Annotated in this window: 56 protein-coding genes, 1 tRNA gene and 1 pseudogene (1 of these 58 only partly in view); 26 read left to right on the top strand and 32 right to left on the bottom strand. The window is 64.7% G+C overall.

Annotated elements, in window-relative coordinates; all coding sequences use genetic code 11:
* Window positions 1-170, bottom strand: partial view of a DUF350 domain-containing protein gene (locus Q0C17_RS03010; RefSeq protein WP_291201071.1) — the 5' end (the start) only. Its footprint begins 268 nt before the window's first position; 170 of the gene's 438 nt are visible here — the first part of the coding sequence; its start codon is at window positions 168-170; the stop codon falls past the left edge of the window.
* A gap of 107 nt (window positions 171-277) precedes the next feature.
* Here Q0C17_RS03010 and Q0C17_RS03005 point away from each other — a divergent pair, with 107 nt between their 5' ends.
* The 5 genes from Q0C17_RS03005 to Q0C17_RS02985 are packed head-to-tail and all read left to right on the top strand — an operon-like array spanning window position 278 to window position 2889.
* Window positions 278-1060 carry a 3-hydroxybutyrate dehydrogenase gene (locus Q0C17_RS03005; protein WP_291201068.1) on the top strand — a complete coding sequence of 261 codons (783 nt, stop codon included), beginning with the start codon at window positions 278-280 and terminating at the stop codon, window positions 1058-1060.
* Window positions 1061-1105: 45 nt separating this feature from the next.
* The gene (locus tag Q0C17_RS03000) at window positions 1106-1459 is read left to right on the top strand and encodes a hypothetical protein (protein ID WP_291201065.1); all 354 of its coding nucleotides are present in this window, start codon (window positions 1106-1108) and stop codon (window positions 1457-1459) included.
* A gap of 43 nt (window positions 1460-1502) precedes the next feature.
* Window positions 1503-2138, top strand: coding sequence for a hypothetical protein (locus Q0C17_RS02995; RefSeq protein ID WP_291201062.1), 636 nt, complete (start codon window positions 1503-1505; stop codon window positions 2136-2138).
* A gap of 26 nt (window positions 2139-2164) precedes the next feature.
* On the top strand, window positions 2165-2500 hold the full coding sequence (locus Q0C17_RS02990; protein WP_291201059.1) for a heavy metal-associated domain-containing protein: 336 nt from the start codon (window positions 2165-2167) through the stop codon (window positions 2498-2500).
* Complete coding sequence (locus Q0C17_RS02985; protein WP_291201056.1) at window positions 2497-2889, top strand: hypothetical protein; 393 nt, start codon at window positions 2497-2499, stop codon at window positions 2887-2889. The genes Q0C17_RS02990 and Q0C17_RS02985 overlap by 4 nt, the downstream gene beginning before the upstream one ends.
* A gap of 40 nt (window positions 2890-2929) precedes the next feature.
* On the opposite strand, the gene msrB is transcribed toward Q0C17_RS02985, so the two are convergent.
* The 3 genes from msrB to Q0C17_RS02970 all read right to left on the bottom strand — a co-directional run bounded on the left by msrB (window position 2930) and on the right by Q0C17_RS02970 (window position 4458).
* Window positions 2930-3439: a peptide-methionine (R)-S-oxide reductase MsrB gene (gene msrB / locus Q0C17_RS02980; protein ID WP_291201054.1), complete on the bottom strand. Its 510-nt coding sequence runs from the start codon at window positions 3437-3439 to the stop codon at window positions 2930-2932.
* A 71-nt stretch (window positions 3440-3510) separates the two neighbouring features.
* Complete coding sequence (locus Q0C17_RS02975; RefSeq protein ID WP_291201052.1) at window positions 3511-3822, bottom strand: transcriptional regulator; 312 nt, start codon at window positions 3820-3822, stop codon at window positions 3511-3513.
* Window positions 3823-3834: 12 nt separating this feature from the next.
* Window positions 3835-4458, bottom strand: coding sequence for a hypothetical protein (locus Q0C17_RS02970; RefSeq protein ID WP_291201050.1), 624 nt, complete (start codon window positions 4456-4458; stop codon window positions 3835-3837).
* A 133-nt stretch (window positions 4459-4591) separates the two neighbouring features.
* On the opposite strand from Q0C17_RS02970, the gene Q0C17_RS02965 reads away from it, so the two are divergent.
* The 7 genes from Q0C17_RS02965 to Q0C17_RS02935 all read left to right on the top strand — a co-directional run bounded on the left by Q0C17_RS02965 (window position 4592) and on the right by Q0C17_RS02935 (window position 11938).
* Complete coding sequence (locus Q0C17_RS02965) at window positions 4592-5857, top strand: cytochrome P450 (RefSeq protein WP_291201048.1); 1266 nt, start codon at window positions 4592-4594, stop codon at window positions 5855-5857.
* An 82-nt stretch (window positions 5858-5939) separates the two neighbouring features.
* Window positions 5940-6986 (top strand): 3-oxoacyl-[acyl-carrier-protein] synthase III C-terminal domain-containing protein, encoded by a 1047-nt coding sequence (locus Q0C17_RS02960; RefSeq protein WP_291201046.1) that lies wholly within the window; start codon window positions 5940-5942, stop codon window positions 6984-6986.
* Window positions 6987-6989: 3 nt separating this feature from the next.
* Entirely contained in the window at window positions 6990-7961 is a 972-nt protein-coding gene (locus tag Q0C17_RS02955; RefSeq protein WP_291201044.1) for an NAD(P)-dependent oxidoreductase, read from the top strand.
* A complete protein-coding gene (locus Q0C17_RS02950; RefSeq protein ID WP_291201041.1) occupies window positions 7958-8737 on the top strand; it encodes an MBL fold metallo-hydrolase in 780 nt (259 codons plus the stop codon). The genes Q0C17_RS02955 and Q0C17_RS02950 overlap by 4 nt, the downstream gene beginning before the upstream one ends.
* Window positions 8734-9999, top strand: a complete 1266-nt coding sequence (locus Q0C17_RS02945) for a F390 synthetase-related protein (RefSeq protein ID WP_291201039.1) — start codon at window positions 8734-8736, stop codon at window positions 9997-9999. Before Q0C17_RS02950 ends, Q0C17_RS02945 begins: the two co-directional genes overlap by 4 nt.
* Window positions 9996-10850 carry a hypothetical protein gene (locus Q0C17_RS02940; protein ID WP_291201037.1) on the top strand — a complete coding sequence of 285 codons (855 nt, stop codon included), beginning with the start codon at window positions 9996-9998 and terminating at the stop codon, window positions 10848-10850. Before Q0C17_RS02945 ends, Q0C17_RS02940 begins: the two co-directional genes overlap by 4 nt.
* A 5-nt stretch (window positions 10851-10855) precedes the next feature.
* Entirely contained in the window at window positions 10856-11938 is a 1083-nt protein-coding gene (locus tag Q0C17_RS02935) for a DUF3419 family protein (protein WP_291201035.1), read from the top strand.
* 7 nt (window positions 11939-11945) lie between these two features.
* On the opposite strand, the gene Q0C17_RS02930 is transcribed toward Q0C17_RS02935, so the two are convergent.
* The 4 genes from Q0C17_RS02930 to Q0C17_RS02915 form a co-directional block, all read right to left on the bottom strand.
* Complete coding sequence (locus tag Q0C17_RS02930) at window positions 11946-13589, bottom strand: long-chain fatty acid--CoA ligase (RefSeq protein WP_291201033.1); 1644 nt, start codon at window positions 13587-13589, stop codon at window positions 11946-11948.
* A gap of 107 nt (window positions 13590-13696) precedes the next feature.
* A tRNA-Arg gene (locus Q0C17_RS02925) sits at window positions 13697-13773 on the bottom strand.
* A gap of 51 nt (window positions 13774-13824) precedes the next feature.
* On the bottom strand, window positions 13825-15117 hold the full coding sequence (locus Q0C17_RS02920) for a cystathionine gamma-synthase family protein (RefSeq protein WP_291201031.1): 1293 nt from the start codon (window positions 15115-15117) through the stop codon (window positions 13825-13827).
* A gap of 236 nt (window positions 15118-15353) precedes the next feature.
* Window positions 15354-16241 (bottom strand): RNA polymerase factor sigma-32, encoded by an 888-nt coding sequence (locus Q0C17_RS02915; RefSeq protein ID WP_291201029.1) that lies wholly within the window; start codon window positions 16239-16241, stop codon window positions 15354-15356.
* Window positions 16242-16386: 145 nt separating this feature from the next.
* On the opposite strand from Q0C17_RS02915, the gene Q0C17_RS02910 reads away from it, so the two are divergent.
* Together Q0C17_RS02910 and Q0C17_RS02905 are read left to right on the top strand one after the other, a co-directional pair.
* Window positions 16387-16872, top strand: coding sequence for an MmcB family DNA repair protein (locus tag Q0C17_RS02910; RefSeq protein WP_291201027.1), 486 nt, complete (start codon window positions 16387-16389; stop codon window positions 16870-16872).
* Window positions 16869-17318, top strand: coding sequence for a hypothetical protein (locus tag Q0C17_RS02905; protein WP_291201025.1), 450 nt, complete (start codon window positions 16869-16871; stop codon window positions 17316-17318). Before Q0C17_RS02910 ends, Q0C17_RS02905 begins: the two co-directional genes overlap by 4 nt.
* A gap of 3 nt (window positions 17319-17321) precedes the next feature.
* Here the strand turns inward: Q0C17_RS02905 and Q0C17_RS02900 are convergent, their stop codons facing one another.
* A complete protein-coding gene (locus tag Q0C17_RS02900) occupies window positions 17322-18389 on the bottom strand; it encodes a citrate synthase/methylcitrate synthase (protein WP_291201023.1) in 1068 nt (355 codons plus the stop codon).
* Between the two features lie 78 nt (window positions 18390-18467).
* Here Q0C17_RS02900 and Q0C17_RS02895 point away from each other — a divergent pair, with 78 nt between their 5' ends.
* The gene (locus tag Q0C17_RS02895; protein WP_291201021.1) at window positions 18468-19598 is read left to right on the top strand and encodes a citrate/2-methylcitrate synthase; all 1131 of its coding nucleotides are present in this window, start codon (window positions 18468-18470) and stop codon (window positions 19596-19598) included.
* Between the two features lie 15 nt (window positions 19599-19613).
* On the opposite strand, the gene Q0C17_RS02890 is transcribed toward Q0C17_RS02895, so the two are convergent.
* Window positions 19614-20075, bottom strand: a complete 462-nt coding sequence (locus Q0C17_RS02890; protein WP_291201019.1) for an ABA4-like family protein — start codon at window positions 20073-20075, stop codon at window positions 19614-19616.
* A 13-nt stretch (window positions 20076-20088) separates the two neighbouring features.
* Window positions 20089-22059, bottom strand: a complete 1971-nt coding sequence (gene tkt, locus Q0C17_RS02885) for a transketolase (RefSeq protein ID WP_291201017.1) — start codon at window positions 22057-22059, stop codon at window positions 20089-20091.
* 105 nt (window positions 22060-22164) lie between these two features.
* On the opposite strand from tkt, the gene Q0C17_RS02880 reads away from it, so the two are divergent.
* The 4 genes from Q0C17_RS02880 (at window position 22165) to Q0C17_RS02865 (ending at window position 23631) form a co-directional block, all read left to right on the top strand.
* On the top strand, window positions 22165-22434 hold the full coding sequence (locus Q0C17_RS02880; RefSeq protein ID WP_291201015.1) for a DUF4164 family protein: 270 nt from the start codon (window positions 22165-22167) through the stop codon (window positions 22432-22434).
* A gap of 4 nt (window positions 22435-22438) precedes the next feature.
* The gene (gene zapA, locus Q0C17_RS02875) at window positions 22439-22747 is read left to right on the top strand and encodes a cell division protein ZapA (protein WP_291201013.1); all 309 of its coding nucleotides are present in this window, start codon (window positions 22439-22441) and stop codon (window positions 22745-22747) included.
* A 94-nt stretch (window positions 22748-22841) separates the two neighbouring features.
* Window positions 22842-23054: a twin transmembrane helix small protein gene (locus Q0C17_RS02870; RefSeq protein WP_291201011.1), complete on the top strand. Its 213-nt coding sequence runs from the start codon at window positions 22842-22844 to the stop codon at window positions 23052-23054.
* 4 nt (window positions 23055-23058) lie between these two features.
* Window positions 23059-23631 carry a cob(I)yrinic acid a,c-diamide adenosyltransferase gene (locus tag Q0C17_RS02865; protein ID WP_291201009.1) on the top strand — a complete coding sequence of 191 codons (573 nt, stop codon included), beginning with the start codon at window positions 23059-23061 and terminating at the stop codon, window positions 23629-23631.
* A 149-nt stretch (window positions 23632-23780) separates the two neighbouring features.
* Here Q0C17_RS02865 and Q0C17_RS02860 read toward each other — a convergent pair whose 3' ends face one another.
* The gene (locus Q0C17_RS02860; RefSeq protein WP_291201006.1) at window positions 23781-24119 is read right to left on the bottom strand and encodes a hypothetical protein; all 339 of its coding nucleotides are present in this window, start codon (window positions 24117-24119) and stop codon (window positions 23781-23783) included.
* On the opposite strand from Q0C17_RS02860, the gene Q0C17_RS02855 reads away from it, so the two are divergent.
* Window positions 24112-24285, top strand: coding sequence for a hypothetical protein (locus Q0C17_RS02855; RefSeq protein ID WP_291201003.1), 174 nt, complete (start codon window positions 24112-24114; stop codon window positions 24283-24285). The genes Q0C17_RS02860 and Q0C17_RS02855 overlap by 8 nt on opposite strands.
* Here the strand turns inward: Q0C17_RS02855 and Q0C17_RS02850 are convergent.
* From Q0C17_RS02850 to argH, 6 genes are all read right to left on the bottom strand, one after another.
* Window positions 24272-25240, bottom strand: a complete 969-nt coding sequence (locus tag Q0C17_RS02850; RefSeq protein ID WP_291201000.1) for an MBL fold metallo-hydrolase — start codon at window positions 25238-25240, stop codon at window positions 24272-24274. The two genes, Q0C17_RS02855 and Q0C17_RS02850, sit on opposite strands and share 14 nt — an antisense overlap.
* 61 nt (window positions 25241-25301) lie before the next feature.
* Entirely contained in the window at window positions 25302-28016 is a 2715-nt protein-coding gene (locus tag Q0C17_RS02845; RefSeq protein ID WP_291200997.1) for a DUF4175 family protein, read from the bottom strand.
* Complete coding sequence (gene lysA / locus Q0C17_RS02840) at window positions 27995-29269, bottom strand: diaminopimelate decarboxylase (RefSeq protein WP_291200994.1); 1275 nt, start codon at window positions 29267-29269, stop codon at window positions 27995-27997. The genes Q0C17_RS02845 and lysA overlap by 22 nt, the downstream gene beginning before the upstream one ends.
* A 15-nt stretch (window positions 29270-29284) precedes the next feature.
* The gene (locus tag Q0C17_RS02835) at window positions 29285-29527 is read right to left on the bottom strand and encodes a hypothetical protein (RefSeq protein ID WP_291200991.1); all 243 of its coding nucleotides are present in this window, start codon (window positions 29525-29527) and stop codon (window positions 29285-29287) included.
* Window positions 29527-29760, bottom strand: coding sequence for a lipoprotein (locus tag Q0C17_RS02830; RefSeq protein WP_291200988.1), 234 nt, complete (start codon window positions 29758-29760; stop codon window positions 29527-29529). The genes Q0C17_RS02835 and Q0C17_RS02830 overlap by 1 nt, the downstream gene beginning before the upstream one ends.
* Window positions 29761-29765: 5 nt before the next feature.
* Window positions 29766-31163 carry an argininosuccinate lyase gene (gene argH, locus Q0C17_RS02825; protein WP_291200985.1) on the bottom strand — a complete coding sequence of 466 codons (1398 nt, stop codon included), beginning with the start codon at window positions 31161-31163 and terminating at the stop codon, window positions 29766-29768.
* Between the two features lie 41 nt (window positions 31164-31204).
* Here argH and Q0C17_RS02820 point away from each other — a divergent pair, with 41 nt between their 5' ends.
* Window positions 31205-31801, top strand: a complete 597-nt coding sequence (locus tag Q0C17_RS02820) for a TlpA disulfide reductase family protein (RefSeq protein ID WP_291200982.1) — start codon at window positions 31205-31207, stop codon at window positions 31799-31801.
* Here the strand turns inward: Q0C17_RS02820 and Q0C17_RS02815 are convergent.
* The 13 genes from Q0C17_RS02815 to Q0C17_RS02755 all read right to left on the bottom strand — a co-directional run bounded on the left by Q0C17_RS02815 (window position 31778) and on the right by Q0C17_RS02755 (window position 42348).
* Complete coding sequence (locus tag Q0C17_RS02815) at window positions 31778-32491, bottom strand: hypothetical protein (protein WP_291200979.1); 714 nt, start codon at window positions 32489-32491, stop codon at window positions 31778-31780. The two genes, Q0C17_RS02820 and Q0C17_RS02815, sit on opposite strands and share 24 nt — an antisense overlap.
* Window positions 32492-32549: 58 nt before the next feature.
* The gene (locus Q0C17_RS02810) at window positions 32550-33041 is read right to left on the bottom strand and encodes a thermonuclease family protein (RefSeq protein WP_291200976.1); all 492 of its coding nucleotides are present in this window, start codon (window positions 33039-33041) and stop codon (window positions 32550-32552) included.
* A gap of 69 nt (window positions 33042-33110) precedes the next feature.
* A complete protein-coding gene (locus tag Q0C17_RS02805; RefSeq protein ID WP_291200973.1) occupies window positions 33111-33989 on the bottom strand; it encodes a 3-hydroxybutyryl-CoA dehydrogenase in 879 nt (292 codons plus the stop codon).
* Between the two features lie 91 nt (window positions 33990-34080).
* Window positions 34081-34551, bottom strand: a complete 471-nt coding sequence (locus Q0C17_RS02800; RefSeq protein ID WP_291200970.1) for a DUF1203 domain-containing protein — start codon at window positions 34549-34551, stop codon at window positions 34081-34083.
* 134 nt (window positions 34552-34685) lie between these two features.
* Window positions 34686-35615: an electron transfer flavoprotein subunit alpha/FixB family protein gene (locus tag Q0C17_RS02795; RefSeq protein WP_291200967.1), complete on the bottom strand. Its 930-nt coding sequence runs from the start codon at window positions 35613-35615 to the stop codon at window positions 34686-34688.
* A complete protein-coding gene (locus Q0C17_RS02790) occupies window positions 35615-36361 on the bottom strand; it encodes an electron transfer flavoprotein subunit beta/FixA family protein (RefSeq protein WP_291200964.1) in 747 nt (248 codons plus the stop codon). The genes Q0C17_RS02795 and Q0C17_RS02790 overlap by 1 nt, the downstream gene beginning before the upstream one ends.
* 365 nt (window positions 36362-36726) lie before the next feature.
* Entirely contained in the window at window positions 36727-37980 is a 1254-nt protein-coding gene (locus tag Q0C17_RS02785) for a folylpolyglutamate synthase/dihydrofolate synthase family protein (RefSeq protein WP_291200961.1), read from the bottom strand.
* On the bottom strand, window positions 37977-38957 hold the full coding sequence (locus Q0C17_RS02780) for an acetyl-CoA carboxylase carboxyltransferase subunit beta (RefSeq protein WP_291200958.1): 981 nt from the start codon (window positions 38955-38957) through the stop codon (window positions 37977-37979). The genes Q0C17_RS02785 and Q0C17_RS02780 overlap by 4 nt, the downstream gene beginning before the upstream one ends.
* A 31-nt stretch (window positions 38958-38988) precedes the next feature.
* Window positions 38989-39816, bottom strand: coding sequence for a tryptophan synthase subunit alpha (gene trpA, locus Q0C17_RS02775; protein ID WP_291200955.1), 828 nt, complete (start codon window positions 39814-39816; stop codon window positions 38989-38991).
* Between the two features lies 1 nt (window position 39817).
* On the bottom strand, window positions 39818-40138 hold the full coding sequence (gene cutA, locus Q0C17_RS02770) for a divalent-cation tolerance protein CutA (RefSeq protein ID WP_291200952.1): 321 nt from the start codon (window positions 40136-40138) through the stop codon (window positions 39818-39820).
* 2 nt (window positions 40139-40140) lie between these two features.
* Entirely contained in the window at window positions 40141-40491 is a 351-nt protein-coding gene (locus Q0C17_RS02765; protein WP_291201121.1) for a GFA family protein, read from the bottom strand.
* Window positions 40492-40501: 10 nt separating this feature from the next.
* Complete coding sequence (trpB, locus tag Q0C17_RS02760; protein ID WP_291200949.1) at window positions 40502-41713, bottom strand: tryptophan synthase subunit beta; 1212 nt, start codon at window positions 41711-41713, stop codon at window positions 40502-40504.
* Window positions 41714-41718: 5 nt separating this feature from the next.
* Entirely contained in the window at window positions 41719-42348 is a 630-nt protein-coding gene (locus Q0C17_RS02755) for a phosphoribosylanthranilate isomerase (RefSeq protein ID WP_366914743.1), read from the bottom strand.
* Between the two features lie 358 nt (window positions 42349-42706).
* On the opposite strand from Q0C17_RS02755, the gene bcsA reads away from it, so the two are divergent.
* The 5 genes from bcsA to Q0C17_RS02730 all read left to right on the top strand — a co-directional run bounded on the left by bcsA (window position 42707) and on the right by Q0C17_RS02730 (window position 52315).
* Window positions 42707-44905 (top strand): UDP-forming cellulose synthase catalytic subunit, encoded by a 2199-nt coding sequence (gene bcsA / locus Q0C17_RS02750; protein WP_291200943.1) that lies wholly within the window; start codon window positions 42707-42709, stop codon window positions 44903-44905.
* Window positions 44902-47112 (top strand): cellulose biosynthesis cyclic di-GMP-binding regulatory protein BcsB, encoded by a 2211-nt coding sequence (locus Q0C17_RS02745; RefSeq protein ID WP_291200940.1) that lies wholly within the window; start codon window positions 44902-44904, stop codon window positions 47110-47112. Before bcsA ends, Q0C17_RS02745 begins: the two co-directional genes overlap by 4 nt.
* Window positions 47109-49634 (top strand): cellulose synthase subunit BcsC-related outer membrane protein, encoded by a 2526-nt coding sequence (locus tag Q0C17_RS02740; protein ID WP_291200937.1) that lies wholly within the window; start codon window positions 47109-47111, stop codon window positions 49632-49634. Before Q0C17_RS02745 ends, Q0C17_RS02740 begins: the two co-directional genes overlap by 4 nt.
* The gene (locus Q0C17_RS02735) at window positions 49631-51064 is read left to right on the top strand and encodes a PAS domain-containing protein (protein ID WP_291200935.1); all 1434 of its coding nucleotides are present in this window, start codon (window positions 49631-49633) and stop codon (window positions 51062-51064) included. Before Q0C17_RS02740 ends, Q0C17_RS02735 begins: the two co-directional genes overlap by 4 nt.
* Window positions 51065-51298: 234 nt before the next feature.
* Window positions 51299-52315: a toprim domain-containing protein gene (locus Q0C17_RS02730; RefSeq protein WP_291200932.1), complete on the top strand. Its 1017-nt coding sequence runs from the start codon at window positions 51299-51301 to the stop codon at window positions 52313-52315.
* Here the strand turns inward: Q0C17_RS02730 and Q0C17_RS02725 are convergent.
* A pseudogene (locus Q0C17_RS02725) lies at window positions 52278-55154 on the bottom strand (hypothetical protein); the annotation flags it as partial. The gene Q0C17_RS02730 and the pseudogene Q0C17_RS02725 sit on opposite strands and share 38 nt — an antisense overlap.

The following is a 55154-nucleotide window of genomic DNA, read 5'->3' as shown; positions in this document are numbered from 1 at the left end:
GCTAGCCCGGCGGCGGTGTTTCCGGAGCGCACAAGTGAAAGTTCCTTCCACGGCGTCAGCAGCACATAGGCTGTGGCCGCGAGCAGCAGCATCAACCCTGCGGCGCCGGTCGATAGCAGGAAGCGGGGAAACGCCGCATCGAAGGCGCTGATTTCTCCACCGAAGGGCATCACTCGCACGTCCTCTCTATATTACCGCAGGATAATCTGATCAGGGTTGCCAGAGCGCCCCGCCGTGCCTACCCACAGGCCACCCCCGCCTCAAGGAGACAGTTCGCATGTTGAAGGGAAAAACCGCCCTCGTGACCGGCTCGACCAGCGGGATCGGGAAGGCAATTGCCACCCGGCTTGCGGCCGAAGGCGCCAATGTGATGCTCAACGGTTTCGGTGACGCGAAAGAAATCGAAACGCTTCGGGCGGGCATCGAAAGGGATCATAAAGTAACAGTCGCCTTTTCGGGCGCCGACCTGACCAAGGCCGAGGCGATCGAGGGCATGATGGCGCAGGCCGCCGCGACGTTTGGCGGGATCGATATCCTGGTCAACAATGCGGGCACGCAGTTCGTTTCCCCCATTGACGAGTTTCCGGTCGCCAAGTGGGACCTGATCATCGCTCTCAACCTGTCTTCGGCCTTTCATACGACGCGCCTGGCCCTTCCCCACATGAAATCGAAGAAATGGGGCCGCATCCTGAACATGGGATCGGCGCATGCGAAGGTCGCCTCGCCGTTCAAGTCGGCCTATGTAGCAGCCAAGCACGGCCTGTCGGGCCTGACCAAGACGACGGCGCTGGAAGGCGCGACCTTCGGTGTTCGGGCCAACCTGATCTGCCCCGGATATGTGTTCACGCCGCTTGTGGAAGGCCAGATCGCCGATACGGCCAAGGCGCGCGGCATGACCGAGGCGCAGGTGAAGAACGATGTGCTGCTCGCCGCGCAGCCGACCAAGGAATTCGTGACCGTGGAACAGGTGGCCGGCTTTGCCGCGTTCCTTTGCTCGCCGGCCGCCGATTCCATCAACGGCGCAGACCTGTCTATTGATGGCGGCTGGACAGCGCAGTAATCGCCGCATTGACCGGATGCGGACGAAGGGCCATCTTCGGGGCGCATGCTGAAACGCGTTCTCTTTCTGGTTCTGGGCATCTGGCTGATTGCAGCCAGCGGCCTCAGCGCGCACGCGGGGCCTTGCGGCCTGCAAGGCGCGAACGTGGAAATCGCTGCTGAAGCCGGCGGACATGAACATTGCGACATGGCTGCGAAAACAGAGAGCAAAACGCCGGACGCACCCAAGGACTTCAGCAAGGCAGCCAACTGCTGCTGCCCGGCGGTGCTCTCGGCGCTGCCGGCGCCTGCCGTTCCGGCTACCGGATCGCTGGCCTTCGCCCTGCCGGGAGACTTTCCCGCAGATGTGCGCGCGCCTTCCCGCACCCTGATTCCCGAGACGCCGCCGCCGAAGGTCTGATCCTCCGTACACGCTGGATCAACTTCGGATAAGGAACGGCATCATGCCTCCTCGATACCTTGTTGCAGGGCTTGCCCTTGCAGCGCTCGCTGCGCCTGCCAGCGCCCGGCCCGTCTCCTATGCAGGGGGCTGGACGGCGATGCAGGAGAATAACGGGATGTACTCATCCCTGCTTGTCCACTACTCGCCCACGGAGACCGACTCGATCGGCCTCTATGTCGAGCAGAACCAGGACATGGACCAGACGTTCACCGGCCTGCAGTACAACCGGCTGGTCCGGCGGTGGAACGCGCCGCAGAGCCAGGGAAACCTGTACCTGAAGCTCGGGGCGGGCGCGGCAGATGCCTTCGGCAGCGGCGGGGCAGACGTCGGCACGTTCGCGGGGATTGCGGCTGACTGGGAAACCCGGCGCGTATTCATCTCTTATGATGTGCGTGCGCGCGATTACGGGCCGGATGAGACGATCTCGCATGCCGCGCGGATCGGTGTTGCGCCCTATGTGGCGGAATTCGGAGACCTTCACACATGGGCGATGGTGCAGGTGGAGAATACGCCGGAGGCGGACAATCCCGTTACGGTGACCCCGTTGCTGCGCTTCTTCAAAGGCCCCCTGCTCGTCGAAGCCGGTTACACGCTTGAGGAGGAGGAATTCCTGCTCAACTGGACCTGGCGCTTCTGATACACTCACTTGAAAGGAACATATCCATGAACCTGATCAAAACCTTCGCGTTTGCAGCGGCCGTGTCGATGGCACCTGTACTCGCGCATGCTGCACCGGAGACACCTGCCATGGCTGAACCTGCGTCCGGCGAAATCCTGATGGCCAACGTGAACGGCCTCGTCTGCGACTTCTGCGCCCAGTCGATCCGAAAGATCCTGGGCAAGGACGACGCCGTGCAGAAGGTGCAGGTCGACCTGTCCAAGGGACAGGTGCGCGTAGACCTCAAACCCGGCAAGTCCCTCGACGATGCCGCGCTCGAGAAGCTGATCCGTAAGGCCGGGTATTCGCTGGTTTCAGTTGACCGGAACGTCGCAAAATGACGGACACGGATGAAATCCGCCCGCCGAGCATGCTGCCGGCTTTCCTGTCGCTGTTTACCTCGACCGGAACACTCGTCTGCTGCGCCTTGCCCGCGTTGCTGGTGAGCCTCGGCGCGGGCGCGGTGATGGCAGGGCTGATCGAGGCGGTGCCGCAGCTTGTCTGGCTCGGCAAGCACAAGGCGGCCGTGTTCGGCGTGGCCGGGGCGCTGCTGGTCGTCTCCGGGCTCTGGCAGTGGCATGCGCGCAGCCTGCCCTGCCCGGCCGACAAGGCGCAGGCTGCGGCCTGTGCACGGGCACGGCAGGTCAGCTGGATCGTCTGGGGGCTGAGTGTTGCGCTCTTTGCGGTCGGCTTCTTCTTTGCCTTCCTCGCCGCGTCGGTCTTCTACTGAACGGGCCGCCCCCTCGCCAATCCGGCGCGAGGGTCGTCCATCACGCCGCCTTGAAGGTCAGCGCAACACCATTGTTGCAGTAACGCAGGCCCGTCGGCGCCGGGCCGTCGTCAAAGACATGGCCGTGATGACCGAGGCAGCGCGCGCAGTGGTATTCCGTGCGCGCTATGAATAGCTTGCGGTCGATGCTGGTGCCAAGCGTCCCGGGGATATAGTCCCAGAAGCTCGGCCAACCGGTGCCGCTGTCGAACTTCGTGTCGGACGAGAAGAGGGCGAGGTCGCAGCCCGCGCAGTGAAACACGCCGGGGCGTTTCTCGTCGTTGAGCGGGGAGGTGAAGGCGCGCTCGGTATCGTGCTTGCGCAATACAGCAAAGGCGGCGGGGGCGAGGCGGGACTTCCAGTCCGCTTCGCTGAGACGTCGCCATTCATCGTCGGTATAGTCCGAAGGCGTGGAGGCAGACGCTTTGGGCGCGCCGCCGGAACAGGCAGCGAGGGCGAGTGTGGCGCCGGACAGAAGGACGAAGCGGCGGGAGAAAAAGTTGTGTGTCATCCCGCTTCATACGCATGGAGCGGCCGCATGGTTCAACTCAACTCGCCGTGATCCGGCAATCGGGCGCTGTACTACTCGGCGGCTTTCATGATGGCTTCCATGCGCTGGATCCACAGGATCCAGGCCTTGCGGCCCTTGTCTGTGAGAAAGACGCGCGTCTGCGGCTTCTTGCCGACAAAGCGCTTTTCCTGCGTGATGTAGCCTGCCTCTTCCAGCTTCTTCAGGTGGGTCGACAGATTGCCATCGGTGGCGCCGACCTTGTCACGCAGCTCACCGAAGATGGCGGGACTGGCGGCCGATAGGTAGGCCATGACGCCGAGGCGCAGGCGGCCGTGGATGACGTCATCGATATCATTATGGTCGAAGGGATTGTCCTCGCTCACGCGCGCTGCCCCTCAGACCGTGGTGGCCGGTTCGCGGCGCATCAGCATGAGCCCAGGCACGCAGACGGCAAGGAAGGCAACTGCAGCGCCGACCAGCCAGACATATTCCGTATCCGACAGGACCGCGGCAGCCGTGGTGCCTGCAAACGCCGCGATACCGGCGAACTTAAGCGCGCCATTGCCGGCGATCAGCCCGGTAACAAACTGGCCGAGGCCGTAGAGGCCGATCACCATCGGCACCGACCAGTAGAAACCTTCATAGCCTCCATCAAAGAACAGGATGCGTCCGATCACGCCCATGAAGAACGCGAAGAGGACAAAGCCCGCGCTCATCCAGACGATCGACTGGACGCGGTTACCTGTCGAAGACACGCCGGGCTTCGAGCGAATGAAATGCTGCAGCACAAACTGGCCGGCGCCTCCAAGCAGGGAGATCGGGATCCACCAAAGCCAGAGCGATTCCGGGCCAATGCCGACCGAGTCCGTAGCGATCAGAAAATGGCCGACATAGGCGACCGTCATCAGGCCGCCCCACCAGGTCAGAAAGCGGCCGCCCAGCAGCGGTGCGTTGTGACCCGCCTCCGCAAGATCGCGAACATAGGCCAAGTCATTCGACAGGGTTCCGGGGGAAGCCATCTGGTGTCTCCTTAAAGCACTTTGAAATCCAAAGTATTGAAGGCCGCCCTGCTTGTCAAGCGGCGCTCAGGTCCGATTGCGGAAACAGCCGAAATCTGAAATACAACTTCTGTTTGCATTTGGGGTCTTTTGTATGCAAAGATTGAAACCGGAGCCGGAGGCAACGCCCTTACCCAATGGCTTTGAGCTCACCGAACTCAATCCCGACTTCCTTCGGGATCCGCACACGATGCTTGACCGCCTGAGGTCGGAAGCCCCCCACCATATCCATGCCCATGCGCTGTTTCCGGATGCGCCAACGGGGCTCTACCTGACGCGCCACGAAGATGTACGCGCCGTTTTCGCTGACGCGACTTACCAGCGCGATCCGCGCGCCACGCCGACCGGCTCGCTCGCCCGCAGCTTTGCGCCGGCCTCGGTGATGACCGAGGGGCCGCACGGCAATCTGCTCTACCTGGACGGCGCGCAGCACCGGCGCGTACGGGGACTCGTCTCGCGCGCCTTTACGCCGAAAGCGATTGCCGCCAAGCGCGGCGAAATCGAAGCGATTGCGGCGCGGCTGCTGGCGGAGGCCGCGAAGAAGCCGGATTTTGATTTCATCTCCCAGTATGCGGCGCCCTTTCCGATCTACGTGATCGGCGACATGCTGGGCCTTCCGCGTACAGACATGCCCCAGTTCCGGCAATGGTCCGAAGACCTGATCTTCGTCTTCAACCCCCTGAGGACGCCCGAGCAGGACCAACGGCAACTGGCAGCCTTTGCAGGCTTGGAAGCTTATTTTGCCAGCGCAATTGATCAGCGCCGCCGCGCACCAACGCAGGACCTGCTCTCCGCCATCGTGCATGCCGAAAGCGAAACGGAAGCGAAAATGTCGGACATTGAGCTGTCCACCCTGCTGCTCCTGATCCTGCTCGCCGGGAACCTGACCACCGCTGATGTTCTGGGCAACGGATTGCATGCGCTGCTCGAGGCTCCGGAGGAATGGGCCGCGCTGAAGGCCGAGCCGGATCTCGCCGTTCCGGGCACGGAGGAAATGTTGCGTCATGGGCCGCCAGTGGCGATTGCGGCGCGGTATGTGCCGGAGGACCGCGAAGTCCTTGGCTGCCCCGTAAGGCATGGCGCGGCGGTGGTGCTGTCGCTGCTGGCGGCCAACCGCGATCCCGAGGCCTTCGATGATCCGCATGCCTTCTGCATTCGCCGGGGGCGGCGTGATCATGTCTCCTTCGGCGGCGGGGTTCACGCCTGTCTCGGGGCGCCGCTGGCAAGGCTGGAGATCGAAGTGACCCTGCGCACGCTCGCGACGGACTATCCCGGCACGCGCCTTACCGCGCCGGCGGTGCGCGACCGGCCGACCATCGGCTTTGTCGGCTTCCGAGAACTGCGCCTTTCCCTGACCTGATACGGCTGCCCCCCGGGACGCGGCCAGCGGGCGCTCCGCGCGCCTGCTTGCCAGCCATTTCAAACAGCAGTATAATAGGTAAATGTTCACTCACATTGAGCGCCTGAAGCCCGCCCTGCTTCCCGTGACCAGTTCGGTCGTGTCCGGAATGGGCATGGCCTTGCCTGCGCACCTGATGGCCTCAACGGAAATCGACCGTCGGCTCGGCAAGCAGGAAGGCTGGCTGGAGCGGGCCTGCGGTGTGGCGAGCCGGCATGTCGCGGGTCCCGGCGAGACACAGGAGACAATGGCGGCGGCCGCCGCGCGGGCGGCGCTGAGGGATGCGGGCCTTGAACTCGCTGATGTGGGTCTCCTGCTTTTCGGCGCCGCCGTCGGGCGCCAGCCTATCCCGGCCACCGCGCCACTGGTGAAGCGGGAACTCGGCGGCGCAGCGCTGGCCTTTCCTGCCTATGACGTGAACGCGACCTGTCTGAGCGCCCTGGTGGGGATGGACCTCGCCGCGCTGCACCTTGCTGCAGGACGCGCGCGCCATGTTCTGGTGGTCACCGCCGAGATCGCCTCGCGCGCGCTGCCCTGGCATGATGCCCCGGACACGGCCGGCCTGTTCGGCGACGGCGCGGCCGCTTTCGTGATGAGCGCTGCCGGAGAGGGGCGAGGCGTGCGTCCCCGCTTCGGGGCGTTCCACATGGAAACCTTCGCCGAGGGCTATGAAGCCTGCACGCTGGCTTCCGGCGGCACGGGTATTGATTACCATTCCGACCCGGAGGGCTTTGCGCGCAGCGCCTACTTTCGGATGGACGGCAGGGCGCTCTACCGGGTCACCGCCGCGGCGCTGCCGGGCTTCCTCGACCGTCTGCTCGGGCGCGCGGGCCTGCGCCGGGACGATATCGACCTTGTCGTGCCGCATCAGGCCAGCCCGCATGCGCTTGCACACATCATCCGCCGCGGCGGGTTTGCGCCGCAGCGGGTATTCGACCGTGTCCGGACGATTGGAAATCAGGTAGCCGCCTCCATTCCTGTCGCGCTGAACCTCGCGGCTTCGGACGGCAGGCTTCAACCTGGAATGCGCGTGCTGCTGATCGGGACCTCTGCCGGCGTCTCTCTCGGCGGCGCGATCCTGGAGACCTGATCGGTGGACCGCGTCGCGATCACGGGCGCTACCGGTTTTCTCGGCGGCGCGCTCTGCCGGCGCCTCCTCGCGGAAGGCGCGCGCGTCGTGGCGCTGGGACGCGACAGCCAAAAGCTGGCGGCGCTTTCGGCGCTTGGGGCTGAGACCCTGATGCACGATCTCTCAGACGGGCCACCTTTACCGCTGGGCGCGCCCATCAGCCATCTCGTGCATTGCGCAGCGCTGTCGTCCGCCTGGGGCAAGCACGCCGCGTTTCACTCGGCAAATGTCGAGGGCACCCGAGCTGCTCTGGAGTTTGGCAAAGCGAACGGTGTGCGGCGCTTCGTGCATATCTCGACACCGAGCATCTACTTCCGGTTCCGCGACCAGCTGGGCGTGCGCGAAAGTGAGCCGCTACCGCCGCCGGTGAATGCTTATGCGGCCACGAAACGAGCAGCTGAAGCGCTGGTGCACGAGGAAGCAGGCCTTGACACCGTGATCCTGCGGCCGCGCGGACTTTACGGCAAAGGGGACACCGCGCTGCTGCCACGCCTCCTGCGCGCAGCGCAATCTGGCCCGTTGCCACTGATCCGGGGAGGCAGAGCGGAGACGGACCTGACCCATGTCGAGGATGTGGTCGACGCCGTGATCGCGGCGCTGGACGCGCCGGAGAACCTCCCCGTTCGCATATTCAACATTTCCGGTGGTCAACCCCTGCCTGTGCGCCGGATCGCAGAGGCGGCGGCTGCGAAGGCAGGTATCTCTGTCCAATGGCGCAGGATGCCCGCAGCCGTGGTGTTCGGAGCTGCACGTATTCTGGAGTTTGGCGCAAGCCTTCATCCCGACAAGCCGGAACCGCGCGTGACTGCTTACGGCGCGGGCCTCTTTGCATTTACGCAGACGCTGGACCTGACATCCGCGCGAACACATCTGCGCTGGACGCCCCGCATCGACTTCGACGCGGGTCTGGCCCGCACGTTTGAGGCCGCTGCATGATCCGCGATCTGCGCTTTCCCAACAGCGCTGTGGTGCGTGTGCCGGAGCGCCTGGTGCTTCGCGGCGGGCGCTGGACGCCGGTCGATCTGACGGTACGCTATGGCCTGTTTGCGCATGACCTGGCCGGGAACTGCCTGATCGACACGGGATACTCGGCGCGGGTGACACGCGGGCCGAGGTCTCTGCCCCTGACACTGTACGCGGCGATCCTGCGCCCCCGGCTGACGCAGGCCGCCCTTCCTGCACACGCCGGATCTGTAAGCACGATACTTCTGACCCATCTGCATGCAGATCATGTCTCTGCACTCCGGGATTATCCGGACGCACGGCTCATCGGGGATTTGGGCGCACTGGACCATTTTCTTCAGGCGGGCACCTTTGGCCGGACGCGCCACGGCGTCTTCCGGGAATTGCTGCCGGACGATCTGCGCGCGCGGCTGATTCCGCTGGAAACCCTGCCGGAAGTGGATGCGCCGTTCGGCTTAGGCGCTGCGCGGGATGTATTCGATGACGGGGAAGTGCTGGCGGTGCCGCTGCCGGGCCATATGAAGGGGCATACGGGTTATCTTTTCGCGCGCCAGTCACCACCCTTGCTGTATGCGGGCGATGCCGACTGGCTGGCGCGGGCGATCCGCGAGAAGCGATCGCCCGGCGCGCCGGCGCGCTGGATTCTCGACGATAAGGAAGCCGCCCAGGAGTCGGCGGCTCGCCTCAACGCCTTTTCGGACGCGGGCGGGCGTATCGTCCTGTGCCATGATCCGGAGCCACTGGCATGAGCGCGGCGCTCTGGCTCACACTGTCTGCATTCTGGCGCACCCGCATGCGCGGGCGCCGGCTGCGTACACGCGACAGCCTGATGAGATGGCAGGCCCGCAGGCTCGACAGTTTCCTGCGGAGCGCCGCGCAGGGCGCGGAAGCCTTCTCCACGCTGTCTGGCCGTCCGCTGAAGGATTATCCTGTGATGGATAAGGCGGCGCTCATGGGCGCCTTCCATCGCTACAATGTCGCGGGAATATCTGGAGACGATGCGTGGGCCGCATTCGAGTCTACGGGCAGGCTCGGAAAGTACGCTGTCGGTGCAAGCACCGGCACAAGCGGCAATCGCGGCCTGTACCTGGTCAGCGATACCGAGCGTTACCTGTGGCTCGGCACATTGCTCGCCAAGGCTCTTCCGGACATGCTGACGGCGCGCTACCGGGTGGCTGTCTTACTGCCGCGCGGCAGCCGGCTGTATGATGCGGCAAATGAGTCCGGCCGTCTGGCGCTGAAGTTCTATGATCTGGCGGAGGGCCTCGAGCGGCAGCTGCCCGCGGTCGCAGATTTCAAGCCGAACGTGATCGTCGCGCCGCCGCATGCGCTGATCGCACTGGCGCGGGCCGATCTCTGTGTCAGTCCGGTCCACGTGTTCTCGGGCGCCGAGGTGCTCGATCCAACCGATCGGCGTGAAGTGGAAGCCCGTTTCGGCGTGACCGTGCGCGAGATTTACATGGCGACGGAGGGTCTTTTCGGAGTCGCCTGTCCGCACGGCACGCTGCATCTTTGCGAGGACTGTGTCGCTTTCGAATGGGAACCTGCCGGGAACCTTGCTTCGCCTCTGATAACCGATTTCACCCGGCGCACTCAGATAATGATCCGCTACCGGATGAATGATCTCCTGCGCCTGGCCGAGGCCCCCTGCCCGTGCGGTTCGCCGCTTCAGGCTGTGTCCGAAGTTGCCGGAAGGGCAGATGATGCCCTCCGGCTGACCGGCGCGGCGGGACAGCCCGTGCTGGTCACGCCGGATATCATTCGCAACACTGTTGTGGGTGCAAGCCGGTTGATCACCGACTTTCGGGTTAGGCAGGAGGCGCCGACGCGGGTCACGCTTACGCTTGCGCCCGAAGCTGAGCGCCACCTCCCGGCAGCAGGACAGGCGCTTTCGGCGCTGTTCGGCCGGCTCGGCGCCAATCCGGAGATCCGGCTTCAGGCCGCACCTCTGGCACCGCCGCAAGGCGGCAAGCTGCGCCGCGTGATCCGCGAACCGGGCATTGACGCATGAGCGCGGCCCCTGTTCTTCCCGGATGGTATCCGCTGCTGCGGGCACGCGATCTGCGCGCTCTGCCACTGACCCGGTGCTTTGCCGGGAATCAGCTGATCCTTCGGCGCACGCCCGAGGCGCGCATCGAGGCAACTGATCCGGCAGGTCAAGTCGTCCGGATTACCGCGGAAGCGGATGGATGGATCTTTGTGGCGGAAGGATCGCCGCCCGAAAGTGCTAGGGCCGGCTCCGCGCTGATAGGGGCGCAGTCGGCGCAAATCCTGGTGGCGGGCCATGTGCGGGCCGGTCTTGGCGATGTGGGCGAAAACATTCTCGATACGACCCATACCAGCGTGGTCCATCAGGACTACCTGCGCCGGCCGGGAGAGCGCCGCGCAGTGGAAGCAATCGTCACGTCCGGCGACAACTGGATATCCGCAACCTATCCGCCTGGCGCTGCACCGAGCGGCTGGGGTGCGCGGCTTCTGGGCGCGCACCGCTATACGATCTGCGATACGTTCCGTGCGCCGTCCATAGCTGAGGTAACGTACACGGATGATGGTGCGCCGGTTTTTGCCGCCAGGTTTCATCTGACACCGGCCGCCCCCGGCGAGACTTATGTCGCAGCAACCATTGCCGTGCCCGGCGGCGGCGCTGTGGCGGCCATCAAGCTAGCGGCACTGCGGCTGTTCTTCCAGCGCATCTTTGCCGAAGACCGCGCCATTCTCGAGCTGATCGGCGCGAACCGGGATGCCCATCGGGGCGGGCCGCTCGTTTTTGCGCCGCAGGACCTTCTGCGGCCCGGGATCGAAGCGATCCTGTCCGGCCGGCAGCCGGCAGCGCCCGTCCATTCCGTCGCGCTGCTGGTCTGACCGGCATGTCGAATTTCGGCCGTACTCTGAATTTCACATCTGCCAATGAGGACGGGGCAACCGAGCTCGCTGCGCTGGCACTTTGCCCGACGGATCATGTACTCTGCCTGGCGGCAAGCGGGGCGCGTCCGCTGGACCTTCTGCTGGGCAATCCCGCGCGCATAACGGCCATCGACATCAACCCCGCACAGAACGAACTCACGCGGCTCAAGATCGCGGCGCTTCGCGCGCTCGATGATGAAGCGGTGCACGCCTATCTCGGCATTGCGCCGGGCCGCCACAGGATCGATCTGCACCGGAAGGTCGAAGTCCAGCTCGGCCCCGCCTCACGCAGCTTCTGGGACGCGCGGCGCGGACTGATCGCCTCGGGCGTGTGGCATAGCGGCCGCTGGGAGCGCGTCCTACGCCTCGGCGCTTTCGGCACGAACCTGCTGCGCGGAAGCGCAATCAATGCGCTGTTCGAGGCCGAGACGCTGAACCGGCAGGCCGAGATCTGGCGGACGCGCTTTGACGATGCAGTCTGGCACAGTGCCGTGCGACTGCTGTCACAGCGCTGGTTCTGGACACGGGTTATCGGCGAGCCGGGCGGCGCTTTCCTCCCACCGCCTGCGCAGAGCGAGGCGCGGCTCACGGGCTTGTTCCGCAGGGCTTCGGAAAACATCTTTTTCCGCGATTCGGATTTCGCTGTGCTGCTGCTGAAAGGCCGGCATACCTCATCGACCGCGCTGCCGCTTCACATGCAGCCTGGCAACATGGCGACAATCCGAGACCGACTGGAACGTATCCACGTTGCCGAAGAAGGTCTGGCAACACTTGGCGCCTCCGGTCTCGGGCCGTTCGATGCCTTTTCGCTTTCGGATTTCGGCTCCTATTGCGGACAGGCGGACTATGACGCCTGCTGGCGCGGGATCCTCGCCGCAGCGCGCCCGGGCGCGCGCTGGTGCGAACGCGTATTCATGAACCCCGTCACAGCCGGCCCCGCGCTGTCGCCACAGATCCGTACTGACGGCGCGCGAGGCGACGCGCTGACGCGCGCTGACAAAGCCATCATCTATGATATCCGTTGCGGCACACTGCTACCGGCTTGATACGGCTTCAGCTGTACCGATCCGCGTAGGCCCGCCTCAGGGTCTTCTTGTCGATCTTTCCTGTCGCCGTGAGTGGGACGGCGTCAAATACGACTTGATCCGGGAGCTGCCATTTCGCGATATGCTCCGCCATGTGCGCCAGCACGCTTGCGGCATCTACTTCTGCGCCCGGATGCGTCTCCAGCACAAGGAGCGGCCGCTCCTCCCACTTCGGATGCGGAATACCGACCACCGCCGCTATCTTCACACCGGGATAGGCCACCGCGATGTTTTCGAGGTCAATCGAACTGATCCATTCGCCGCCTGACTTGATGACATCCTTCTTGCGATCCGTGATCCGCATGAAACCGAACTGATCAAGCGTGGCGATGTCGCCGGTGTCGAACCATCCCTCGGCATTCACGGCATCAGCCGGGGCCCGGAAATAGCGCCGGATGGTCCAGGGACCGCGCACCAAAAGGGCGCCGGAGCTTTCCCCATCACGGGGAACATCATTGCCCTGATCATCGACGACGCGCAGTTCGATGCCGAACTGGAGCCGGCCCTGCCGCGTCCAGATCGCCTCGTCGATCGCTTCCTCGCCGAGCGCGGCGAGCGCCGGTGTCGGCGTCGCGATTACGCCTAGCGGAGCCGTCTCGGTCATTCCCCAGATCTGCAGAACCTGGACGCCGTGTGTTTTTTTGAACTTTTCCGCCATGGCGCGTGGCACGGCCGAGCCGCCGATGACGAGGCGTTTCAACTGGCCGGGTGCCTGGCCAGTGCGCTCAAGGTGCTCGAGATACATGGTCCAGATGGTGGGAACGCCCCCCGAAAAGGTGACGCCTTCGGACAGTATGAGTTCCTGCAGGCTTGCGCCGTCCATCCTCTCACAGGGCAGCACGAGCTTGCATCCGTTGATCGGCGCCGCAAAGGGCAGGCCCCAGGCGGTCGCATGGAAAAGCGACGAGCACGGCATCACGACGTCGAAGGCCGTGAACCCGAAGGCGCTGCTCAGGCCTGAGGCCATGGCATGCAACACCACGGCACGATGGGAATACAGGACGCCTTTCGGATCACCTGTGGTGCCGGACGTGTAGCAAAGGAACGCGCCGGCGTTCTCGTCCACGACCGGCCAGGTAAGGTCACCATGCTCTGCTTCGAGCAGATCCTCGTAGCAGAGCGCGCCTACGGCGCCCACTTCGTGAACCGTCCGGTCACAGAGCATCACAAATTTCGTGACCGTCTTCATCTGCGGCGCCAGGCGTTCCACGAGCGGCAGGAAAGTCTTGTCGAACAGAAGGATGTCAGGTTCGGCATGATTGAGAATGAAAACAATCTGCTCGTCGAAGAGGCGCGGGTTCACCGTGTTCAGTACTGCGCCGAGGCCGGTGACGGCATAGAAGAGTTCGAAATGGCGGTGCGTATTCCAGGCGAGTGAGGCGATCCGGTCCCCGGACCTGGCTCCAAGGCGGACCAGCGCGCCCGCGGCCTGTCCGGCGCGGCGAAACTCCTCTGCATAGGTCGAACGGGCGATCGGCTCATCGATCAGCCGGGAGACGACCTCCACGCTGCCGTGCGCCGTGGCCGCAAACCTGAGAATGTCGATGATTTGCAGAGGCGCGGGCTGCATCAAGCCCGGAAGCGTCGCCGGGGATGTGGCGGGTGTAGTCATCTTCTTCCCTCTGAAGCGTTGTGTGCTGCGCAATTCATGCCGCGCAGAGCGCATTCGTCCAGTGACTTCCGGAAAAATCCTTATGGCACTGTCCGAGGGCGGGCAGATGGTGATCCCGATGCGATTCGAACGCACGACCTACAGATTAGGAATCTGTCGCTCTATCCTGCTGAGCTACGGGATCGCCGGGTTCTCCCATACGGGAAAACCCGGCAGATTTGAAGGCGGCAACGCCTCAAGCGTGTTCGAGGGCCTGGCCGAGATCGGCGATGAGGTCTTCCGGGGCCTCAATCCCGACCGAGAAGCGCACGAGACCTTCCGTAAAACCGATCCGGGCGCGGACGTCGGCAGGGACTGCCGAGTGGGTGGTAGAGCCCGGATGGCACATCAGGCTTTCGGTGCCGCCAAGGCTGACCGCGAGCTTGATGAGGCGCAGGTTGTCGAGCAGCTTGAACGCCGCCTCCTTGCCGCCCTTGACGTCGAACGAGAAGGTCGCCCCTGCGCCGAGGCATTGCTCGTCAAACACCTTGCGCTGCGGATCGCCCTTCTTCAGGAATTCCGGATACATCACCTTGGTGATCTTTGGATGCGTGTTCAGGTATTCCGCGCACAATTTCGCATTGCGGAAGGCACGCTCCATGCGCAGCTGGACGGTTTCCAGAGAGCGCGTCAGCAGCCAGCAGGAATGCGCGTCAAGCATCGTTCCGAGATAGTTCCGCATCCGGCGGATCTTGATCATCATATCCTCGTTGCCGACAATGCCACCGGCAATCAGGTCCGAGTGGCCGCCGACATATTTGGTTAGCGAGTAGAGTGCGAGGTCGGCGCCGTGCTTCAGCGGCTGGTGGCCGATCGGCCCCATCATCGTGTTGTCGCACATCAGGATCGGCCGCCGGCCGGTCTCCTTTTCCAGCAGGTCACAGACGCGGGCGCAGGCGGCAATGTCGACCAGCGCGTTTGTCGGGTTCGCCGGCGACTCGGTAAAAATCACTGAGATGGGACCGAACGACTTCACTGTGGCCCTCGCGGCCGCGAGAATCTCATCTTCAGTAGACCAGGCATCGAACTCGGCGGACCGCACGCCCCAACCCGGCAGGAAGGTGCGGATGAATACCTCTGACGCTCCGTAGAGCGGGCTGGAATGCAGCACCACAGTGCCCGGCTCGGCGCAGGCGAAGAGCGCGGTCGTAATTGCCGACATGCCGGAGGAGAAAGCCAGCGCCGCTTCGCCGTCGTCATACAGTGTCAGCCGGTCTTCCAGCACCTCCATGTTGGGATTGTTGAAGCGGGTGTAGATCAGGTCAGCGTCCTCGGGGTCGCCGGCTTCATGGCGCCCGGCGAGTCGGCGGAAGAGTGCCTCCCCATCGCGGGCCGACTTGAAGGCGAAGGTCGAAGTCATGAAGATCGGCGGCTTGATCGAGCCTTCCGACATGAAGGGGTCATAGCCGAACCCCATCATCAGGGATTCGGGGCTGAGCGTATGGCCGCCAATCTCGCGCTTGCGGTAGGATTTCTTGGGTTTTGACATGGGTTCCATCCCGGAAGTTTTCGTTGGGGAAAGCCTAAGGGCGCCCGCCCCGCTCTGGCAAGGCAAGCCGGCACTTTCCGCCCCCTTCGGGACTCCGCTTTCACGGGCAAAGCCTCAAGGGCGACAAAACGGGCTGGGACACCGGGAGCGGCTGCGCTATCGCGGCCTGACGCGAAACGGGTGTGGGGGTCTTGAGATCACGCGTCGGCTGAACCTGGAACAGCCTGACTAGAAAGTCAGGCTTCCGGAAGCAGGCCCGAACTCGCCGGATCGCCAACAATGCGCTCAAGTTCCTTGCGCAGTTTGGACAGCGCGTGATGCTCGATCTGACGTACACGCTCCTTGGAGACGCCGAGTTCCTCGCCGAGCGCTTCCAGGGTCATCGCCTCTTCTGCAAGCCGGCGCTTCGAGATGATGTGCAACTCGCGGGGGTTCAGCACCTTCAGTGCCTGGGCGACCCAGACCCGCCGCTTGGCGCTGTCATGCTCGGCCATCACCGCCTGTTCAGGGATGTCGGCCTCATCGGCGATCATGTCCTGCCATTCGCCGTCCCCGTCGACCGACAGCGGCGCATTGAGCGAACGGTCGGCGCCGGAGAGGCGCGAGGCCATCGTTTCGACATCGCGAACAGGCACGCCGAGATGCTGGGCAACCCATTCGCGGTTTTCCGCCGTCATCACCCCCTCGCCAGTATCGGCAATGCGGGCACGTAGGCGGCGCAGGTTGAAGAACAGGGATTTCTGTGCGGACGTCGTACCGGTGCGGACGATCGACCAGTTGCGAAGCACATAGTCCTGGATCGAGGAGCGGATCCACCAGCTGGCATAGGTTGAAAAGCGCACTTCGCGCTCCGGCTCGAACCGGGCGGCGGCTTGCATCAGGCCGACATTGCCCTCGGAGACCAGGTCGGCCATCGGCAGGCCGTAATGACGGAACTTGGCCGCCATCGCGATAACCAGGCGCATGTAGGCCGTGGTCAGCTCATGCAGCGCGGCCTCGTCGTCCTGCTCGCGCCAACGGCGGGCAAGGTGCGCCTCGTGGGCTGGCTCCAGAAGTGCGACCTTCATTGCCGTGCGCACGAATTGGCGATCGGAACTGTTGTTGGTCTCGTAAGCGCTGGCCATCGTGTCCTGCCTCTTGCAGACCCAGCGTCCGGTGCTGTGTCGGTGCCTCTACGCAGCACACGGCCAACTGGATCAGCTCCGGCTTGACGCTTTGCGCGAGAGGAGCCTAACTCGCACAGGAACACAAACGGAACGAACCTGCGCCATGAAAAACCCAGCGCCCGAAGAGCTGCTGCCCCGGCGCGCCGCGGAGATCTGCCGGGGCACGCTGCGCCTGATGGCTGACCTTGGTTTTTATGGCGTGACCGAGATGCCGCTGGCCAACAACCGGCGGGCAGACATCGCGGCCATCGGCCCCGGCGGAGAGATCTGGATGATCGAGGTCAAGTCGAGCATCCAGGACTTCAAGTCGGACCATAAATGGCGCGAATACATGGACTTCTGCGACCGGCTGAGCTTCGCGGTGGCCGACGATTTTCCGCAGGAACTGATTCCTGAAGAAGCCGGGCTGATTGTCGCGGACGCATTCTACGGCGCGGTGATCCGAAACGCGCCCGAGGCGCGTCTGGTGCCGGCCCGCCGCAAGGCCGTATCGCTGCGTTTTGCCCGGCTGGCCGCCGCGCGCCTGACCCGTGTGGGAGATACGGGCTGGACGCCGGGCGATGACGGGCTTACCTCGCCCCTGCCATGAGCCTTGCCTATCCCATTGCCCGCAGCCTCGAAGAGGCGATTGCGCCCGGCGTCCGCACGGCGCGGACGCAGAGCGAAGCTGTAAGCCTTTCGCCCGGCTTCCGGGTCGAGGGGCTGGAAACCGGCTGGCTGCATCTGCCGGAAGACCAGGCACGGGCGCTGCTGTCCTCGCAAGGCGCGGATGGGGCTGCCGGGCACATCCAGCATTATGAGGATACCTCCGGCCATGTCGTGATTGCCGTCAGCTGGTGGCTGATCGCCGATCCGAAAACCCCTCCCCGGCCCAAGCTGGCGCCGCCTGTGCTGGCAGAGCCGGCAACCCCTCCCAGCGAAACCGGCGGCGACCATACCGACGACCTCTACTTCCGCCGCGGGCGTACAAAGACGAAGCGCCGCAAGTCGGTTGATCCAAACCAGCTGGACCTGTTCAAGCCCGCCAAGGGCTAGGTGTCAGGCCGCCACCGGCACCGGCCCGCGATAGACCGAGCGCGGTCGAACAAGGCGGCCTTCCCCGATCTGCTCGCGCGCATGCGCCGTCCATCCGAGAATACGCCCACAGGCAAAGACGGGCGTGAAGGCTTCGCGCGGGAGGCCGAGCGCTTCGAGCAGCAGCGCCGTGTAGAATTCCACATTCGTCTCCAGCCGGCGTTGCGGGTATTTCTGCGCGAGCCGCCCCAGCACAGCGCGCTCGACATGTTCGGCAAAGGCAATCCGTCCCGCTGTGCCCGGCAGGCGCGCCACCGCCGCCTTGAGTGCATCGGCGCGCGGATCGCGCACCCGGTAGACGCGGTGGCCGAAACCCATCAACCGGTCACCGCGCGACAGCGCGCCGTCGATCCAGTCTTCCGCATTTTCCGGCGCGCCGATGGCATCAACCATATCGAGCACCGGGCCTGGCGCGCCGCCATGCAGCGGCCCCTTTAGTGCGGACAGCCCGGCCACTGCTGCCGAGACAAGCCCCGCCCGTGTCGATGCGACGACCCGCGCCGCAAAGGTCGAGGCGTTGAGGCCATGGTCGCACACCGTGACGAGGTAGGCATCCAGCGCTCTCGCCGCCGCCGGATCCGGCATATCGCCCGTCAGCATACGGAGAAAGTCGGCGGATTGGGAGATGTCGGCGTCCGGCGCTACGGGCGCGAGGCCCCGGCCGCGACGTATCGCGGCGGCAGTCAGTACCGGTGCGGCGGCGGCAAGCAAAACGGCTGAGTCCAGTGTTTCCTCATCCGGCAGGAGAGACCAGCCAACGCGTAGCCCGGAGATCACGTCCAGCCCGTCCGGTATGTCCTTGAGGCGCGCGGCAACAGCGACACGCGCGGCGCCCAGCTGCGCGCCCAGAGCCGGCACATCAGGCAGATCGGCAAACAGATCCTGCCAAAGCAGATGCGCCGCATCTTCGAATGCCATCGAGGCCGCCAGCGTCTCCACCGGCCAGCCGCGAATGACGAGGCGCCCGTTCAGGCCGTCGACATCCGAAAGGATGGTCTCAGCCGCGACAACATTCTCAAGCCCGGAATCCATGCCTGTCTCCTTCATGTTACTCGCAGAGATGTCGCGCCGGGTCTTCCCATCGTCAATCTTGATCAATATAATCAATATATGTTGTGGATCTCGCGCAGAGCTGCCCTGGAACACCTCGGCGTGAAGCCGCAGACCCTCTACGCTTATGTCAGCCGGGGCCTCGTCGCCTCAAAGCCGGACACGGATGATCCGCGGGCGAGCCTCTATTCCGCCGCCGACATTGCCGCGCTCGTGAAGCGTCGGCGCAGCGGGCGGGGCCGCAGCGCCATCGCCCATGCCGCCATCTCCTGGGGCGACCCGGTGATGGAGACGGCCATCACCACTGTATGCGAAGGTCGGCTGGTTTATCGTGGGTGGGACGCCCTGCGCCTGGCGGCGGACGCCACGCTGGAGGAGACCGCCGCGCTGCTCTGGAACGCCGGCCCGTTGCCGCCGCTGCGCGCAGCGCCCGCGCCGCGCGCTGGTCCCACTGGCAAGGCACGCGCTCTCGCCTGGCTTGCCGAACGCGCCTCAGAAGATGCGCCGAGCTTCGGCCGTAGCCCGCAGGCCCTCGGCGCCGAGGGCTGCGAGCTTCTGTCCGGCTTCTGCTCCGCCGTCACGGCGTCCGGGGGACGCGGCTTCTTCCACCAGCGTCTTGGCCGTCACTGGCGTCTTTCGCCTGGCGGCACGGATCTCCTGCGCCGCGCGCTCGTGCTGGTGGCTGACCATGAACTGAACCCGTCGACCTTCGCCGCGCGGGTGGCGGCGTCCACTGGCGCGCCGCTGGCTGCGTGCGCGCTGGCCGGCTGCGCGACGCTTACAGGGCCGCTGCATGGCGAGGCCTCCGCCCGCGCGCTGGCCTATCTTCGCGCATCCGGGGACGCCGGCCCGGCCGGAGCGCTCGCCGCCCTTGCCGCACGCGGAGAGCGACCGCCCGCCATGGGCCATGCGCTCTATCCCGCCGGCGATCCGCGCGCGGCAGCGCTTCTGCGCTGGATGAAACCATCATCTCCGCTACGCCGCGCGGTCGCGGCTGCAGAAGAGGCGGCAGGCGAGGCAGCGAACATCGACATGGCGCTTGCGGCAGTCACAGTGGAACTCGGCCTACCGGAGGACGCGCCGTTCCTCATCTTCGCCAGTGGCCGTATGGCGGGCTGGATTGCGCACGCCATGGAGCAGCAGGCCAGCGGCGCTACAATCCGTCCGCGTGCAAACTATATCGGCGACTGACGCCGCAATCCGGAACTAGGTCGGCGTTTCAACCAGGCTCCACCCCCCCTTGCGCAAGGCAAGGCGGAGCAGGAAATACATCAGCAGACCGACTGGCCCGAGCATCAGCGTGAAGAACAGGCAAGGCACGAGCACGAGGTGGGGGAAGCCACGACGCTGCGCATCGCGCGCGATCCACGCGCCAACGAAGAGGTCAAATACGAGATAGTGGCTCCAGCCGATGAGGATGCCGTGCGGGTGAGAAAAGACCTGCGAGACGCCTGCCGCCGAGTTGAAGCTGCCTGCCTCCGCGCCGTAACCAAAGGCAAAGCCCATCACGAGCGTAACTGTGTAGAATACTCCGAGCAGCAGAGGGTAGAGCCCGGAATGGACGACCGTGCGGGTCACCCCGGATTTCGGCAGCAGGGCAAGCAGCAGCCAGGCAGGCAATACCGCCAAATTGATCAGAGAAAAGACGTTCTCGTAACTCAGCGGCATTGTACGCCTCCCGTCAAATCCGCGCCTTCAGCGCCTCGACTACGGCTTCCGCCGTGATGCCGAAATGCTGGTAAAGTTGCTGGTAGGGCGCGCTGGCGCCAAAGCTGTCCATACCGACGAAGCCGCCATCCGCGCCAATCCACCGGTCCCAGCCAAAGCGGACGCCGGCCTCGACCGCCACTTTCGGCAAGCCCTTGCCCAACGTCTCTTCGCGGTAGGCCGCGTCCTGCTGGCCGAACAGCTCCATCGACGGCATCGAGACGACGCGCACGCCGATGCCGGCCCCTGCGAGGATGGCCTGCGCCTTGAGGGCGATCTCCACTTCCGAACCTGTCGCGATCAGCACACCGCGCTCCTTGCCCGAGGCGGGCGAGAGCACATAGGCGCCCTTCGCAGAGAGGTTTTCCTCCGTATGCGTCTTTCTGGCGGGCGCCACGTTCTGGCGGGTCAGCGCCATCGTGGACGGGCCGTCCTGGCGCGCAAGCGCGAGTTCCCAGCACTCCGCCGTCTCCACGCCGTCGGCAGGACGGAAGACCAGCATCTCCGGCATCGCACGCAATGAAGCCACCTGCTCTACCGGCTGGTGGGTCGGACCATCTTCGCCGAGGCCGATCGAATCGTGCGTCATCACATGCACCACGCGCAGGCCCATCAGCGCACCGATGCGGATGGCGGCGCGGCTGTAGTCGGCGAAAACAAGGAACGTGCCGGAATACGGAATCACGCCGCCATGCAGCGCCATACCGTTCATCGCCGCGGCCATTGCATGCTCACGCACGCCGTAGTGGATATAGCGCCCGTCCCAGCTTTTCGGCGTCATCGGCGCGGTCTGGCTGGTCTTGGTATTGTTCGAACCCGTCAGATCAGCTGATCCGCCGACCATTTCCGGCACGAGGTGCGTGATCACTTCCAGCGCTTCGCCGCTCCACACACGCGTCGCCTTGGACGCGCCGCCATCGACGACGGCCTTCTTGTGCTTGGCAATTGCCTTGCCGAGATTCTTCGGGAGGCGCCCCGCGATGGCGGCATTGAACTCGCCCTTCTTGGGGCTTGCTGCCAGGCGCTTCTTCCAGGCCGCATGGTCGCCCTGCGACCGCTCACCGGCTTTCGCCCAGGCCTTCTCGATGGCGTCAGGAACCTCGAACGGCGCATGCGGCCAATCGAGCGCCTTGCGTATGCCCGCGATCTCTTCCGCGCCATAGGGACCGCCATGAGCCTTGCCGGTACCTGCCAGTTTCGGTGCGCCGTAGCCGATGATCGTCTTCACCGCGAGGAAAACCGGCTTCTTCTGCTTTGTCGCCCACTTGAGCGCCTCGGTCACGTCTTTCTCGTCATGACCGTCAACTCGGCGCGAGATCCAGCCGGAGGCTTCGAAGCGCGCGCACTGGTCGGTTGCATCCGACAGGTCGGTCGAGCCGTCGATGGTTACGGCGTTGTCGTCGAACAACACGATCAGCTTGTTAAGCTTGAGGTGTCCGGCGAGCGTGATGGCTTCCTGGCTGATACCTTCCATGAGGCAGCCGTCACCGGCGACAACCCAGGTACGGTGATCGACAAGATCATTTCCGAAGCGCGCATTGAGGTGGCGCTCAGCAATCGCCATGCCCACAGCTGTCGCGATGCCCTGCCCCAGCGGGCCGGTCGTTGTCTCGACGCCTGCGGTCACGAAGTTCTCCGGGTGGCCCGGCGTGCTCGCGCCCAGCTGGCGGAAATTGCGGATGTCGTCGCGGCTGACCGACGCATATCCCGTGAGATGCAGCAGGGAGTAAATGAGCATCGAGCCATGACCTGCCGACAGAACAAACCGGTCACGGTCCGGCCAGGCTGGGTCTTTGGGGTCAAACTTCAGGAATTTCCGGAAGAGAACAGTGGCCGCATCGGCCATACCCAGCGGCAGGCCGACATGCCCGGACTTGGCCGCTTCGACAGCGTCCATGGACAGCGCACGGACGGCGTTCGCCATGTCGCGATTTGTAACAGCCATTCTGCTGATCTCCCGGTGTTTTTCGCGATTCGTGCTAGGCCAGACTCTCGCGGAACCGTCAAGGCGCTTGGCGCCCGGCTGCATTGTCGCTAGTCCAATATTGTCATGACCGACCTCGATCCGGCCGCCGCACGCCTCGATGCCGCCCTGAAGCGCCTTGAAGTGGCGCTGGAGGCGCATCTGCTGCGTGCCGGCAATCCGGTCGCCTTGCGGGCCGAGATTGCGGCCCTGGTCACTGACCGCGCCAACCTCGCCGAAGCGCTCGATCAGTCCCTTGCCCGCGAACAGGAGCTGCAGGCCCTCGCCGATGAGGCGAGCCTTGCCCTTGGTTCAGCCATTGAGGAAGTCCGCGCCGCCCTTGGGAAGGAGGACTGACCTCTTGGCAAAGGCCGATATCTCGCTGCGGGGCCGCAATTTCTCCATCGCCTGTGCGCCGGGACAGGAACAGCGGGTCCAGAAGCTTGCCGAGCAGCTAGATGCCCGGGTCGGCCAGATAGCAAGCGCGGTGGGCGATATCGGTGACGAACGCCTGCTGCTGATCACCGCTCTATCGCTGTTGGACGAACTGGATAGTGCCCGGCGCGGCGTCTCCGCCCGACCAGAAACCGATGCCCGCGCCGTTGAAATCCTGATCACCATGGCGGGACGGGTGGAAGCCCTCGCTGCACGGCTCGAAAATGAAGACTAATCCCGCCCCTGCGCCGCGACCCGATGCAGCAGCGCCGTGCGGTGTCCTTCGGTCTAAGGTCCCGGCCGAACACTCTCGAAAAGGCTGACGCCCAATGCAAAGCTTCCTGACCTTCGGCTTCTACATCGCCCTTGCGGCCATCGTGGTTGTCCTCCTGTTCGGCATCTTCAACCTGACCCGGCAGGATGCCAATCAGGCCAGCCGCTCCAACAAGCTGATGCGCCTGCGCGTCATCTTTCAGGCTGTGGCCATCGCCTTCCTCGTCCTGATCGGTATTGTCGCCGGAGCCATCAAGTTCGGAGGCTGAGACTATGGTCCGTCTCGACAAGATCTACACCCGCACAGGGGACAAGGGGGAAACCCGCCTCTCCACCGGCGAAGTGGTGCCGAAATGGCATCCCCGCGTCACCGCCTACGGCACGGTGGACGAACTGAACGCCGCCCTGGGTGTGGCGGCGCTGGAAGCGGAAGGCGAAATGCTCGTGCGGATACGCCGCATCCAGAACGACCTGTTCGACCTCGGCGCCGACCTTGCCACCCCAGACCGGGGCCGGGTTCTGGAATGGACCCCGCTGCGGATCATCGAGACCCAAGTGACCCGGCTGGAGCAGGAGATCGACGCGATGAACGCAGTCATCCCGCCGCTCGACAGCTTCATCCTGCCCGGCGGATCGCCTCTGGCGGCGCAGTTGCACGTCGCGCGCACCCTCTGCCGCCGAGCCGAGCGGGAGATGGCCCACCTTGGCTCCCTGAAGGACGAACCGGTCAACCCGGTCGCCCTCGCCTTCATCAACCGCCTGTCCGACTGGCTGTTCGTCGCTGGCCGCGCCGCCAACAAGGACGGGGCGGATGATGTGAAATGGGTGCCGGGCGCAAACCGCTGAACACCAGGTGCTGTTTCCTTCGGGCGGGACCGGACAATATCCTTCCCGCGTACGAGGGCTGAAGATCCAGATTGTCGTTGCCGCCGGCGGCGCCAGAGGGCTGCAACTCGCGGCCCGCCACGGCGCCAGGTATGGCCGCGAGAAGTTCGTCATCCTCCTCCTCGCGCAACCGCACGCATATCTGGAAGCCGCTCCTGCACGAGATGGCCGCCGGATCGCTCGGCGCCAACCTCGACGAGGTTGGCCATGGCGCCCGTGCCCACCGCTGGGGTTATCGCTACTTCCAGGGCGCCCTGAAGGGCATTGACCGGCAAAACCGCCAGGTCATCGTCGCGCCGCTGCTGGATGCGGACGGATCCGAACTGATGGGCGAGCACCGTATCCGCTACGACTACCTCGTCCTCGGCTCGGCTTCGAACGATTTCAGCGCCGAAGGTGTCAAGGACAACTGCCTGTCGCTGGAAAGCCAGCGGGGCGCGGATGGGCAACCTGATCTGCGGGCGCATGGTGGTCGAGGGCCGCCTCGCCCCGTTTGTCTCTATTTCGCTCTACCGCATGCACCTCATGGCCATTCACGGTTCACTGCGCGGCCTCGGGATGATCGTGATGGGCCACGTCAATCAGGTCGTGCGGCCAGAGCTCAAGCTGCACTAGAGCGCTGACGGGCGCGCACTTCGGCCATCAGCGCGAACAACTCAATCACCGGCGTCACCTTTCCGTCGCCGCGGTACTCCCGGTACAGACTGTCCACGTTCACTGCGATCCGCTCGGCATCGCCCCAGGCCGAGAAATCGCCCAGCGCGATGTCATGTGCGGCGTCGCGCACACTGAGGCCCGCATCAAAGCGCTTGCGCGCCTCGCGGTCCGCGAACGCGAGATAATCTGCCACCCGCTGCACGCCGGCCTTGTCGGTGACCGGGCCGTGGCCGGGCACGATCACGTCCACATCCATCGCGATGATCCTTTCACACGCACTGATCCAGTTCCTGACGGGCCCCGCCCACATCAGCGGCGTGCCACCTATAAACAGGATGTCGCCTGTGAACACCGCGCGGTCCTTCGGAACGTGCACCAGCACATCGCCGCCCGTATGCGCCGGGCCCACTTCTATCAGGCGCACATCCTTGTCGCCGACCTTAAGCGCCATCTCGCCGGAGAAGGTGCGCGTCGGCAGGCGTTCATCGATATGGTCGAAGTCGAACGGAGCGAACACGTCCGCGAAGTAGGTGCCGGCCGGCCCCAGTTGCGCGCCCGCTTTCTTGAACTGCGCCAGCATTGCCGCCGGCACTTCGGCCATTTCACGCGCGCTCGCCTCGCTCGCGATGATCTCCGCCTGCGGACAACATCCGTTGCCGTGGCAATGGTCGCCGTTCGCATGGGTGTTGACGATCGTGCCGATCCGGCCCGCACCGATCCCGGTGGCATCCGTCATAGCGGCGAGCATCTCGCGCGTCAGGTGCATGTCGAACAACGTATCTACCAGCAGGCTTTCCTCACCGTCGCGGATCAGCCCGGCATTCGACCAGCCCCAGCCGCCATCCGGCTGCAGCCAGGCATAGAGCCCGTTGCCGATATCCTTGAGGCCCTTGGTGTATTCCCAGCGCGCCATCTTTTCCTCCCGGTCTTCTTTCGAGAAAGGAGACCACGGACAACCCGCCCCGGCAAGCGTCTCAGAAGCGATCGAGCAGGCGTCGCAGGTATTCGCGCTCTTCCTCGTCATCGGCCTCGTTGTACCGGCGGCGCAGTTCGTCAAGGATGTCCTTGGCGCGCTGCCGTTCACCCTCCTCTGGAATGTTCACGCCTTCGCCGTCATTGCCGGCACCCATCAGCGAGCGACCCATCGGGTCGGTCCCACCGGTCTGCTCGCCGCTGCGCTCCGCGCGCATGGCGTCCAGTTCGCCCGCAAGCCCGCGCGACAGCTCGGACAGCATCTGCGTCGCGCGCTCCTGCTCGAGGATCGCGCGGCCTTCATTGCCGCCCTCGAGCGCGCGCTCGGCACGGCGCTGCGCATCCCGAATGGCCGACAGCGCATCCGGGTCGATGTTTGCGGCGCCGCTGCCTTCGCCCTCGCCCGCAGCTTCGCCGCTGCGGCGGGCAAACTCTTCGACCAGACGGCCGAGTTCTGCCTGACGCTCGGCCAGTGTCCCACCGCCCAGTTGGCCGCCGCCCTGATCGCCCTGCTGCGTTTCACCTTCACTGCCCGCGCCGGCTCCGGACTCGCCCGGTTGCTGGCCACGCCCCATCCCGCCGCCTTCCTGCTGGCCGCCGCCGCCCTGATCGGCACCCTCACCGTATGGTGAGCCCGGCGGCGGCTGGCCGTTCGGTTCGCCCGGCTGCTCGCCGCGCTGCTGCGCCAGTGTGTCGTCGTTCAGTTGGCGCTGTTCGCGCAGCAATTCCGATAGCCGCCGCATTGCATCGGTCAACTCCTGCTCCTCCGGCGGCAGGTCGCTTTCCTCGCCTTCTGCCTGTTCGCCCGGCATCCCCTGACCATCCTGGCCCTGACCACCTTGCTGGAACTCGAGATTCTCCAGCATGTTCGTGATGTCGGAGAGCAGCTGGCGCGCCTGATCGCTGGCGCCCGTCTCGGTCAGATCCTGCAGCGCGTTCAGCATGTCTTCGAAGTCCTGTCCGCCAAGGCCCTGACCGCCCGCCTCCGCCTGACCATCCTCGCCGGACTGAGGCGCTTCCATCCCGTTGGCGATCGCCTCGGCCATCTTCGCCGCGAGATACTCGTTCGCCGCATCGCGGAAAGCTTCCATCAGCCTGCGGATCTCTTCTTCGGAGGCGCCATCCCTCAGCGCCCGCTCCAGCGCCGCCCGCGCCGCTTCAAGCCGCCGAGCCGCATCTGCCGCGCTGCCATATTCCAGCTTCAGCGCAATCGACCAGAGCAGCGGCTCCACGGCTTCGGCTTCCGCCTTCGACCCGGCGGCCACCAGCGTGCTCTCGGCCATCTGGAGGCCCATGAAGACACCGAGATCGTCAAAGAACCGCTCACCCTTGTAGGTGATCGATTCCAACATCAGTACGGCCTGCCGGATACCCTCCGGCGCCGCGCCCATCCGTCCGGTCGCCGCGACGTTGACCGATCCGTCGCGAAGCGACTCCTCGTTCTTAGGAATCTCCTCATAACCACGAGGTTCGCGCAGCACCGTCACGCGGGCTTCCTGCGTCGCGCGCGCGAGCGGATCAAGGAACAGTTTCTCAGGCAGGACGTAAGGCAGGCTCTCGCTGCGCCCTTCCTGCCCTGCGCCGTCCAGTGCAACCAACTGCAGATCGACCGGCAACCCGGCCCATCGGTGACGCGTCAGATCCAGTTCGTTCGTCGCACTCGCCGCCTTGGCGCCCGCCGCGCCCGGCATGGGCACGGGCACACGGTCCTCGGCGTCCGGCGCGGCCGGATGAGGGTCCCGAAGACGGATCGCCAGTTCGACCGCCGCGATGCCGTAATCATCCTGAGCCTTCCAGCCAAACTTCACACGGTCCTGCGAGCCCGGTTCCGGCAGGCCGACAAAAGCAATTCCAGGCAAGGCATCCGGCAAGACCTTGAAGCTGTAGCGCGCACGTTCGCCCCACCAATTCACCCGTATCCGCGTATCGCCCGTAATCGTCGCCTTGGCTTCCCATGCGCCATCAGGCGTCGCAACGAAACGAGCATCCTTGTCCCGCGCGCCCTTCATCACGAGACGCGGCGGAGACGGCGCCTCGGTACGCAGCGTCACTTCCGAACCCTTCGGTACACGGATATCTTCGCTGCCCGGCTTCAGAAAGATCGGCGCCCGCCCGGTGTGTTCGGGCGGCGTCACCCAGGCCTCGACGATCATCTTGTCGGCGCCGACCAGCGCGCCGTAGTCCGGGAACAGCGCGCGCATCACGCGCCCCGGCCCGTCGCCACCTGCGAGCACGGCAAATGCGATCACGGCGGCGGGCAGAACGGCGCGCAGCATCCAAGGATCGAGCCTGCGCCATTCAGCGTCAAACTGCGGCAGGCGGAGGTTCTTGAGCTCGGCAATCAACCGCGCCCGGTGCGCTTCCCAGAGACCGGCGGCCGCCGCCGACGGGTGCGCCGGCCGATCCTTTAGCGAGGTTACCGGCCTCAGTTCGGACGACGCCTCCAGCATACGCGCGGCGTCCGCATCGCTGGGCCGTACATAGCGTTTTCGCCCACGCCAGAAAAAGACTCCTGCGGTCAGCAGGATAGCCGGCGTCACGAGCGCTGCCGTGATCTTGTCGAGGCGGTCGAAACCTCCGGCCAACGCGGCCGACAGGAACAGGGTGACCAGGACGAAGACCGGCCAGTAGGCGCGCGCCAGGGCCAGCAGCCTGAGACGGCGCCTTGTCGCGGCAACCTTGGCCGCGATTTCGGTCAGGCTACCGTCGTAAGCCACTCCGGCACTTTCTCCAGTCCCATCATTTCTTCAAAGCTCGGCCGCCTGCGGACGATCTCGTACCGGTCGCCATCAACCAGAACTTCCGGCACCAGAGGGCGGGCGTTGTAGGACGAGGACAGCACCGCGCCATAGGCGCCTGCAGACATGAAGGCGAGCCGTTCACCGGGGGCCACTTCAGGCAGCACGCGCCCGGCGGCAAACTTGTCGGTCGATTCACAGATCGGCCCAACCACGTCATAGGTTTTGTACGGACGCCCTGCCGCTGGCTCGACCAGCGTTACGATATCGTGATGCGCGCCATAGAGCGCCGGACGGATCAGGTCGTTCATGCCCGCGTCGACGATCAGGAAGGTGCGGTCCGGCGCCTGTTTCTCATAGAGCGCGGTCGTCAGCAGCACACCTGCATTGCCTGCAATCACGCGGCCGGGCTCGAGGATCACTTCGAATCCGTGGTTTCCGGTCACCTCGGCAATCATTGCGGCATAGGCGGACGGTGTAGCCGGCGCGTCACCTTCTTTATACGGAATGGCGAGCCCGCCACCCACGTCAATGCGGCGAATGTCATGCCCTTGCCCGCGCAGGCGCAGAGCGAGGCCGACGACCTTCTCGAAGGCCGCACGCATTGGCGCAAGGTCACCGATCTGGCTGCCGATATGCACGTCCACGCCGACGGCGCTGATCCCCGGCAAACGCGCGGCTTCAGCATATAATGCCTCCGCATCGCCCCACGGCACACCGAACTTGTCGCCGGATTTTCCGGTGGAGATGTTGGGATGCCCGCCCGCCGCGACGTCGGGGTTCACGCGCAGGGCCACCGGCGCCGTCTTGCCAAGCCGCGAGGCGACTTCGGACAGGAGGCGCAGCTCGCCCGCGCTTTCCACGTTGAACTGATGAATGCCTTGCTCAAGGCCCAGCGCCATCTCGGCCGCCGTCTTTCCGACGCCGGAGAAGACGATTCGCGAGGCCGGAATTCCGGCCTTCCGTGCCCGGAGCAGTTCGCCTCCGCTGACCACATCCGCGCCGCAGCCTTCGCCCGCAAGGGTGGCCAGCACCGCGAGATTGCCATTGGCCTTCACCGAATAGGCGACCAGCACGCGCTGGCCTTCGAACGCGCTCGAGATCACACGCGCATGGCGCACCAGCGTTGCGCTGGAATAAACATAGCACGGCGTGCCCACCTCGACCGCGAGGTCATCAAGGTTGACGCCTTCGCAGTGAAGGCGGCCGCCGGAATAGGTGAAATGGTGCATGCCGTCTCCGGAACCCTACTCGAGATCGCCGAGGCCGCCGTCATCGACGTCGCCCGCCGGCTTCGATTGCGGCACTTCCCCACCCCAGTCATTCTGGGTCAGCCCTTCGGATGGATTGTCGCTGACAGGAATGGCCACATCGAGCGGATCGGGCTCGGCGGCCACGGCCTGCGAGACGACCGGGTCGCCTGCCACCGGAGTCTGACAGGCCGCCAAAGCAAGGCCGGCCGCCATCGCGAGGAGGAGGCGCGCCCGCATCAGGAGTCCGGTCCGCCGAGCAGTTCGTCCTCAGCTTCCTCATCCGGTTCAGCACTTGGGCGTTCAGGCAGGTCCGGCAGGTTCTTGCTCTCACCGTCCGGAAGGCCGGCAGGGTCAGCCTGGTTCCCGCTGCCGATCAGCGGGCCGGGACGTTGCAGGGGGCCCGTCAGGCCGCAGGCTGAAACACCCCCAAGGAAAACCAGCGCCAGAGCGGCGCCCAGAATCCGTTTCATTCTCATCACTCCAGTCGAAGTCTCTGTTTCCATTGTGCCACTTGTTCCGCGACCCGAACAGGGCTTGTGCCGCCATAAGATGTCCGGGATGAGGCAGACGCCTCCACCGTCAGCACATTGAAGACATCTTTGGTGATTGCGGAATGCACCTTCTGCATGTCGGCGAGCGAAACCGCCGCCAGCTCTCTGCCTTGTTCCTCGGCCAGCGCCACGATCCGGCCGGTCACGTGGTGCGCGTCCCGGAACGGCAAGCCAAGCTCGCGCACCAGCCAGTCCGCCAGGTCCGTTGCCGTCGAATAGCCCTTCGCCGCCGCCGCGCGCATCGCCTCCGGCTTGAACCGGATCGTCTCCACCATGCCGGTCATCGCCCGGGCACAGAGGTTAAATGTGTCGAAGGCCTCGAAGGTCAGCCGCTTATCGTCCTGAAGGTCCTTGGCATAGGCCAGCGGCAGGGCCTTCACCGCCCCCTGCAGCGCCGAGAACAATCCCGTGATCAACGAGGCCTTGGCCCGGATCAGCTCGGCAGCGTCCGGGTTGCGCTTTTGCGGCATGATCGAGGAGCCTGTCGACCATTCATCGGTGAGCGCCGCAAACGCGAATTGCGGGCTGGTCCAGAGTACGATCTCTTCCGCGAGGCGCGATAGGTGCGTCGCCGCGATGGACAGCGTGCTGAGTGCCTCCAGCGCAAAATCACGTGACCCTACCGCGTCCAGCGAGTTCGCCATCGGCCGCGCGAAGCCCAGCGCCTCGGCGGTCATATCCCGGTCAATCGGGAATCCCGTCCCGGCCAATGCCGCTGCACCCAGCGGGCTCTCGTTCAGCCGCACTGCACAGTCGAGCAGGCGCGAGCGGTCGCGCTCCAGCATCTCCGCATAGGCGAGGAGGTGATGGCCCAGCGTCACCGGCTGCGCCGTCTGAAGGTGTGTAAAGCCCGGCATGTAGGTCGCCGTGTGCTCCCCGGCCCGGCGCACCAGAGCGCCCTGCAGCGCGGTCACCAGATGGCTCGTCTCGTCGAGCGCCCCGCGCGTCCATAGACGGAAATCCGTTACCACCTGGTCGTTGCGCGAGCGTGCGGTGTGCAGGCGGCCCGCCGGCTCGCCGATCAGCTCCTTGAGGCGTGCTTCCACGTTCATGTGGATGTCTTCCAACTCACGCCGGAACGGAAAAGTGCCCGCCCGCATCTCGGCGGAAATCTTGTCCAGCCCGCCTTGGATCGCCTCATTGTCCGCCGCGCTGAGGATGCCCATTTCGGCCAGCATGTCCGCGTGCGCCCGGCTTCCGGCAACGTCTTCCTCTGCCATCCGCTGGTCTATATCCAGCGAGGCATTGATCTCGTTCATGATGGCCGAGGGCGTTGCGGCAAAACGGCCGCCCCACATTGTCTGGCCTTTACCTGAATTCATCGCCATATCCCTCGAACCGCGACCCCGGAGCCTAAACCCGCATGATCCGCTATGCCTTTGCCGGCCTCTTCTTGGTCGCCCTCGCGGCCATTGTCTATGTGCTGATGAGCGCATCCGGAGGCAAGCCGTCCGCCAATGCGCTTGAACGCTATGCCACCGGCACGCTGGAGAAGCTGGACTTCTCCCTTGCTGGCCAGCCCGTCCCCTCGGGCACCTTCAACCATGCGGACGGCACGGAGGCCGATCTCGCCAGCTTCAAGGGCCGGACCATCCTGGTGAACTATTGGGCAACCTGGTGCGCGCCGTGCGAAAAGGAAATGCCAGCCCTTGGCGCCCTTCAGGCCGCCCGCGGCAGCGACGCATTCGAAGTGGTCGCCATCAGCATCGATGCCGACGAGGACGTGGATTACGCCCGCCGGCGCCTGACCGAGCTCGGCGCCGCCAACATTGCCTTCCGTCATGCCCCGCTCGACCGCGGCGACATCGTCTACGGCGCCAATGTGCAGGGCTTTCCCACCACCATCCTCTATGGGCCTGACGGGCTGGAGGTTGCGCGCCTCTCGGGCGAGGCGGACTGGGCCGCCGCCGAAGCCGTGCAGTTCATCGACGCTGTGTTACGGCAGGCCGGAAAGAGCTGACTTCACGTTTGACAGCGCCAGCGCCATCTCGGTGTCCGGCGCCGGCGTGGAAGTTGCCAGCGGCCCCTTGCCCGGCCACATCCGCACTAGGATTTCGAGATCCAGCGTGAGCTTGCCATAGACCTCAGCGTCCTGCGCCGCGACGATGTCCCGCGCAGTCACCGCCAGCCCGTAGGCTGTCTGGTAGGCCGTCAGATCCACAATCGTTCCGCCATCGGCGCCAGCCTCGTACTCTGCCGCCAGATGCTTCATCAGGAATTCGGTCGTCGCCTTCACGTCGCCCGTCATCGTCGGCCGCATCGCGGCCAGCATGACCCGCGCCGCCTCCGCCGCCGCATCATCCTGCGGCGCGGCCGCGACGGCGGCCACAGCCGCCGGATCAAACCCCATTGTATCGAGCCCCACCATCAAGCCCGGATGCGCGCCGGCATCGACGAGGCCTGCATGCAGCGCCGCGCCGTCTGCCTCCCCTGCCCGGTAGAGCGCAATCGCGGTAACGGCATGCGCGTGAGCCAGCGCCGCACGCTGATTCGCCGGCAAGTCGGACGGGCTCACTTCGCCAAAAATGGCTTTCTCTTGCTCGGCAATGGACGGCGCCAGGTAGGGCTCGCCGTATTTCGGCGCCTTCTGCCCGCAACCGGCCAAGGCAATGCAAAGGCCGAGGCTGGCCGCTGTCCAGATTTGCCGCATTGTTCGCTTCCGTTTTAGGGCCGGAACGCTGGAGCGCACCGCGCTGAACTCACCCCCCTCAGCGCGCTGCACCGGCGCACCAATCCGGCTTCTTCTGGCGCCCGTCATAGTCCCAGGCCTTGTGCGTACCGCCCGCCACCAGAAGCGCGGCCACATCCCTGCCATCGATATTCAGGCTTACGACCGTGCGGGCGTAACGATCCTCGCCGCGCCTCTCGCTGATCGTCACCTGCTTGCCGCGAGTCAGTTCCAGTGCCGCTTCCTTCGCCTCGAAGCCGAGCGCCCGCTCGCTCTCGCACTTGGCGCCGCCGCGCTGTTTCATCGATCCGGTCTCGGGCGCGTCGATACCGTGGAGGCGGAACTTCGTTGCATCCGACAGCCGCCCGGAATCGCCGTCCGACCAGTAGACCGTCAGCGGAACTTCAACCGGCGCGGTGGCCGTCGCCGCCGAAGCAGACGCCGCCTGTGTAGCGTAGTATGCGCCGCCCAAGGCCATGACGAGCAGCACCCCGGCACCTGCCAGGTAATTCAGCGGTGTACGGATGGGCATTTCCGGCTCCTCTCAGACTAGCTGTTGGAAGCCAGAGGAGCCTTCAGAGAGTTACCGAAGCGTTAAGGACTACCGGGTCGCGACCGGATGGTCGCCGGAATAGTCATAGAAGCCCTTGCCGGACTTCTTGCCAAGCCAGCCCGCCTCCACGAATTTCACGAGCAGGGGGCAAGGCCGGTACTTCGTATCAGCCAGGCCGTCATGCAGCACCTGCATGATCGACAGGCACGTATCCAGCCCGATAAAGTCTGCCAGCTGGAGCGGCCCCATCGGATGGTTCGCGCCAAGACGCATCGCCGTGTCGATCGACTCCACGTTCCCAACGCCTTCATACAGCGTGTAGACCGCCTCATTGATCATCGGCATCAGTACGCGGTTCACGATGAAGGCCGGATAATCCTCGGCATTCGTCGTGGTCTTGCCGATCCGTTTGGCAAAGATGATTGCCGTCTCGTAGGTCTCCTGATCGGTGTTCAGACCACGAATCACCTCGACCAGCTTCATCAGCGGCACCGGGTTCATGAAGTGAAGACCAATGAACCGCTCCGGACGATTGGTCACCGATGCCAGCCGGGTGATCGAGATCGACGAGGTGTTGGTGGCGAGGAAGGCATGCGCCGGCACTACTTCGCTGACTGACCGGAAGATCTGCTCTTTGAGCTCACGCTTCTCGGTCGCCGCCTCGATCACGAGGTCCGATCCCGCGTGCGCCTTGATGTCCGCCGACGGACGGATGCGCTTCAGCGCCGCCTTCAGATCGTCCGGCGTGATCACCTGTCGCGCCACCTGCCGCGCCATGTTCGCCTCAATGGTGGTCATCCCTTTGGCCAGCGCCGCTTCGGAGACATCCGTCAGCACCACATCATACCCGGCCAGCGCCGAGACATGCGCGATGCCGTTCCCCATCTGCCCGGCGCCGATGACACCGATAGTGCTGATTTCCGCCATGGACCTGATTCCTGAACACCTGTTGAACCGCCCCCGTTATAGCGGCTTGTGCGGCGCAGCAAAGTGCAGCTTTGCAGACCAGCCGTGCGCCTCAGTCCGCGCGCCGGATCTCCGCCGAAAAGCAGCCATGCATGGCGTTGTGGGCGTGAATGTAGGCGACATCAGCTCGCTCGAATGCCGACCCGATCTTGGCCGTCAGCTCCCCACCGCGCCCCATGTCCGCACCGAGCAGCATGCCCTCAGCCGAGAAAAGCCGCAACGCAATTGGCCGCCCCGCAAAGACCGGTGGCAACTCGTCCCGGTACGTGGCCGTGAAAGCGGCCCCTTCCCTGACATAGATCGCATAGCGCGAGGCATACGGCGTCGGCGCTGCATGGCTTTCATGGTTGAGCAGCAGCACCGTCTCGCCGAGCTCGGCGTCCTGCAACGTGATACGGCACGGATAGCCGGGCTTGGCCTCCACTGTTTTGCGCACGATGTTCTGCCGGCTGAGCACATCGTCCGGCAGGCCGAACAGATGGGCGAAGGATTGTGGCGCGAGGCCGGTGATGACGAAGGACATCGGCAAATCTCCATTGCTGTTGGAGACCCGTCATCCCACGCCGGGGCCCGCGCCAGCCACCCGATGCTTGCGGCGCCAAAAGAAAAAGCCCGCACCAGAGGCACGGGCTTTGTTCAATTCAGTCCGGGGACGGATCAGACCGACTTGGTCAGCTCCGGCACAGCGACGAAGAGGTCCGCCACGAGGCCGTAATCGGCCACTTGGAAGATCGGCGCTTCCTCGTCCTTGTTGATGGCCACGATGATCTTGGAGTCCTTCATGCCAGCAAGGTGCTGGATGGCGCCCGAGATGCCGACCGCGATGTAAAGCTCCGGGGCAACGATCTTGCCCGTCTGACCGACCTGGTAGTCGTTCGGCGCGTAGCCTGCATCCACGGCAGCGCGCGAGGCGCCAACAGCTGCGCCCAGCTTGTCGGCGAGCGGGAAGATGACTTCCTTGAACTTCTCGGCCGAGCCGAGCGCGCGGCCACCCGAGACGACGCGCTTGGCGCCGGCGAGTTCCGGACGGTCCGACTTCACCATCTCTTCGGAGACAAATTCCGATTTCGTCTGGGCAGCCGGGGCGGCCACGTCCTCGACCGAAGCCGAGCCGTCATTGCCGGCGGCCGGAAACGCCGTGCCGCGTACGGTGATCACCTTTTTCGCATCAGCCGACTTCACGGTCATGATCGCGTTGCCGGCATAGATCGGGCGCACGAAAGTTGTCTGGTCGACGACTTCGATGATTTCCGAGAGCTGCATCACATCGAGTTTCGCGGCGATGCGCGGAGCGATGTTCTTGCCCGTGGTGGTCGCGGCGATGAATACCGCGTCATAGCCCGCCATCATCGGGACGACGAGCGCTTCCATCGCCTCAGCGGTCTGCTTGCGGAGGGTCTCGCCTTCCGCTTTCAGCACCTTGCGGACACCGGAAATTTTCGCTGCCGCAGGCGCTACCGATCCGGCATTCTCACCGGCCACCAGCACATCCACATCGCCGCCGAATTTCGACGCGGCTGTCACTACCTTGTGCGTCGCATCCGACAGCGCGCCATGTGCGTGTTCTGCAATTACGAGGACAGCCATCAGATCGCTCCTGCTGTTTTGAGTTTCGCGACCAGCGCCGCCACATCTTCAACCTTCACGCCGCCCGAACGGGCTGCCGGCTCGGTCACCTTCACCACCGTCAGGCGAGGCGTGATATCGACGCCGTAGGACTCCGGGGTCTTCTCGGCGATCTCTTTCTTCTTGGCCTTCATAATGTTCGGCAGCGAGGCGTAGCGCGGCTCGTTGAGGCGAAGGTCGACCGTCACCACAGCCGGCGTCGTCAGCTTCACCGTCTGCAGGCCGCCATCGACTTCGCGGGTCACTTTCAGCGCATCGCCGTCTTTTTCGATCTTGTAGGCGAAGGTGCCCTGCGGCCAGTCCAGCAGTGCCGCCAGCATCTGGCCGGTCTGGTTGGAATCGTCGTCAATCGCCTGCTTGCCGGTGAGGATAAGGTCCGGCTTCTCCTCAGCGGCCACCTTGGCCAGCAGTTTTGCCACGGCGAGTGGCTCAACGGCGGCGTCCGTCTTGATCAGGATGCCACGGTCGGCGCCCATGGCCAGAGCGGTGCGAATGGTTTCCTGGGCTTGCTGCGGGCCGATCGAGACGACCACCACCTCGGTTGCCGTGCCGGCTTCCTTCATGCGCACCGCTTCTTCGACAGAAATCTCGTCGAAGGGGTTCATCGACATCTTGACGTTGGCGAGATCGACACCGGTCTGATCCGGCTTCACACGGACCTTCACGTTATAGTCGATGACGCGCTTGACGGGCACGAGAACCTTCATGCGGGCGCTCCCAGGCTGGTTTATGGTTGTGGAACTTAAAAAGTGCCCGTCCCTACCGTTGCGGCGCCCTTGGCGCAAGGCTTGACGCTTACGTCAGGGTCAATTTGGCGCGCCCGTTGAAAGGTCAATCCACTTCACCTTTTCCCGCGCGATGCAAAAGGGCGGCTTACATGTCTTCATGACACCCGCGAGAAAAGAACCATTCCAGCCCGCCGCGTCCGGCGCACAGCGCCCAACGGGTGCTGCGCCGACCCGCCGGTAAACGCCCCGATACCCAAAACCAGACGTGCCGAGCCGAAGCGCAGCTAAGTTCCACGCCCTGCCGTTGGCTGCGGAAGGATATCGGCGTGAGCGATGGGTGACCCTTAGCCCGGCGCCTCGCCATTCTGACCAAGCACGATCCCGGCAAGGTAGAGCGACCCGCAGATCAACACCCGCTCCGCCCCGCTGGTCGATGCGGCCGCCATGGCGCCCGCAAGGTCCGCACACGCTGTCGCCGTTAGCCCAGCTGCGCGCGCCAGCTCGGCGAGGCGGTCTGGCTCGGCCCCCTGATGACCCGGCGCATTCGGCAGCGTGAAGACCGGTGGATTCAGCGCGGCGAAGGGTTCAAAGAAGCCCGCTGAATCCTTGCTCGCCAGCATCGCCGTCACCAGCGCCGTCTTCCCGCCCAGCATTTTCAGATGCCGCGCAATCGCGCGCGCCGCGTGCGGATTGTGCCCGCCGTCAAGCCAAACCTCGCGGCCCTCCGCCATCGCCGTCACTGGCCCCGGCTTAAGCAGTTGCATCCGTGCGGGCCACACCGCAGTCTGCGCGCCCCGGAAGATCGCCTCTTGCGAAATCCGTGTCGAATTGCCGAACAGCTGCATCGCCATCGCCGCGAGCGCCGCATTCGCCCGCTGGTGCTCTCCTTCGAGCGCCAGACTGTCCGGCATGGCCGAAATGAAATGCTCCTTGAGCCGGTAGAGCGGCGAGCCGACCTCTGCGGCGGTCCGCTCAATCACTTCGGCGCAAACCGGTTGCTGGATCGCCGTGAGTGTCGGCCGGCCCCTTTTGATGATGCCAGCCTTCTCGCCTGCTATGCCAGCGAGGTCGTCGCCCAGGAAAGCCTTGTGGTCATAATCAACCGGCGTGATCACCGAGAGCGCCGGCGTGTCGATCACGTTCGTCGCGTCAAACCGCCCGCCAAGTCCGACCTCCAGAATCAGGACATCCGCCGGCACTTCCGAAAACGCCAGCAGCGCGGCGGCGGTTGTTGCCTCGAAATGGGTGATCTGACGGTCCCCGATGGCCGCGTGGGTACGGTCCAGCCAGCTGATCAATCGCGCATCGTCCACCAGTTCGCCCGCGAGCCGGATACGTTCGTTGAAGCGCACAAGGTGCGGCGAGGTAAAGACGTGTACGGACAATCCCGCTTCTTCCGCCATTGCGCGCATGAAGGCGCATGTCGAGCCCTTGCCGTTTGTGCCCGCCACATGGATCACGGGTGGCAGTTTATCCTGCGGACGGCCAAGCCGCTCCAGCGCATGTAAAATGCGTCCGAGCGACAGCTCGATTACATCTGGATATAGACCCTCGAACCGCTTAAGTGCCGCCTCGAGCGCCGGACTGTTTCCGGTCAATCAGCGGCGCCCTTTGACTGGTGCGGCTTCTCCGCATGCGTCTTCGGCGCCGTCAACATGATGCTGGAACGGTCGTCGCGCCGCCGCGCGAGCGGCAGCAGGTGGCTGAGCACACGCGAGAGCGTGGCCTTGAGCTTTCTCCGGTCACAGACGATATCGACCTGCCCTTTTTCGCGCAGGAATTCCGAACGCTGGAACCCTTTCGGAAGGCTCTCGCGGATCGTCTGCTCGATCACGCGCGGCCCGGAGAAGGCAATCATCGCGCCGGGCTCGGCAATGTGCACGTCGCCCAGCATCGCGTAGGAAGCCGAAACCCCGCCCGAGGTCGGGTCAGTCAGCACCACTACATAGGGCAGCTTGGCATCGGCCAGGTCGTTGATGGCCAGCGTCGTGCGCGGCATCTGCATCAGGCTGAGAGTGCCCTCCTGCATGCGCGCGCCGCCAGAGGCCGTACACACCACGAACGCAGACTTGCGCGCCAGCGCCAGCTGCGCCGCCGTGATGAAGGCCTCACCAGCCGCCATGCCGAGCGAGCCGCCCATGAAATCGAAATCCTGTACCAGCACGACCGCAGGCACGCCGCCGACCTTGCCATACGCCGCCACCATGCAGTCTTCCTGCAGGAGCGGCGCACCGCCGTCTTCGCTCTCCTTGAGGTCGCGCGCGGCAACCTTCGCCTTCGCTGCCTTCAGGCGCGCCGGATACGGCTTGTCGTCCTTGAACTTCAGCGGGTCCATCTGCACCGGCGGCAGGGAGATCGGCTCCCAGCGCTCGTCATCAAACAGGAGGCGGAAGCGGACGCGGGGCGAAATGCGCAGGTGTGCGCCCGCTGGCGTGACGTTCCAGGTCGCTTCCAGGTCGCTCTTGTAGATCAGTTCGCCGGAGACCGGACACTTCACCCAGAGGTCATCTGGCGTGTCCTTCTTCAGCATCATGGTTTTCAGGCCAGGCGGCGTGACCTTGTTGATCCAGTTCATAAGTCAGGGACTCCTGAGAAACGCGCAAGGGTCAGGCTTTGCGGACAGAATCGATGGCAACCCGCAGTTCATGCGCCAGCATGCCCATTGCGGGCCCCGCTGCCTCGAACCGGCCAGTTGCATGTGCATCGCCCGCCTTTTCCACAAAAGCCGAACCAACGACCACCCCGTCGGCGATTTTAGCCATTTCCGCAGCCTGTGCACCACTTTTTACACCGAAACCGACGCAAACGGGCAATCCCGACACTCTTTTGACCATCGCTACCCGCCCTGCAATGGCGGCAGGATCGGCGCTTCCGGCCCCAGTAACCCCGGTCACTGCGACAAAATAAATGAAGCCCGAGGCCCCCTCGGAGACCTTGGCGGCCCGGTGTTCGTCGGTGGTCGGCGTCGCCAGCCGGATCACGGACAACCCGTGACGGCCATATATCTCACGCAAAGGCGCATCTTCCTCGGGCGGAAGGTCCACGATGATCGAGCCGTCGATACCCGCCTTCGCGGCCGCTTCGGCAAACGCCTCATAGCCCATCGAGTGCACCGGATTGGCGTAGCCCATCAGGATCAGCGGCGTCGTCTGGTCATTCTTCCGGAAGCGCGCGGCCAGCGCGATCACATCGGTCAGCTTCGTGCCGCCCGCCAGTGCGCGAAGGCCAGCCTTCTGGATCGCGGCGCCGTCCGCCATCGGATCGGTGAACGGCGCGCCGAGTTCGATGATGTCGGCCCCGTTGTCGCGCAGCGCACAGAGCGCGCCATAGCTCGTCTCGAGGTCGGGGTCGCCCGCCATAAGGTAGGTCACCAGCGCGGCGCGGTTTTCGGCGCGCGCCTTCGCAAAGGCCGCTTCAATACGTGTGCGGCCCATCTCAGGTATCCGTGTTCTCGAGCGCCCAGGCGGCGTAGGAATCGCTGACATGCGTCAGCGGCATCGCAACAATCGCCGGCACGTCATAGGGATGCACCCTGTCCACCAGCGCGTTGACCTTTTCCCAGTTGGCTTCCGGCGCCTTGAGCCAGAGGATGAATTCGAACGACTGCTCGATCACACCCTTCCAGCGGTAGGACGACGTCACCGGCCCCTCGAGGTTTGCGCAGGCGGCCAGCCGCGCTTCCAGCGCCGCATCGGCAATATCCTCGGCCACCCGGCGCGAGGGGCAGGTAATCCGCACAAGGATCAATTTAACCATGCTCAGAAATCCTTGCCGTTGACTTTTTGAATGGTGAGCGTGTTGCGGTCGTCCCCGTTGACGCAGCGCAGATTGATCGCGGCCATCTTCGTGCCGTCCGGCGCTGCGCCGAATCCGAACGCCTCGACCCCGCACGTCTTGCAGAACACGTGATCTATGACCCCGCGATTGAAATGATAGGTGCAGGTTTCGTCGTCGCCGCGGGTCAGCGCGAAGTCCGACCGCGGCACAAAGGCCAGCAGCAGGCCTTTGATGTCGCAATGGGAGCAATTGCATTCCATGCCGGCCGAGAACTCGCCGGTCACTTCAAATCCGACTGCACCGCAATGGCAGCCGCCCGTCACTCGCGTCATCGCGCGCACCTCATACATCAACTCCAAGGGCCTTCGCCACCGAGAACACGTCCTTATCACCGCGACCACACAGGTTGAGGATCATCAGGCCGTCTTTGCCCAGATCCTTCGCCACTTCGCCGACGCGGGCAATCGCATGCGCCGGCTCCAGTGCCGGAATAATGCCTTCAAGTCGCGTGCACAGCTGGAACGCCTCCAGCGCTTCGTCATCCGTACACGACAGGTATTCCGCGCGGCCCATGTCGCGCAGAAAGGCATGCTCCGGTCCGATACCCGGATAGTCGAGCCCAGCCGAAATCGAGTGCGCGTCGATGATCTGTCCGTCATCAGTCTGAAGCAGGTACGTCCGGTTGCCGTGCAGAATGCCCGGCCTGCCGCCATTCAGCGCCGCCGCATGCTGCCCCGTCTCGATCCCATGCCCCGCCGCCTCGACGCCGATCAGGCGAACCCCCTCGTCGTCAATGAAAGGGTGGAACAGTCCGATCGCATTGGATCCGCCGCCGATGCACGCCATCACGGCGTCCGGCAGGCGCCCTTCCCGCTCCAGGATCTGCGCGCGTGCCTCGCGCCCGATCACCGACTGGAAGTCGCGCACGATCTCGGGATAGGGGTGAGGCCCGGCCGCGGTGCCAATGCAGTAGAACGTCGTCTCGACATTCGTCACCCAATCGCGCAGCGCTTCGTTCATCGCGTCCTTCAGCGTGCCCGTACCGGACGAGACCGGAACGATCTGGGCGCCGAGCAGGCGCATGCGGAACACGTTCGGCTTCTGCCGCTCCACATCCGTCTCGCCCATGAACACGACGCATTCGAGGCCGAAGCGCGCGCAGATCGTCGCCGTCGCCACGCCGTGCTGGCCGGCGCCTGTCTCGGCGATGATACGCTTCTTGCCCATCCGCCGCGCGAGCAGCACCTGCCCGAGGCAGTTGTTGATCTTGTGCGCGCCCGTATGGTTCAGCTCGTCGCGCTTGAAGTAGATCTTCGCGCCGCCGAAATGCTCGGTCAGGCGCTCGGCAAAGTAGAGCGGCGAAGGCCGGCCCACATAGTGTGTCCACAAGTCCTGCATCTCGGCGACGAAAGCCGGGTCTCGCTTCGCCTTGCGGTATTCCGCTTCCAACTCCAGCACGAGGGGCATCAGCGTCTCGGCGACATAGCGTCCACCGAACTCGCCGAACCGGCCGTTCGCATCCGGCCATTTGTCCCAGGTATTGCGCAAGTCCATGAGGATCAGAGCCCTTTCGCGGCGCGCAGGAAGGCGCGCACCAGTTCCCGATCCTTTAACCCCCGTATCCGCTCGACGCCAGAGGACACATCCACGGCAGGCGCGGCAGTTTGGCTGATCGCGGCAGCCACATTCTGAGGCGTCAGCCCGCCCGCCAGGATCCAGGGCTTGGGCGCCGTCCAGTCCTTCAGGAGGCTCCAGTCGAACGCTGCGCCGTGCCCACCGGCGCGGTCTGAGCCTTCCGGCGGCTTGGCATCCAGCAGCAGCCGGTCCGCTGCGACATAGTCCCCTGCCCGCGCAAGGTCGCCCGCCTCGCGCATGCCCAACACCTTCCAGACTTCGGCCCCGGTCATCCTCTTGATCTCGGCCACCCGCGCCGGCGTCTCGCTCCCGTGCAGCTGCAGCACCGGAAAGCCCAGCGCTGCCACGGCGCGTACCTCCGCGTCCGGCGCATCCAGCAACACCGCCACCGGCACCGCCTTGCCGACCGAGAGCAGCAACGTCTCCGCCGCCGCCAGCGTCACCTGCCGCGGGCTCGCCGGGAACATGAATCCGATCCAGTCGGCCCCTTCCCGAGCAGCAAACGCCACCAGGTCCGGGTCCTTCAATCCACAGATCTTCACGAGGGTCATCATCCTCCCCCTAGCGGATTAGCGCGGAAGGCGGAATAGGCCCCATGCCCTGGACGCGCCCACACCCCTGCCCTGGCTCAGGAGCGCGCAGAGCCCGCAGCCGCGTCAACTCGCCGGGTCGTCCGCCTGACATAGTTCTCAGGTGACCAAGCCGCTGCGCGCCTTCACGGACCAGCGCATCCCGATCCCCCGAAGCCCGCAAAACTCGCCGATGAATCAGAGGGCTTCACGTTTTACTCCGTCTACGGATTTTCTAACGGAGAAAATTAATCTTCCTTCGCCTCCGGTAAACGGCGCATTATCGCTGCATTCACACTGTGCTGTCAGAGGTCAGGCTGAACCGGCAGTATAGGCTACCCCAATGGTGCAAGCGACACCACATTCAGCAGAGCATGGTCCGGCGTCGCGTTTCGCGCCGCTGCGAACCGTCAGTGCTGTCGTGGTCCTCTCCAGCATCGCTTTCATCGCTGCCGCGCCCGCGCCGGACCAAGTGCAGGTCCTGCTCTGCATTGCGACCATCGCAACCTACTTCCTGATGAGCTGGCTGCGCCCGTCCGGCGGGCCTTTCCGCACATTCGTCGCGCTGCTCATCGTCTTCACCAGCACCCGCTACATGATCTGGCGCGTGACGGAGACGATGCCTTCTGACTCCGCGCTCTCCATCATCGGCGGCATCTTCCTCCTCGGCGCGGAGACCTACGGCTACATCCTTCTCCTCCTGTCGACTTTTCTCTCTGTCGATGTCTACAAGCGCAAGCCCCGGCCGGCCCCGCTGTCTGCGTCCGCCTGCCCGAGTGTCGACATCCTCATTCCCAGCTATAACGAACCTGATGATCTCCTCGAGGTCACGCTCACCGCGGCGCTGAACGTCAACTATCCAGCCGGCCGCGTGAAGGTCTACCTGCTCGATGATGGCGGCACTGACGGCAAGCGCAATCAGTCCGACCCCAAGAAGGCCGCTGAAGCGCAGGCCCGCCACGACCACCTGAAGGAAGTCTGCGCCCGCCTCGGCGCGCATTACCTCACCCGCGAGAAAAACAACCACGCCAAGGCCGGCAACATTAACGCCGCCCTGCAGAAGACCGACGGCGAGCTGATCCTTATCCTAGACGCTGACCACGTTCCGTCGACGGACATCCTTACGCGCACTGTGGGGTACTTCATCGAGGATCCGAAACTCTTCCTCGTCCAGACGCCGCACTTCTTCCTCAACCCGGACCCGCTGGAGCGCAATCTCGACACGTTCCGCAAGATGCCGAGCGAGAACGAGATGTTCTACTCGGTCATCCAGCGCGGACTGGACGGGCTGAATGCGGCGTTCTTCTGCGGTTCGGCGGCACTGCTCCGACGTAAATACATCATGGAGATAGGCGGCATTCAGGGCGACACGATCACCGAGGATGCCGAAACAGCCCTCGAACTCCACTCGAGGGGCTATCGAAGTGCCTATGTCGACCGCCCCATGGTTGCCGGTCTGTCGCCCGAGACCTTCTCGGGCTTTATCGTACAAAGGATGCGCTGGACCCAAGGCATGGTGCAGATCTTCCTCTTGAAGAACCCACTGTTCAAGAAGGGCCTGACGCTCGCCCAGCGCATCGGCTATTTCAATTCCTGCTTCTACTGGTTCTTCCCGCTCGCCCGGATGGCCTTCATCCTCGGCCCGCTGCTCTACCTCCTTTTCGGCATCCAAGTCTACATCGGCGACCTGTCGGACTTCCTGATGTACGGCCTACCGCACATCGTCGGTGCGCTGATGTTGTCGTCCATCCTTTACGGACACACACGCTGGGCCTTTGCGTCAGAGCTTTATGAGGTCATCCAGTCAATCCACTGCTCCGGCGCCATACTTCAGGTGCTGCGCAATCCGCGCTCGCCGAGCTTTGCTGTCACGCCTAAGGGCGAGAACCTCGACGAGAACTTCGTCTCCCCTCTCGCCCGCCCTTTCTATATCCTGATCGCCATCGTCTGCCTCGGTCAGATCGCCGGCATCATCCGCTTCTTCGTCGATCCCGTCGGCGCGGGGGTCGTATCTGTCCTCCTTTTCTGGAACACATTCCACCTTCTGCTGCTCGTCTCCGCGCTCGGGGTCCTCTACGAGCGTTCGCAGCAACGCGTGTTTCCGCGCTTCGATACTGACCGCCCTGTCACGCTCCACCAGCCGGGCATGGCCTTTGCGGGCAACATGACCGACATCTCGATCACCGGTATGGGCGTACGGGTGCCCCATACCGGCAACAAACGTTTCGCCGCCGGCGACACGCTCCAGGCCGATGCCCAACAACTCGGCGCTACCTCGCCCACGCAGCTTCACCTCAAGGTGCTCTCAGTTCTCGACGAGCCGGACGGCCAGAAGCTCGGCCTAAGCTTTGACATCCGCACACCCGACCAGTGGTCCGCCGTCGTCGCGCTCATGTATGCGCGCAGCGAGAACTGGAAAACCTTTCGCGATGGCCGCGCCCGCGCCGACAACATGGGCGCCAAGATCGCCGGCCTCGTCCGCTCCAGCCTGTCCCACGCCCTTATACATATCCGCGCCATTACCCGGGAAGTCCGAACATGATCTCCGCCCTCCGTTCCCCTGCACTGGCCGCTGCGCTGGCCGCCGTCCTGGCCGCCGCGCCGCTTGCCCCGCCGGTCGCCGCTGCCCAGCAGGCACCGAGCGAGGATGCCGTCTACGATATCTATGCCCGCTTCCGCGACGATCCGAAAATGGTGACCGAAGCGCTGGAGAGCGGCCTCTGGCGCGCGCGCCTGCCACTCGCCGCGCTGCGCGCCGAGCCCGGAGCCATCCGTCTTGATGGTGCAAAGGCGAGCGAACAGGTCTCCTTTGCGATTGCGCCGCAGGCGAACATCCAGTCCGCGCGCCTGATTTTCCGCCATGTCAGCGGCCGCGCCCAGGAAGGCTCGAAACCGCAGCTTCGCCTCGGACTGAACGGCCGCTTCATCGCGCAGGTCGACGGCGTCACGGAGCATGCCGCCGCCGTCAACGAGATCGTCCTCGATCCTTCAATCCTCGTGTCGGGCTTCAACACGCTGCAGATCGATGCCGTGCAGCGTTATACCTATGGCTGCCAGGACCCCGACGCCGCTGAACTCTGGACCGACATCGACACATCACGTTCCTTTGTTGAAGTCATTTATGCGCGCCAGCCCTTCAACGCGTCGCTGGCAGACCTCTCCGCTGTCATCACCGCTGGCGTCGGCGGCGTGGACGACCTCGCCCTCGTCACCGGCCGCGGCGAGATGACTGCCGACACCCTGCGCTGGGGCACGCTCGCCTCGCAGGCCGTCGCCAACCGCCTCGGTTACACCGTGCCGCGCATCACGCGCGCTGATGCTGTAACGCTCGCCGCTACCGCCGGTAAATCCGACCTGATCGCTATAGGCACGCCGGAAGAGCTCGCGGGCCTCGCGCCTGCCGCGCTCGCGAACCTGAAGGGTGACAGCTCCTGGCTGTCGATCACGCCCTCCCCGGCTGACCCGTCGCGCTTCCTGATCGTCGCGTCCGGCCGCACGCCCGCCGCCATCGAAGGCGCCGTGCGCGCGCTCGCGGCCGGCAACTTCCCGCTCTCTGATACGACATCGCTCGTGCTCTCGCCGGACGAAGTGCCCACCGGCAATCTCATGGCTCGCAAGCAGACGCTGCGCTCCGAAGCGAAATACACGCTGAAGGATCTCGGCCTCGCCAACGCCTCCGTGCTCGGCAAGGAACATGGCACAGCCAGCCTGACGCTCGATCTGCCAGCCGATGTCCGCTTCCGCGCGGGCAGCGAGATACTCCTGTCGCTCGACTTCGCCTATGGCGCCGGGCTCGACGACAAGTCGGTCGTCAATATCCTCGTCAACGATCAGTTCCAGCGCGCCATCCGCCTGACCAACCCTGACGGCGAAGTCACGCCCGGCTACGAGATCGCCCTCCCGGCCGCCGCCTTCCGTCCGGGCCACAACAGCGTCCGCTTCGATGTCGAGCTGTCCACCGGCGCCGTCGGCGAATGCGCCGCCCGCAGCACGCGCCACCTAGCGTTCATCCTGAAGGACACCTCGACGCTTACTCTGCCGTCTACGGATCAATATGTGGAACTGCCGAACCTCGCCCTGCTTTCGGAAGCCGGCTTCCCCTATACTGGCGCTGGCACCCAGCCTGTCGCGATCCTGGCCACCGATACCGGCAGCGATACCGCCGCCGCCGTCTGGACTCTCGCCGCCCGCCTCGGCCAGATCTATGGCACGGTGTTTACCGACGCGACCTTCGGCTTTGGCCTCGAGCTTCCTGAAGCTCACACCCTGATCGTCGGAACACGGCCGGACCTGAAAGGCTTCCTGCCCGCCGAACTGAGCATGTCGGATCTCCTCTCCGGCGCCGCCCCGGACGGCTTTACCCGCAATGTCGCCACGGTTGACCTCGGCGATAACGGCCTGCTGATCGAAGGCGAGTCACCCAGGCACCCCGGCCTCCTCGTCACCGTGCTGACCGCGGAGACCGGCGCACAGCTCCTCGCCTCAACGCGCGCCCTCGTCCAGCCGAGCCACTGGAGCCAGCTACAGGGCGGCACCGCCGTCTGGCGCGAACACGCCGCCACGATGGTTACGCAAGCCGTCCGCGACGGCTTCGCGATCGGCACCCTGCCCGCTGGCGAAAAGGCTCGCATGGCCGCCGGGCGCACGCCCTGGGGCTGGATCCTCTCGATCGCCGCCGTGCTCTTTGCCCTCGCCGCGGCCCTCGCCTTCATCGCCCGCTACATGCGCAAGCGCATGAACGAGAAATGAGGCTGGCAGCGCGCCTCCTGCGCACGGCCTTGGTCAGTGCCTGTGTCGCGCTCGCTGCTGCGTGGCCAACGGCGGCTGCCCAAGCCGCAAGAGCCGGGCAGGCTGAAGGCGTCTTCGCCATCGGCATCCCGCAGGCCGCAACCCCGGGAGAAATCGCCGCCGCAGATACAATCCTCGAACCCGCGCCCGCTCTTGTCCAGGCGGTCTGGAATCTCGGCGCCGCAGGCGACTGGGACGCCGCGCAGAAAGTCCTGCGCGCTCTACAATCTGCCAACCCTTCCTGGAAAGCGCCCGCAAACCTTAAATCCTACCTGGCCGCCGGTCAGCGCGACCAGCAAATCCGTGAGGCCCTCGCGGTCCGCGACTGGTCCACAACACTCGCTCTGCTGCCCGCGCCGACCCCGTCTGCCTGTGGCGCGCCCTTCCACCTCTGGGCCCGCGCCGACGCGCTGGAAGGCCTTGGCGGACAGGCAGACATCAACGCCTTCTATGTCCGCGCACTGACATACTGCACGGCGCCGGATCTGACCGCCGCCCTTGCCGGCCGCGCCCTCAGCGTTCTCGATACGGACGGCCTCGCCGCTGCAGCCGCCCTGCCCTCGCTGTCCCAGAGCAACGATACCCGCGTCCGTCTCGCCCATACGCGCCTCGTGCGCGCCGAACGCTGGCAGCGTTTCGAAGCCGCCGTTGCCACCGGCAACCTCTCCGCCGCGCAGGCTCTCGCGGCCAGATCCGACGATCCGCGCCTGCTGACCCAAGCCGGCTGGACCTTCCTCGAAGCCGACGCCCTTCGCGCTACCACCTATTTCGAGCGCGCCCATGGCCTCGGCGGCGACGGCGACGCATTGCGCGGCCTCGTCATGGCGACGCTCGCCACCGGCAAGGTCGCATCGGCCCGCGCCGCCGCCGCGCAGGCGACAGACGCCGTCCTCGCTGCCGACCTCGAAGCCCGCGTTGATCTCGGCGAGGCCGACCTTCGCCGCCAGGCCAACGACTGGGCCGGCGCGGTCACGCTTGCCGCGAACGCCGCGCGCGCCAACCCCGATCTTGCCGAACCCGCGGAGGCCATCATCGCCGGCGCCCGGCTCGAAGCGGCCGCCGACGCTTATGAACAGGGCGCCTTTGCCGAATCCCGCCGCTTCGCCCTCGAAGCTGCAGAACATCCACCTTCGCGCCGCGCCGCACTGATGCGCGCGGCCTGGTCGGACCTGCAGCTCAGCCACAGCCGCGACGCCGCCAGCGCCTTCAGCCGCCTCTATCTGGAACTGCCCGACGCCGAGTCCGCCGAAGGCTACGCCCTTGCCGCCCGGCGCACCGGCGATCTTGATACGGCCGCCGCCCTCGCCCGCACACTCGGCGGCCCACTCGCCGCCAAGGTCGAGGCGCAGTATGCCGCCGCCGCGTTCGACCAGGGCGACTACCTTATCGCCCGCGCCCATGCGCCGGAGACCTATGAGGCTCTCGGCGGCCTCGACGGCAACTGGTACCGCCAAGCCGTCTCCGCCCGCCGCCAGGGCGGCACAGCCGGCGAAAACCGCCTGACAGGTTTCGTGTCCACCACTTCCGCCGGCACCACGCGCGGCGCTGACCGTTTCGAAGCCGGCCTGTCCGTCTACAGGCTGGACGCCGGTGCCGGCGCCAGGCGCGAAACATTCGCCGCGCCTTATGCCGCCTGGAGCCGCGAGGGCACCACGAGCCTCGCCGCCCGCCTCGGCCTCCTGCCCGTTGGCGCCGATGCCGATGCGGCAATCAACGCGGAGCTCTCCGTCGCCAGGGATGTCCGCGGCGGCGTGGTCGAAGCCCGAGCCTTCGTCCGTCCCAAGACGGAAAGCGTTCTTGCAATGGCAGGGCGAAAGGATGGTGCCGGGAATGACTACGGCCGCGTTACCGAAACCGGTGCCCGCCTCTCTGCACGCCTGCCCGCCGGCAAGGCCCACACCGTGCAGGCCGATCTCTCCGCCGCCTCGCTTGACGGCGTGAACACGGCCGGCAATTCGATGTTCGGCGCCGGGCTCTCTGCCTCACGCACCTTCGACAAGGATGGCTTCGCCTATCTCGTCACCGGCCCGTTCTACCAGTATCAGTCGTATGACCGGAACACGAACTTCTTCACGCCCGCCCAGGGCGGCTATTTCAGCCCGCAGGCCTTCCACCGCGCCGGCTGGTCGCTCAACGCCCAGACAGATCCGCTGAAAGACTGGATCGCCCGAGCGAACCTCGCCGTCGCTCACGAGTCGGTGGAAGAAGATGCCGCACCTGCCAATCCGTTGCTCGCCGCGCCGCAGCCCCTGATCGGCGGCGGCGACAGCTCCGGCCTCGCCGGCGCGCTGGATATCTCCGTAGCCCTGCGTGTAAGCCGCAACGCGATCATCTCTGCCAACGCCGCCGCCATCGTCTCACAGGCCTATGAGGATGTGCGCATCGGCTTCGCTCTCACATGGGCGCCCGGCGGCCGCACTGGCCTCGTGCGCGGCGACCTTCCCACCGACCCTTTCAATCCCGGCGCCTGGATCCAGCCATGACGCGAGCCAACTCCTCCTCGGACCGCACCGGCGTCCGCCTTGTCCGCCGCCTTGAGCGCAGCGATCCTTTCCTGAAGCGCGCGGTGCAGGCCGCCGCGCTGATCGGCTGTATCCTCGGTATGCTGATCTATGCATGGCAGGCCGTGTACGGAGAAACGGCAGCCAGCCGCCGCGCACTCACCGAAGCCGCCGCGGCAGGCCAGGTTGCTGCCGAAGCCGAGGTCGCCCGCATTCAGTCCGCCGCCCTCTCCGCTGCCCCGCTGGTCGCCGCGGCCAATGCGCCGGACATCACCGTCGCCGAGCGGGTCGCCCTCAATGCCGCGCTCAGGCGCCTCCTCGCGCATTCGCCAGTCACCGCTATCGTTGTCTTTTCGCCGGAGGACAAACCTGCCGGTGTGCATGGCGAAATGCCATCCGACGCCGCCGGCCTCATCGCGCCGCCTTCCACCAGCCGCCGCGCGGGCCGCGAACTGCTCGCACTCGAACTCACCCCCGTTTCAAACCAGCGGGCGGCGTATTACCTCCAGCTGCCGATGCCCGATGGCAGCGCCCTGCCCGCCGCCATGGTCTTGCGCACCGGCGCCTTCCAGTCGGCGCTGAATATCGGCGCCGCCGCCGGCCCCGGATGGCGCGCCGCCCTACTCAACCGCGACGGCCAGGCTGTGCTCACCGCAGCCACCGCTACAGCCCCCTTTAGCGAAGCCGACCTGCAACTCGCTGTCACCGCCCTCGGCTGGCGTCCTCTGCATGCAGAAGAATCCTCTGCCGCCTCCCGGGTCGAAGGTCAGCACACCGGCGCCTTCATCGAAACCCGCGCCATCTCCGGGGACATGCTGCAGATCGCCTATATCGGGGCGCCGCGCTCCGTTCTTTCGGTTCTGTCCGCACGCCGCTATGAATTTGCCGCTCTGCTCGGCGCCGCCCTGCTCGCGATGATTCTCGCTATCTCGATTGTCCAGAACGAGTGGCAACGCCACGACCTGCAGGTCCGCGACGCCGACCTTGTCGCCGCCCGGGCCGATGTTACCTGCGACCTGCTCGCCGCCGGCGTCATAGACTGGTCGGTCGCCGACGGCCGGGTCGACTATTCCGAAGGCTGGGCCGACATGTTCGCACAGGGCGCCGAGCCGACTTCAGAAGAGATCTTTGACTGGATCGCCCGCATTCACCCTGACGACCGCCTCGCCGCCCGCGACACCTATCAGGCGATGCTCGAAGGGCGTGAAACCGAACTCGTGCACCGCATGCGCATCCGGATGTCCTCAGGCCTCTGGGTGCAGGTCGTGGAACGCGGCCGCGCCATCCTCGGCCCGGACGGCCTGACCCGCCACATCGTCCTTGTCCAGACTACCGAACCTGCCGATGGCAGCGCCCTGCGCAATGCCTTCGGCGACACCACCGCGAAGCCGGTCGAGGCCGTCGCGGTCTGACGGGTTCGGCCGCATAGCACTTGGCGGGAAAAATGCGGAGAGACTGGGCGAGGCCAAACGCCCCTCAATCATGCATGTGACGGTTGATTTCTGTTTCCCATGTCTCAGGTCGGTTAGTTGCGGACTTACGAGGGGCATCTGACTTTTGGCAAATGGATGTCGGCGCAGCTCCCTTTCTGCGATGCCTTTTGATGGCTTCATTCTGAGTTAAGAGGCGTGGCACAAACTGAGCGAATGCAAGTTTCCGCCTCTCCTATCCTCGACGCTGTTGCCGAACTCTGCGCGCGAGCCCTGTCGAGCGAGGCGGGCAAAGCCACGCGTGCGGGCGTCATTGCGCGCAAGCACTTGCGAGCCAGCGTTGCCCCCTTCAGGCTGGGCTACTTTCAGAATGCCAGCTGGTTGCATGCGTCGCTGCGCGAAGCGGGTTATCAGGAACTCGACATCCGCAAGAGCGGCGTTTTGCGCCGCGATGTGGAAGATGCGCTGGTTATACCCTGGACGGACGCCGCAGGGCGCGTTCTCGGTCTTGTATACCGGCGCAACCAGCCAATCGTCACCCAAACGCCCAATGGTCCTTCTGACATTCGCTATGCCCTGCTGGGGGACCGCGATCAGTTGCCTTTGCAGGGGTCGAACGAAGCACGTGCTGCAGGTTATGAGACGCTCGTTGTCGTCGAAGGATCGACCGACTTCCTGACGCTCAAATTGGCAGGCGCCGACGATGTCGCGACACCGCACACCTGCTTCATCCGTCCGCCGCAGCTCCTAAAGCTTAAAGCAATCGGGTTCCGGCGGCTCATCCTCTGCTTCGATCCGGATTTTGCCGGTTGGCGGGGTATGTTGTCCGCGACCGAAGGCGCCTTTGCGGCGGGCCTTGATGTGCGTATCGCCCGGGCCGGGAAAGCAGATGTTGATGTCGACGAGTTTGTTTTGAGGAACGGTCTCTCGGCCTTCCGCCGTTCTCTTCTTGACGCCGAAGACGGCCTCAGCGTCTATGCGGGCGCAGTAATCTCTGCCGCGGCCACGACACCAGAGCCTAAAGCCAGCGCTGCCGACCTTGCGGCACGATTTGCTATCCTGGCTCCGTCACCGGAAGCCGCAGCGCGGCTCAATCAAGAATTCTGGCCGAAGATAGACGCGTTCGCGGGTGCGCAGTTGCGCATCGCCGCAACGGACCGGATCGCAGAGGCGTCTGCAGGCCGGCGCCTGCAGATCAGCCCCATCGGATCACTTCTAAGGAATCAAAGGTGATCTGCTCCCCGGTTGCCCCGATCGTGATGACCCCGGCACTGTCCTGCATAAGGACCGTTTGACTATCGTCCGAGCTGACGATTCCACCCGATGTGAAGGTCACCGTCCAGTCCGACTTGAACGCGAGGCGCGTCGTGCCCGATGACAGATCGAGCGTGTCCGTCCAGGAACCCTTGCCGCCACTGATATACCAATTGCCGGCTCCGACATCCCATTGGAACAGGTCTGAGCCGTCATCACCGGATGCATACTCCCAGGCTCCGCCTTCACCTTTGCGCGCCGTGAGCCTGTCGTTGCCAGCTCCGCCGTAGAGAGCGTCCGAGCCGGTTCCGCCGATCAGTGTATCGTCACCGGTACCGCCAAAAAGCATGTCGTTGCCGGCGCCGCCATCGATCGTGTCGCGGCCATCTTCGCCGAAGAGATCATCATTTCCAGCTTCGCCAAAGAGGCTGTCATTGCCGCCCCCACCGAAGATCAAGTCCCCACCGTTGCCACCGTAAACCACATCGGCGCCGGCAGAATCCTGACGCGTGTCGAAATAGTCGTCGCCGTCGCCAAGAAAGGCCGTTATCCCGCCGGTAGAAGAATAGATCCTGTCGTTGCCGCTGGTCGCGATGATCCGCTCGATGCCGACAAGCGTGTCACCTTCCGCAAGCCCGCCTGTCAGACCGACCTGCGCCTTCGGATCCCAGTCAAAGCCTACAGAATCAGGTTGCGACAGCACGAGCGTCACGGGCGCAGTCGATGCAGAATAGTCCACGGTGTCGGTACCAGCCCCACCATCGATCAGGTCGGCTCCGGCAGACCCGTAGAGGATGTCGTTGCCAGCACCGCCGAGCAATCTGTCCAGGCCTTGAGACCCGTAGAGTCTGTCATTGCCGTCACCGCCTTCAAGCGTATTCGTCTCGCTGGTCGAAACGTTGGTGCCAAACCGAACCGTCTGGATCGAGAACGGTGTCGTCGACATCGGCTCGTAGATGTAAGCATTTGAAGACCAGTCGAAGGTCGCAGCTTCAAGCCGGATTTCGTTGAAGACCACGCCTGCCCCGAAATCGAGCGCGACGGTCGCCTTGTCACCGTAGACTTCCACGCTCACCGAGCCAACCGCGACACCATTCTGGAAAGCGGTTGCGCGGACTGTCAGGTAAGTCTGCCCCACCGGATCACCCAGCGTTACAATCGCCGAACCCGTAGATGCGCCGAACCGGATCGCACCGTTGACAAGTGTTGCGGCCGTCCCGGCCTGCGCCAGATTCTGCAACTGGCTCACCGCCGTCGTCGCATTCGCGTACAGGATGTCGTTTCCCGCTCCGCCGGTAATGTGGTCTGTTCCTGCTCCGCCTTCGATAGTGTCGGTGCCCGCGCCGCCATGCAGGCGATCGTTTCCGGCGCCGCCGGTAATCCGGTCATTGCCATCTTCGCCATAAATCAGGTCGTTGCCGTCATCGCCGGCCAGAATATCATTGCCGCCGCCGCCAGAGATCGTGTCATGGCCGCCGCCACCACTGACGTTGTCCACGCCAGTGCTGCTGGCCTGGGTATCGAAATGGTCGTCACCCAGCCCGAGTGTTGCGGTCGTGCCGCCCACCGCACCATAGATTCGATCGGCGCCGTCTGTGCCGACGATCTGCTCAATCGAAATGAGCGTGTCGCCCGTTGCAAACCCACCAGACACGCCGATCTGCGCTTTCCCCCCCCAGCTTGTGCCTGCCGCGTCGGGCTGCGAGAGAATGACTGTGATCGGTGCCGTGGACAACGAGTAGTCAGCTATATCGATCCCTGACCCGCCATCCAGAACGTCTGCGCCAGAAGACCCATAAAGCCGGTCATTGCCGATTCCGCCGAGCAGGGTGTCGGTTCCAGCTGACCCGTAGAGTCGGTCATTGCCGGCGCCGCCGTCGAGCTTGTTCAGTTCCGAAGTCGACGTATCATCTGAATACCGCACGGCGGCGATCGTGAATGGGGATTTCTCAAAAGTTGTGTAGGAATACTGGCCCGTCTTCGGATCGAGTATCGCCGTTTCGAGAACGAGCTTATCGAATAGGACGCCGTCTTTTGTGTCGATTGACAGGGTGGCATTGTTGCCGGAAATGTCGGCCATGACCGAAGCGACAGCGACACCGTCCAGATAGGCAGTTGCGCGGACCGTCTGGAATGTGCCGCCGGCCTTGTCTCCGAACGTGACTATCGCGCTGCCAACGGGCGCCGAAAAGCCGATCGTTGCGCCCGATAGGGATGCAGACGCCGACGCTGGCGCCGGATCACTCCGTCGGAAGTCGGTGTATCCGGACACCGCGTCGGGAGAAGCCAGCAAGGTGTCATTGCCATCGCCGCCAAAGAGCGAGTCTTCTTCAGTAGAGCCAGTTATTGTGTCGGCTCCGACCGTTCCGGACGCCGCGCCCTCAAAGTCGAGGATGTCGATCTGTACGCCCGTATCAAATGTATTGCCGCCCGCGTCGGTGACGCGAACAACAAGTTTCGCTTCCGGAGTTGTCTCGTGATCGAGCGTAACACCGTCGCGAACGAGGATCTGATTTCCGACGATCGTGAAACTATCTGAATCGCCGCCGACGATGGAGTAGGTGTGGGTATCACCCGCATCTACGTCCGTGGCTGACAGCGTGCCAACGACGCGTCCTGCCGAGGTGAATGAACTGCCGACCGAGCCGCCGCCTGCGACGTCTTCCTGAATCGACCCACCACTGAGCGTTATCCCAGTGGGACCTTCATTGACGTTGGTGACGCTGATCGTGACCGCCTGGCTCGTCTGGGCAGTGCCATCCGAAGCCGTGACCGTGAGGTCATAGACATTGTCGCCGCCGGCATCCGCCGGGGCTTC

The sequence above is a fragment of the Hyphomonas sp. genome (genome assembly GCF_022844445.1).
GTDB lineage: Bacteria > Pseudomonadota > Alphaproteobacteria > Caulobacterales > Hyphomonadaceae > Hyphomonas.
This window is presented reverse-complemented; position numbering and strand designations above follow the sequence as displayed.

Bases quoted from the DNA above. Each gene is read 5' to 3' on its own strand.
- Q0C17_RS02730 (WP_291200932.1), top strand. From the start codon at position 51,299: ATGCAAGTTTCCGCCTCTCCTATCCTCGACGCTGTTGCCGAACTCTGC.
- Q0C17_RS02985 (WP_291201056.1), top strand. From the start codon at position 2,497: ATGACGGACACGGATGAAATCCGCCCGCCGAGCATGCTGCCGGCTTTC.
- bcsA (WP_291200943.1), top strand. From the start codon at position 42,707: ATGGTGCAAGCGACACCACATTCAGCAGAGCATGGTCCGGCGTCGCGT.
- Q0C17_RS02950 (WP_291201041.1), top strand. From the start codon at position 7,958: ATGATCCGCGATCTGCGCTTTCCCAACAGCGCTGTGGTGCGTGTGCCG.
- Q0C17_RS02960 (WP_291201046.1), top strand. From the start codon at position 5,940: ATGTTCACTCACATTGAGCGCCTGAAGCCCGCCCTGCTTCCCGTGACC.
- Q0C17_RS02835 (WP_291200991.1), bottom strand. From the start codon at position 29,527: ATGCGGGCGCGCCTCCTCCTCGCGATGGCGGCCGGCCTTGCTTTGGCG.
- Q0C17_RS02790 (WP_291200964.1), bottom strand. From the start codon at position 36,361: ATGAAGGTTCTCGTGCCCGTCAAGCGCGTCATCGACTATAACGTGAAG.
- trpB (WP_291200949.1), bottom strand. From the start codon at position 41,713: ATGGACTTGCGCAATACCTGGGACAAATGGCCGGATGCGAACGGCCGG.
- msrB (WP_291201054.1), bottom strand. From the start codon at position 3,439: ATGACACACAACTTTTTCTCCCGCCGCTTCGTCCTTCTGTCCGGCGCC.
- Q0C17_RS02965 (WP_291201048.1), top strand. From the start codon at position 4,592: ATGCAAAGATTGAAACCGGAGCCGGAGGCAACGCCCTTACCCAATGGC.
- Q0C17_RS02735 (WP_291200935.1), top strand. From the start codon at position 49,631: ATGACGCGAGCCAACTCCTCCTCGGACCGCACCGGCGTCCGCCTTGTC.
- Q0C17_RS02895 (WP_291201021.1), top strand. From the start codon at position 18,468: ATGTTGTGGATCTCGCGCAGAGCTGCCCTGGAACACCTCGGCGTGAAG.
- Q0C17_RS02940 (WP_291201037.1), top strand. From the start codon at position 9,996: ATGAGCGCGGCCCCTGTTCTTCCCGGATGGTATCCGCTGCTGCGGGCA.
- Q0C17_RS02745 (WP_291200940.1), top strand. From the start codon at position 44,902: ATGATCTCCGCCCTCCGTTCCCCTGCACTGGCCGCTGCGCTGGCCGCC.
- Q0C17_RS02880 (WP_291201015.1), top strand. From the start codon at position 22,165: ATGACCGACCTCGATCCGGCCGCCGCACGCCTCGATGCCGCCCTGAAG.
- cutA (WP_291200952.1), bottom strand. From the start codon at position 40,138: ATGGTTAAATTGATCCTTGTGCGGATTACCTGCCCCTCGCGCCGGGTG.
- Q0C17_RS02870 (WP_291201011.1), top strand. From the start codon at position 22,842: ATGCAAAGCTTCCTGACCTTCGGCTTCTACATCGCCCTTGCGGCCATC.
- Q0C17_RS02995 (WP_291201062.1), top strand. From the start codon at position 1,503: ATGCCTCCTCGATACCTTGTTGCAGGGCTTGCCCTTGCAGCGCTCGCT.
- Q0C17_RS03005 (WP_291201068.1), top strand. From the start codon at position 278: ATGTTGAAGGGAAAAACCGCCCTCGTGACCGGCTCGACCAGCGGGATC.
- argH (WP_291200985.1), bottom strand. From the start codon at position 31,163: ATGAATTCAGGTAAAGGCCAGACAATGTGGGGCGGCCGTTTTGCCGCA.
- Q0C17_RS02795 (WP_291200967.1), bottom strand. From the start codon at position 35,615: ATGGCTGTCCTCGTAATTGCAGAACACGCACATGGCGCGCTGTCGGAT.
- Q0C17_RS02740 (WP_291200937.1), top strand. From the start codon at position 47,109: ATGAGGCTGGCAGCGCGCCTCCTGCGCACGGCCTTGGTCAGTGCCTGT.
- Q0C17_RS02920 (WP_291201031.1), bottom strand. From the start codon at position 15,117: ATGTCAAAACCCAAGAAATCCTACCGCAAGCGCGAGATTGGCGGCCAT.
- lysA (WP_291200994.1), bottom strand. From the start codon at position 29,269: ATGCACCATTTCACCTATTCCGGCGGCCGCCTTCACTGCGAAGGCGTC.
- Q0C17_RS02810 (WP_291200976.1), bottom strand. From the start codon at position 33,041: ATGCCCATCCGTACACCGCTGAATTACCTGGCAGGTGCCGGGGTGCTG.
- Q0C17_RS02915 (WP_291201029.1), bottom strand. From the start codon at position 16,241: ATGGCCAGCGCTTACGAGACCAACAACAGTTCCGATCGCCAATTCGTG.
- Q0C17_RS02805 (WP_291200973.1), bottom strand. From the start codon at position 33,989: ATGGCGGAAATCAGCACTATCGGTGTCATCGGCGCCGGGCAGATGGGG.
- Q0C17_RS02820 (WP_291200982.1), top strand. From the start codon at position 31,205: ATGATCCGCTATGCCTTTGCCGGCCTCTTCTTGGTCGCCCTCGCGGCC.
- Q0C17_RS02935 (WP_291201035.1), top strand. From the start codon at position 10,856: ATGTCGAATTTCGGCCGTACTCTGAATTTCACATCTGCCAATGAGGAC.
- Q0C17_RS02815 (WP_291200979.1), bottom strand. From the start codon at position 32,491: ATGCGGCAAATCTGGACAGCGGCCAGCCTCGGCCTTTGCATTGCCTTG.
- Q0C17_RS02855 (WP_291201003.1), top strand. From the start codon at position 24,112: ATGGGCAACCTGATCTGCGGGCGCATGGTGGTCGAGGGCCGCCTCGCC.
- Q0C17_RS02930 (WP_291201033.1), bottom strand. From the start codon at position 13,589: ATGACTACACCCGCCACATCCCCGGCGACGCTTCCGGGCTTGATGCAG.
- Q0C17_RS02865 (WP_291201009.1), top strand. From the start codon at position 23,059: ATGGTCCGTCTCGACAAGATCTACACCCGCACAGGGGACAAGGGGGAA.
- Q0C17_RS02765 (WP_291201121.1), bottom strand. From the start codon at position 40,491: ATGACGCGAGTGACGGGCGGCTGCCATTGCGGTGCAGTCGGATTTGAA.
- tkt (WP_291201017.1), bottom strand. From the start codon at position 22,059: ATGGCTGTTACAAATCGCGACATGGCGAACGCCGTCCGTGCGCTGTCC.
- Q0C17_RS02830 (WP_291200988.1), bottom strand. From the start codon at position 29,760: ATGAAACGGATTCTGGGCGCCGCTCTGGCGCTGGTTTTCCTTGGGGGT.
- Q0C17_RS02970 (WP_291201050.1), bottom strand. From the start codon at position 4,458: ATGGCTTCCCCCGGAACCCTGTCGAATGACTTGGCCTATGTTCGCGAT.
- Q0C17_RS02990 (WP_291201059.1), top strand. From the start codon at position 2,165: ATGAACCTGATCAAAACCTTCGCGTTTGCAGCGGCCGTGTCGATGGCA.
- trpA (WP_291200955.1), bottom strand. From the start codon at position 39,816: ATGGGCCGCACACGTATTGAAGCGGCCTTTGCGAAGGCGCGCGCCGAA.
- Q0C17_RS02850 (WP_291201000.1), bottom strand. From the start codon at position 25,240: ATGGCGCGCTGGGAATACACCAAGGGCCTCAAGGATATCGGCAACGGG.
- Q0C17_RS02900 (WP_291201023.1), bottom strand. From the start codon at position 18,389: ATGGATTCCGGGCTTGAGAATGTTGTCGCGGCTGAGACCATCCTTTCG.
- Q0C17_RS02910 (WP_291201027.1), top strand. From the start codon at position 16,387: ATGAAAAACCCAGCGCCCGAAGAGCTGCTGCCCCGGCGCGCCGCGGAG.
- Q0C17_RS02890 (WP_291201019.1), bottom strand. From the start codon at position 20,075: ATGCCGCTGAGTTACGAGAACGTCTTTTCTCTGATCAATTTGGCGGTA.
- Q0C17_RS02945 (WP_291201039.1), top strand. From the start codon at position 8,734: ATGAGCGCGGCGCTCTGGCTCACACTGTCTGCATTCTGGCGCACCCGC.
- Q0C17_RS02780 (WP_291200958.1), bottom strand. From the start codon at position 38,957: ATGAACTGGATCAACAAGGTCACGCCGCCTGGCCTGAAAACCATGATG.
- Q0C17_RS02800 (WP_291200970.1), bottom strand. From the start codon at position 34,551: ATGTCCTTCGTCATCACCGGCCTCGCGCCACAATCCTTCGCCCATCTG.
- Q0C17_RS03000 (WP_291201065.1), top strand. From the start codon at position 1,106: ATGCTGAAACGCGTTCTCTTTCTGGTTCTGGGCATCTGGCTGATTGCA.
- Q0C17_RS02755 (WP_366914743.1), bottom strand. From the start codon at position 42,348: ATGATGACCCTCGTGAAGATCTGTGGATTGAAGGACCCGGACCTGGTG.
- Q0C17_RS02905 (WP_291201025.1), top strand. From the start codon at position 16,869: ATGAGCCTTGCCTATCCCATTGCCCGCAGCCTCGAAGAGGCGATTGCG.